The 57671-nt window shown below is 37.4% G+C and carries 56 protein-coding genes and 2 pseudogenes (1 of these 58 running past the window's edge); 29 read left to right on the top strand and 29 right to left on the bottom strand.

The genetic code is table 11. The features are described from left to right. On the bottom strand, nt 1-2043 hold the 5' portion of the coding sequence (locus AAEZ18_RS12900; protein WP_350595461.1) for a hypothetical protein. 273 nt of this gene lie to the left of the window's left edge; 2043 of the gene's 2316 nt are visible here — the first part of the coding sequence; its start codon is at nt 2041-2043; its stop codon lies beyond the left edge, outside the window. Between the two features lie 405 nt (nt 2044-2448). Between AAEZ18_RS12900 and AAEZ18_RS12895 the strand changes: the two genes are divergently transcribed. Both AAEZ18_RS12895 and AAEZ18_RS12890 read left to right on the top strand, forming a co-directional pair. Beyond that, on the top strand, nt 2449-3225 hold the full coding sequence (locus AAEZ18_RS12895) for a hypothetical protein (protein ID WP_182194555.1): 777 nt from the start codon (nt 2449-2451) through the stop codon (nt 3223-3225). Nucleotides 3226-3327: 102 nt separating this feature from the next. Continuing rightward, the gene (locus AAEZ18_RS12890) at nt 3328-4017 is read left to right on the top strand and encodes an AbiU2 domain-containing protein (RefSeq protein ID WP_352255535.1); all 690 of its coding nucleotides are present in this window, start codon (nt 3328-3330) and stop codon (nt 4015-4017) included. Nucleotides 4018-4338: 321 nt separating this feature from the next. Here the strand turns inward: AAEZ18_RS12890 and AAEZ18_RS12885 are convergent, their stop codons facing one another. Beyond that, nucleotides 4339-5154, bottom strand: a complete 816-nt coding sequence (locus AAEZ18_RS12885; RefSeq protein ID WP_138553967.1) for an ImmA/IrrE family metallo-endopeptidase — start codon at nt 5152-5154, stop codon at nt 4339-4341. A gap of 9 nt (nt 5155-5163) precedes the next feature. Further along, nucleotides 5164-5508 (bottom strand): helix-turn-helix domain-containing protein, encoded by a 345-nt coding sequence (locus AAEZ18_RS12880; RefSeq protein WP_032470393.1) that lies wholly within the window; start codon nt 5506-5508, stop codon nt 5164-5166. A 200-nt stretch (nt 5509-5708) separates the two neighbouring features. Between AAEZ18_RS12880 and AAEZ18_RS12875 the strand changes: the two genes are divergently transcribed. From AAEZ18_RS12875 to AAEZ18_RS12850, 6 genes are all read left to right on the top strand, one after another. Then, a complete protein-coding gene (locus AAEZ18_RS12875) occupies nt 5709-6740 on the top strand; it encodes a nucleotidyltransferase domain-containing protein (RefSeq protein WP_248534509.1) in 1032 nt (343 codons plus the stop codon). 85 nt (nt 6741-6825) lie between these two features. Continuing rightward, nucleotides 6826-8469, top strand: coding sequence for a ThiF family adenylyltransferase (locus AAEZ18_RS12870; RefSeq protein WP_248534508.1), 1644 nt, complete (start codon nt 6826-6828; stop codon nt 8467-8469). Beyond that, nucleotides 8453-8938 carry a Mov34/MPN/PAD-1 family protein gene (locus AAEZ18_RS12865; RefSeq protein WP_248534505.1) on the top strand — a complete coding sequence of 162 codons (486 nt, stop codon included), beginning with the start codon at nt 8453-8455 and terminating at the stop codon, nt 8936-8938. Before AAEZ18_RS12870 ends, AAEZ18_RS12865 begins: the two co-directional genes overlap by 17 nt. Continuing rightward, the gene (locus AAEZ18_RS12860) at nt 8931-10496 is read left to right on the top strand and encodes an SAVED domain-containing protein (RefSeq protein WP_350595127.1); all 1566 of its coding nucleotides are present in this window, start codon (nt 8931-8933) and stop codon (nt 10494-10496) included. The genes AAEZ18_RS12865 and AAEZ18_RS12860 overlap by 8 nt, the downstream gene beginning before the upstream one ends. Before the next feature lie 80 nt (nt 10497-10576). Continuing rightward, entirely contained in the window at nt 10577-11515 is a 939-nt protein-coding gene (locus AAEZ18_RS12855) for a CBASS cGAMP-activated phospholipase (protein WP_350595126.1), read from the top strand. Next, nucleotides 11512-13044: a nucleotidyltransferase gene (locus tag AAEZ18_RS12850; RefSeq protein WP_350595124.1), complete on the top strand. Its 1533-nt coding sequence runs from the start codon at nt 11512-11514 to the stop codon at nt 13042-13044. The genes AAEZ18_RS12855 and AAEZ18_RS12850 overlap by 4 nt, the downstream gene beginning before the upstream one ends. 201 nt (nt 13045-13245) lie before the next feature. Here AAEZ18_RS12850 and AAEZ18_RS12845 read toward each other — a convergent pair whose 3' ends face one another. The 7 genes from AAEZ18_RS12845 to AAEZ18_RS12815 all read right to left on the bottom strand — a co-directional run bounded on the left by AAEZ18_RS12845 (nt 13246) and on the right by AAEZ18_RS12815 (nt 22265). After that, a complete protein-coding gene (locus AAEZ18_RS12845) occupies nt 13246-14688 on the bottom strand; it encodes an SNIPE associated domain-containing protein (protein ID WP_248534496.1) in 1443 nt (480 codons plus the stop codon). A 3-nt stretch (nt 14689-14691) separates the two neighbouring features. Beyond that, nucleotides 14692-15006 carry a hypothetical protein gene (locus AAEZ18_RS12840; RefSeq protein ID WP_063529484.1) on the bottom strand — a complete coding sequence of 105 codons (315 nt, stop codon included), beginning with the start codon at nt 15004-15006 and terminating at the stop codon, nt 14692-14694. 368 nt (nt 15007-15374) lie between these two features. Next, the gene (gene gmtX / locus AAEZ18_RS12835; protein WP_086998414.1) at nt 15375-16025 is read right to left on the bottom strand and encodes a gamma-mobile-trio protein GmtX; all 651 of its coding nucleotides are present in this window, start codon (nt 16023-16025) and stop codon (nt 15375-15377) included. 8 nt (nt 16026-16033) lie between these two features. Beyond that, the gene (gmtZ, locus tag AAEZ18_RS12830) at nt 16034-18628 is read right to left on the bottom strand and encodes a gamma-mobile-trio integrase GmtZ (RefSeq protein ID WP_086998417.1); all 2595 of its coding nucleotides are present in this window, start codon (nt 18626-18628) and stop codon (nt 16034-16036) included. Nucleotide 18629: 1 nt separating this feature from the next. Next, nucleotides 18630-20072 (bottom strand): gamma-mobile-trio recombinase GmtY, encoded by a 1443-nt coding sequence (gene gmtY / locus AAEZ18_RS12825; RefSeq protein WP_350595121.1) that lies wholly within the window; start codon nt 20070-20072, stop codon nt 18630-18632. A 252-nt stretch (nt 20073-20324) separates the two neighbouring features. Further along, entirely contained in the window at nt 20325-21284 is a 960-nt protein-coding gene (locus AAEZ18_RS12820; RefSeq protein WP_179807051.1) for a sugar-binding transcriptional regulator, read from the bottom strand. A gap of 237 nt (nt 21285-21521) precedes the next feature. Then, nucleotides 21522-22265: a hypothetical protein gene (locus AAEZ18_RS12815; RefSeq protein WP_179807052.1), complete on the bottom strand. Its 744-nt coding sequence runs from the start codon at nt 22263-22265 to the stop codon at nt 21522-21524. Between the two features lie 425 nt (nt 22266-22690). On the opposite strand from AAEZ18_RS12815, the gene AAEZ18_RS12810 reads away from it, so the two are divergent. From AAEZ18_RS12810 to AAEZ18_RS12790, 5 genes are read left to right on the top strand one after another with little or no spacing between them, the layout of a single operon-like run. Next, entirely contained in the window at nt 22691-23074 is a 384-nt protein-coding gene (locus AAEZ18_RS12810; protein ID WP_086994129.1) for a response regulator, read from the top strand. A 13-nt stretch (nt 23075-23087) separates the two neighbouring features. Next, complete coding sequence (locus AAEZ18_RS12805) at nt 23088-23993, top strand: AAA family ATPase (protein ID WP_182676693.1); 906 nt, start codon at nt 23088-23090, stop codon at nt 23991-23993. Between the two features lie 5 nt (nt 23994-23998). Next, a complete protein-coding gene (locus AAEZ18_RS12800; protein WP_339683249.1) occupies nt 23999-24988 on the top strand; it encodes a DUF58 domain-containing protein in 990 nt (329 codons plus the stop codon). Then, nucleotides 24985-26967: a transglutaminase TgpA family protein gene (locus tag AAEZ18_RS12795; RefSeq protein ID WP_339683252.1), complete on the top strand. Its 1983-nt coding sequence runs from the start codon at nt 24985-24987 to the stop codon at nt 26965-26967. Before AAEZ18_RS12800 ends, AAEZ18_RS12795 begins: the two co-directional genes overlap by 4 nt. Beyond that, nucleotides 26964-28286 carry a Na+/H+ antiporter family protein gene (locus AAEZ18_RS12790; RefSeq protein WP_041454421.1) on the top strand — a complete coding sequence of 441 codons (1323 nt, stop codon included), beginning with the start codon at nt 26964-26966 and terminating at the stop codon, nt 28284-28286. The genes AAEZ18_RS12795 and AAEZ18_RS12790 overlap by 4 nt, the downstream gene beginning before the upstream one ends. A 198-nt stretch (nt 28287-28484) precedes the next feature. Here AAEZ18_RS12790 and AAEZ18_RS12785 read toward each other — a convergent pair whose 3' ends face one another. From AAEZ18_RS12785 to AAEZ18_RS12775, 3 genes are read right to left on the bottom strand one after another with little or no spacing between them, the layout of a single operon-like run. Beyond that, nucleotides 28485-28919, bottom strand: coding sequence for an acyl-CoA thioesterase (locus AAEZ18_RS12785; RefSeq protein WP_011328175.1), 435 nt, complete (start codon nt 28917-28919; stop codon nt 28485-28487). 5 nt (nt 28920-28924) lie between these two features. After that, nucleotides 28925-29743 (bottom strand): M23 family metallopeptidase, encoded by an 819-nt coding sequence (locus AAEZ18_RS12780; protein ID WP_350595078.1) that lies wholly within the window; start codon nt 29741-29743, stop codon nt 28925-28927. After that, nucleotides 29736-30593: a 6-carboxytetrahydropterin synthase gene (locus AAEZ18_RS12775; protein ID WP_350595079.1), complete on the bottom strand. Its 858-nt coding sequence runs from the start codon at nt 30591-30593 to the stop codon at nt 29736-29738. The genes AAEZ18_RS12780 and AAEZ18_RS12775 overlap by 8 nt, the downstream gene beginning before the upstream one ends. A 203-nt stretch (nt 30594-30796) precedes the next feature. Between AAEZ18_RS12775 and fabA the strand changes: the two genes are divergently transcribed. Continuing rightward, entirely contained in the window at nt 30797-31312 is a 516-nt protein-coding gene (gene fabA, locus AAEZ18_RS12770) for a bifunctional 3-hydroxydecanoyl-ACP dehydratase/trans-2-decenoyl-ACP isomerase (RefSeq protein WP_350595081.1), read from the top strand. Between the two features lie 76 nt (nt 31313-31388). Here the strand turns inward: fabA and rmf are convergent, their stop codons facing one another. Further along, nucleotides 31389-31559 (bottom strand): ribosome modulation factor, encoded by a 171-nt coding sequence (gene rmf / locus AAEZ18_RS12765; protein ID WP_011328170.1) that lies wholly within the window; start codon nt 31557-31559, stop codon nt 31389-31391. Between the two features lie 385 nt (nt 31560-31944). Here rmf and acuR point away from each other — a divergent pair, with 385 nt between their 5' ends. Together acuR and acuI are read left to right on the top strand one after the other, a co-directional pair. Next, the gene (gene acuR / locus AAEZ18_RS12760) at nt 31945-32580 is read left to right on the top strand and encodes an acrylate utilization transcriptional regulator AcuR (RefSeq protein WP_041454420.1); all 636 of its coding nucleotides are present in this window, start codon (nt 31945-31947) and stop codon (nt 32578-32580) included. Between the two features lie 48 nt (nt 32581-32628). Further along, on the top strand, nt 32629-33621 hold the full coding sequence (gene acuI / locus AAEZ18_RS12755; RefSeq protein WP_350595083.1) for an acrylyl-CoA reductase (NADPH): 993 nt from the start codon (nt 32629-32631) through the stop codon (nt 33619-33621). A 48-nt stretch (nt 33622-33669) separates the two neighbouring features. Here the strand turns inward: acuI and AAEZ18_RS12750 are convergent, their stop codons facing one another. Continuing rightward, nucleotides 33670-34236: a hypothetical protein gene (locus tag AAEZ18_RS12750; RefSeq protein WP_350595085.1), complete on the bottom strand. Its 567-nt coding sequence runs from the start codon at nt 34234-34236 to the stop codon at nt 33670-33672. A 192-nt stretch (nt 34237-34428) separates the two neighbouring features. On the opposite strand from AAEZ18_RS12750, the gene AAEZ18_RS12745 reads away from it, so the two are divergent. Then, the gene (locus AAEZ18_RS12745; RefSeq protein WP_011328167.1) at nt 34429-34845 is read left to right on the top strand and encodes a VF530 family protein; all 417 of its coding nucleotides are present in this window, start codon (nt 34429-34431) and stop codon (nt 34843-34845) included. Nucleotides 34846-34949: 104 nt separating this feature from the next. Here the strand turns inward: AAEZ18_RS12745 and AAEZ18_RS12740 are convergent, their stop codons facing one another. Then, nucleotides 34950-35393 (bottom strand): DUF3859 domain-containing protein, encoded by a 444-nt coding sequence (locus AAEZ18_RS12740; protein WP_011328166.1) that lies wholly within the window; start codon nt 35391-35393, stop codon nt 34950-34952. A gap of 59 nt (nt 35394-35452) precedes the next feature. Continuing rightward, complete coding sequence (locus AAEZ18_RS12735; RefSeq protein WP_350595086.1) at nt 35453-37267, bottom strand: protein kinase domain-containing protein; 1815 nt, start codon at nt 37265-37267, stop codon at nt 35453-35455. 214 nt (nt 37268-37481) lie between these two features. Between AAEZ18_RS12735 and AAEZ18_RS12730 the strand changes: the two genes are divergently transcribed. Beyond that, nucleotides 37482-38999, top strand: coding sequence for a leucyl aminopeptidase (locus tag AAEZ18_RS12730; protein ID WP_350595088.1), 1518 nt, complete (start codon nt 37482-37484; stop codon nt 38997-38999). A 120-nt stretch (nt 39000-39119) separates the two neighbouring features. Here AAEZ18_RS12730 and AAEZ18_RS12725 read toward each other — a convergent pair whose 3' ends face one another. Then, nucleotides 39120-39473, bottom strand: coding sequence for a TM2 domain-containing protein (locus AAEZ18_RS12725; protein WP_011328163.1), 354 nt, complete (start codon nt 39471-39473; stop codon nt 39120-39122). A gap of 351 nt (nt 39474-39824) precedes the next feature. Between AAEZ18_RS12725 and AAEZ18_RS12720 the strand changes: the two genes are divergently transcribed. The 3 genes from AAEZ18_RS12720 to AAEZ18_RS12710 all read left to right on the top strand — a co-directional run bounded on the left by AAEZ18_RS12720 (nt 39825) and on the right by AAEZ18_RS12710 (nt 42012). Next, nucleotides 39825-40484: an SCO family protein gene (locus tag AAEZ18_RS12720; RefSeq protein WP_350595090.1), complete on the top strand. Its 660-nt coding sequence runs from the start codon at nt 39825-39827 to the stop codon at nt 40482-40484. 275 nt (nt 40485-40759) lie between these two features. Beyond that, nucleotides 40760-41419, top strand: a complete 660-nt coding sequence (locus AAEZ18_RS12715) for a YeeE/YedE thiosulfate transporter family protein (protein ID WP_350595091.1) — start codon at nt 40760-40762, stop codon at nt 41417-41419. A gap of 110 nt (nt 41420-41529) precedes the next feature. Continuing rightward, nucleotides 41530-42012, top strand: coding sequence for a YeeE/YedE thiosulfate transporter family protein (locus tag AAEZ18_RS12710; protein ID WP_350595093.1), 483 nt, complete (start codon nt 41530-41532; stop codon nt 42010-42012). 56 nt (nt 42013-42068) lie between these two features. On the opposite strand, the gene AAEZ18_RS12705 is transcribed toward AAEZ18_RS12710, so the two are convergent. From AAEZ18_RS12705 to AAEZ18_RS12690, 4 genes are all read right to left on the bottom strand, one after another. Next, on the bottom strand, nt 42069-42617 hold the full coding sequence (locus AAEZ18_RS12705) for a cytochrome b (protein ID WP_350595095.1): 549 nt from the start codon (nt 42615-42617) through the stop codon (nt 42069-42071). Nucleotides 42618-42966: 349 nt separating this feature from the next. After that, on the bottom strand, nt 42967-43092 hold the full coding sequence (locus AAEZ18_RS12700; RefSeq protein WP_350550173.1) for a hypothetical protein: 126 nt from the start codon (nt 43090-43092) through the stop codon (nt 42967-42969). 310 nt (nt 43093-43402) lie between these two features. Further along, complete coding sequence (locus tag AAEZ18_RS12695; protein ID WP_350550176.1) at nt 43403-43777, bottom strand: hypothetical protein; 375 nt, start codon at nt 43775-43777, stop codon at nt 43403-43405. A 196-nt stretch (nt 43778-43973) separates the two neighbouring features. Next, entirely contained in the window at nt 43974-44447 is a 474-nt protein-coding gene (locus tag AAEZ18_RS12690; RefSeq protein ID WP_089368262.1) for a hypothetical protein, read from the bottom strand. A gap of 257 nt (nt 44448-44704) precedes the next feature. Between AAEZ18_RS12690 and nirK the strand changes: the two genes are divergently transcribed. The 3 genes from nirK to AAEZ18_RS12675 are packed head-to-tail and all read left to right on the top strand — an operon-like array spanning nt 44705 to nt 47460. Then, nucleotides 44705-46108, top strand: a complete 1404-nt coding sequence (gene nirK / locus AAEZ18_RS12685) for a copper-containing nitrite reductase (protein WP_011328157.1) — start codon at nt 44705-44707, stop codon at nt 46106-46108. Nucleotide 46109: 1 nt separating this feature from the next. After that, on the top strand, nt 46110-46868 hold the full coding sequence (locus tag AAEZ18_RS12680; RefSeq protein ID WP_086994167.1) for a formylglycine-generating enzyme family protein: 759 nt from the start codon (nt 46110-46112) through the stop codon (nt 46866-46868). 4 nt (nt 46869-46872) lie between these two features. Next, entirely contained in the window at nt 46873-47460 is a 588-nt protein-coding gene (locus AAEZ18_RS12675; protein WP_086994170.1) for an SCO family protein, read from the top strand. 319 nt (nt 47461-47779) lie between these two features. Here AAEZ18_RS12675 and AAEZ18_RS12670 read toward each other — a convergent pair whose 3' ends face one another. From AAEZ18_RS12670 to AAEZ18_RS12660, 3 genes are all read right to left on the bottom strand, one after another. Then, entirely contained in the window at nt 47780-48778 is a 999-nt protein-coding gene (locus AAEZ18_RS12670; RefSeq protein WP_309217130.1) for a transposase, read from the bottom strand. A 144-nt stretch (nt 48779-48922) separates the two neighbouring features. Then, nucleotides 48923-49273: a tautomerase family protein gene (locus tag AAEZ18_RS12665; RefSeq protein WP_089368255.1), complete on the bottom strand. Its 351-nt coding sequence runs from the start codon at nt 49271-49273 to the stop codon at nt 48923-48925. Between the two features lie 337 nt (nt 49274-49610). Next, the gene (locus AAEZ18_RS12660; RefSeq protein ID WP_011328152.1) at nt 49611-49925 is read right to left on the bottom strand and encodes a DUF6693 family protein; all 315 of its coding nucleotides are present in this window, start codon (nt 49923-49925) and stop codon (nt 49611-49613) included. A gap of 530 nt (nt 49926-50455) precedes the next feature. On the opposite strand from AAEZ18_RS12660, the gene AAEZ18_RS12655 reads away from it, so the two are divergent. Both AAEZ18_RS12655 and AAEZ18_RS12650 read left to right on the top strand, forming a co-directional pair. After that, on the top strand, nt 50456-51430 hold the full coding sequence (locus tag AAEZ18_RS12655; protein ID WP_011328151.1) for a DUF1852 domain-containing protein: 975 nt from the start codon (nt 50456-50458) through the stop codon (nt 51428-51430). Between the two features lie 70 nt (nt 51431-51500). After that, nucleotides 51501-52550: a methionine synthase gene (locus AAEZ18_RS12650; protein ID WP_179808279.1), complete on the top strand. Its 1050-nt coding sequence runs from the start codon at nt 51501-51503 to the stop codon at nt 52548-52550. A gap of 123 nt (nt 52551-52673) precedes the next feature. On the opposite strand, the gene AAEZ18_RS12645 is transcribed toward AAEZ18_RS12650, so the two are convergent. Continuing rightward, on the bottom strand, nt 52674-53504 hold the full coding sequence (locus AAEZ18_RS12645) for a sulfite exporter TauE/SafE family protein (protein WP_350595096.1): 831 nt from the start codon (nt 53502-53504) through the stop codon (nt 52674-52676). Between the two features lie 271 nt (nt 53505-53775). On the opposite strand from AAEZ18_RS12645, the gene AAEZ18_RS12640 reads away from it, so the two are divergent. Beyond that, complete coding sequence (locus tag AAEZ18_RS12640) at nt 53776-54660, top strand: LysR family transcriptional regulator (RefSeq protein WP_011328148.1); 885 nt, start codon at nt 53776-53778, stop codon at nt 54658-54660. A gap of 152 nt (nt 54661-54812) precedes the next feature. After that, nucleotides 54813-54887, top strand: a pseudogene (locus AAEZ18_RS19940) (Mobile element protein); the annotation flags it as partial. A gap of 142 nt (nt 54888-55029) precedes the next feature. Here AAEZ18_RS19940 and AAEZ18_RS12635 read toward each other — a convergent pair. After that, nucleotides 55030-56049, bottom strand: a complete 1020-nt coding sequence (locus tag AAEZ18_RS12635; protein ID WP_350595098.1) for a hypothetical protein — start codon at nt 56047-56049, stop codon at nt 55030-55032. 560 nt (nt 56050-56609) lie between these two features. Here AAEZ18_RS12635 and AAEZ18_RS19935 point away from each other — a divergent pair. After that, nucleotides 56610-56672: pseudogene (locus tag AAEZ18_RS19935) on the top strand (Mobile element protein); the annotation flags it as partial. A gap of 73 nt (nt 56673-56745) precedes the next feature. Here the strand turns inward: AAEZ18_RS19935 and AAEZ18_RS12630 are convergent. After that, nucleotides 56746-56952, bottom strand: coding sequence for a hypothetical protein (locus tag AAEZ18_RS12630; RefSeq protein ID WP_350595100.1), 207 nt, complete (start codon nt 56950-56952; stop codon nt 56746-56748). Nucleotides 56953-57097: 145 nt separating this feature from the next. Beyond that, nucleotides 57098-57490, bottom strand: coding sequence for a DUF7674 family protein (locus AAEZ18_RS12625; RefSeq protein WP_350595102.1), 393 nt, complete (start codon nt 57488-57490; stop codon nt 57098-57100). Between the last annotated feature and the right edge of the window lie 181 nt (nt 57491-57671).

The raw sequence follows: 57671 nt of genomic DNA, 5'->3' as shown, positions 1-57671 counted from the left end.
CAACGTTTTTTGCTCATCTAAATTTAGCATACATAATGAGTTCCCTAAATCAGTCCAACCTTTAAATGTACGGCTTTCTATCTGTACCAGTATATCTTTAAAAAATGGGAGCATCTCAGGTTTTGGCTTTGCACAATCAATACCTTTTTCTTTTAACTGAAAATACAGGTCAATTTTAGATGACATCCCCGTAATTGATACTTCTGTGCTTTCATCCATCATCTCATTGCTAAATGACAATCTATCTTCACAATAAAGCCCTAAGTAATCTAACTCATCTCCCAAGACATTTATTCTATTAGACAAGTTAGATCGTCTAGTTAGATAGTTTATTATTTCTATGGGGTGTTCTAAGATATCTGTAATACATTCAAAGTCGGATACTGTCATAGAAACGCATGGCTCATAGTCGTGAGGCATCCAATCGGTTTTATGGAACTTATCAATGTTTGTTTGCATCGTCCCAAAATCTTCAAGTGTAATTGACATCCTAATAACATTGTTAATGTCATCTAATGAAACTGGTAATTGTTCTCTTAAATTATCTTCAATATCTGGGTTATCTTTAAGGTATAGGATCTTATCCCTTAATCTCTTTGACTGTATATTTGGCTCGATTATCATCTCATCGAACTGTCGTTTAACTGTTTTAGTTGCACCACGAAGTGCAGCTTTATTTACTTTATGAGATTTGGCCTCTATTATAATCATAAAGCTATCAATAAACGTCACTAGATCAGTTTCATATTCTCTGCCATCTTGTGACCACTTAAGCCCACTCTTTGTTTGTGACTCTGGAAATCTTCTAAGAATAATTTCTTCAATCTTATCCTCTAAGTATTTAGCTTTAATACGCTTTACTTTCTCTTTATTTATTCCTTTTGTGAGACTTATAAAACAATCATGAGAATAAGCAAAAAACAACTGCGGGATATAACAAATCAAAGCATCATTATGACTAATTATTGGTTTGCTCCACACTGGATTATCCAAGAAGAAAAACTCTCTATTATTCCCTGTTAAAGAAGAAGTGTTAAAACTAAACTTATCGACTATTTTATGAATTATTTCATTGTTCAAACTGGTCAAAGTTGACAATTCTTCAATACTAAAAGAATAACAGTCTATTAATTTTAATTGGTGATGAGCTAATACTAGCATTTGTATTTCTTCTTTTTTCATCGATGAGATGTCAAGCTGACTGTCTGACATCATCGAAGAAATATAATCACTATCGAAACCCATTAACTTACAATAATCAGGAATTAACTCATTCTTGTTTTTTGATTTTCTTAATTCATGTATAATATCTAGCCATGAATCAATTCTGCCTTGAATCGCGTTCATTAAAGTATCAAATAGAGATATCACATCATTTGGTTTAAATTCAAAGTTATTATTGATGTCTTTCTCAAACTTAGAATATAGCTCGCTGGTTAAATTTTTCATCTTATCCTGATAACTCCAATTGCGAATTGATTGTGTTGAAGTTCGCAATAATACCTGAATACCCTCAATGGCTTTTTCTTCAGTAGTCGTATCATTTAGTGATATGGGGAATCTACTAACACTAGCGTGACTTCCTAATGAAGTTATTTTTTCTATTAATTCAGAAGTTACATTTGGTGTGGGTGGGAAGTGACCAAGCTCTTCACTTGGTATACTAAGAAATATAGCCTGTAATATTTCTATATGAAATTGTTCTATTCCATGATGTTTTTCAACTAAATTCCCTTCTTTATTTACACCTGTGACTAAAGCTTGCATTGAGAGTATCGCAATTAGTGATAAAGGATTTACTTTCTTAAAAATCCCAACAATATCATCAATTAGAACTGATGTTTGTTCTTTGGCATCTTCTATCATTTTAGATAGAAATTCTTCTCTTTGCTCATCGGACAAATCTCTGAAATAATTAGGAATATCATAGGTTGCAAAATTGTTATTGATCTTCGTTCTTTTTATCCCATCATTATTTGGTTTTTTCTTTTTATTAAGATTTCTCTTATTTAATTTTCTTGGTTTCTTTGTGCTTTTTTTCATAGCTAAATTCCGAATTATTTATAATGAACCAATCGCGATGTGAAGATACTACTCGCATTAGGAAAACCAGGTCAAATAGCTCTTGAATGAAGTGGGATATCAAGCTGTTTGTAAATTGTTAAGGGGGCATAAACGAGTTAGTACCACCGTCCGCACTTGGCACTTTGGCGAAGTCCGCCTAGAGCGATAACCGGACGGTCAGGTGAGTCGTCATTAGATTAGTAATAATAAGAGAAAGCTTTCCTTCTCTCGCATGTTTAAATAACCTACAGTAAGTTATAATACTTATAGCTGGCAATAAGTTACACTATTTGCTAATAATAGAAGCTTATGAAATGAAGACGTCTTCACGAAAGAATAGGGAAACTACCCTATGATAAAGCAGTTATATAACAGGAGTTATTTTTGGCCAATGCGGTAAAATGGGAATTCTATTTAAATGGTGACTCTCGAAATTTTAGAGGTTACGCTGAAGGGCGAAAGAATTTATACTTTGATATTTCTGGTGGGATTGATCACTATAATGATTGTATGAATGATGACTTTCGTCTTTCATCTGTATATTTTGACGACGAAGACGAGCCTGAAGTTGTGTGGCAAATAGGCTATGAGTTGGCCAGCTTATACAATGGAGTTTCTTCAATATTATCTAAAGATTCGAGGAAACTCGAATTAGCCGAACTATTGCATAATGGCGTTAGAGTTGGAAAGACTCCAAAAAAAAATATTTTAGCTTTATTAGGAAAGCCAAACATTTCAGACTCCCTATACAATCAAGAGTTTGAAAAAGTGAAAAAATTAGATGTTCGTTTCTTCATGATGAACTTGGCCACTGAACGTGAAGATGCTTATCTGATATTGAAATATTTCGCGGTCGAAGCGAGTTATATTAACTATTATAAAACTCTGGAAACATTAGAAGAATTATCAGACAAAACAGGTATTGCAATTTCGGTAGATAAAAAGTTAAGAAAGTCTTTTACAAATACCGCTAACAACTTCACATTGTCAGGCTTGGATTCTAGACATGGATTTAAACAAGCTCTTAAAGAAAACAAAACTCCTAGTATGAAGTTGTCAGAAGCACATTTATTCATAGCAAGCATTGCTAAAGATTACCTCAACAAGCTAGCAGATGGTGTTATCAATGGAATACATAATAAGTCATTCAAGATGGACTAAATACAGCAGGCTTTCAAATACAGACGGTGTTTCGCCTGCTAAGTTTCAAGAAACGTATTATTCTGAGTTAAAAACTGTCTAGTGAAAGCTGAGAAGTCCACTATGAGAAAAGAGCAATTGGCGAAGTTTCAAAATCAAATCAATTCAGCTGTCATAGGGTATCTGAATTTGTTGGAACGCAAAGAGCTTCTTTCGGTTTCAATTAATACAAGTAGTTCTTTAAGTAATCTAGACTCTCCAATTCAGAGGTGCATACTCTCGATCCAAGATACAATTTATGCATCGTTAATAGTGGATGTTCATTCATGGCTTTTCGATAAATCAGATAAATCTTCCAATTTGAGTCCCTATAACTTACTGGAGTCACTGGTAGATCCTGATGTCAAATTTAATACAAAGCGTCTTCAAGAATACTTTATTACAACCCCAAGTTCATTAAATTTGTCTGAATCGGGCTCTAATTGGCAAGAAGATTTTGTTAGTGAACGCAAGGCCAAATTTGATCAAGTTTTTCATGAATGTACTCGCAATATAAAAAGACTACTGCACTCAGAGGAAGCTGCAAGGATTAAGCCTCTTCGCGATAAATTCTTAGCGCATAAAGACGGGGTTTATGATGTAAAAGCTAATGGTCATAAAATTGGAGATGTATTCTACCTTCTGGATCAAATGAAAAACATCTTACTTAGCTTAAACTCGTTATTTCAACGAGTTAGCTATCCAATCGAAGAATCTGAGCAACAGGCTAAGAGTAACGCTGAAGAATTTTGGAATCGTGTAGCTCGTACATAACAAGAGACTAAGGTTACGACCATCCACTATTGGCACTTTTACGAAGCTCGGCTAAAAGCGAAGAGCGAACGGTCGGGTAAACTCGTTTTTGGACAATTCCGAGTTAAAGTCTTAAATCTAATTCGTTAATTTCACAGAAAAATTCTATGGGATAATGCCCTCTTAAAGCAATAGAAAAGCAAACTCCTAAATGGGTATCTTTGAGATCCCAATCAACACTATGTCCCGTATTGAAATTTTAACCTTACAGTCGTTTACGACTCAGAGAAAACCACGTTTGTTGCGGTGACTGTGTAACCGGCCTATCAGGTTTGCAAATCGTTACAAGTAGGTGTCAACTTCTTCTAGGCAGTCATCATCGTAACTAAGTAATGTATAAATAAACCCGTCTTTGAGTACTATTGAGCTTGCATATAATTCCAGTAACTTCATACCATCTCGCTCTGGTGTAACCCAATCTATCGGGTCTACAACGTCAAAGTCACTAGGAAATGCCTCTTGGCTGACATTTGTACAAGAAGCTAATTGCTCTGAGGATAAGTTGGTTTGGTTTATATAAAAATTGAAATGCTTTGTAGGAACAAAACGCTTAAATTGCTTGTTTTGGTGGATAACCATCGCTACAGGTGCTTTCTCCAGCCATGATAGTCTTCTAAAAACAGCCTCCAAAGAGGTGTCGCATAAATCGGATATTTGTTTGATGTTATGCCAGTTTACATCGCCATCAGTCAAAGGCTTAACCAATCGCTTTGGCATTAGTAGTCCAGATGCAAAACCATTAGCTTGGCGTTCTAGCGGATCTTTAAAATAATCCCCAAGCTCAGAGTTACCACACTCAAAGTCTTTAGAGTGGCCCTGCATAATGTGCATACAAACGTGGCCTGTTTCATGTGCCGCAGTGAAATTTAGCCGCCGGGAATCTGGAATATTGCTATTAATAATAATTCCTGCCCCGTCTTGATTGCCGATTGCCTTACCCAAAAATTGGTCGGATACAAATGCATGGAATTCCACTCTGATAGGAAAGCTCTCATCTGAAATGGTATTAATAAATTGATTTACTTTGATAGGTAACTGATCAAAGCCCAGATCTTCAAGTAAAGATTCGGCCTCCTTTGCTCCTTTTTGTTCTTCCATACCAAATCCTTACTTCTTGGTGAAGCGTTCCATCATTTCTCGCAATATACGCTGATCCTGTTCTGGCAGCTTATCAAGTTCTCCCCACTTTCGATAGAACTCTGTAGTTTTGTCTCCTGAATTTTCCGGCGCATCTTCTCCCGTTATTTCATAGGGTTTTACACCTAGTGCCGAAGCGATTTTTCTTAGCACAACAATAGTCGGCATTCGGCCTTCGTCTTTTTCGATCTTGCTTAGAGCAGCCGCTGTTATCCCTGCCTCACTAGCGAGCCTCGCCTGTGTCCAACCAAGTAATTCTCGCATGTGCTTTATGTTTTTACTGATAAGTGCGGCTTGCTGAAGTTTGTCAGCCATAAAATAACCCTCCGTTAATTTTTATATTAACAGTAGTTGATATGTTTGGCTAGAAGGCGTATCGTTATAAACGATGGTTAATTTATTAACTTCTGTTAATTGCCATCAAGAACGACATAGGTGTAGGTGCAGACCTTGTTCACCTGTGAGTTTGTCTTAGAGAAATACGCAGTGAACTAATTTATAAGAGGTAGCTAACTATGTCTTTGCAAAACCAATTCTCAAAATTTCACGACAAAATTAAATTAGGACGAGAGGATGATAGTTATCGGGAGGCCAGGACGAAGGACTCTAGCATCCTCGATGATTTAAGGGATGAATTTAAAAATGCCGGTTATCCAATAATAGACACGTTTATTCAGGGATCTTTCAGCACGCACACAGGCATAAAGCACCCAGTGGCTGACTTTGATATCGATAGAGCTGTTGTTATTGATGCAGATAATGCTCCTAATGATCCGGTTGAAGTAAAAAAACTTGTACTAAAAGTCTTGGAAAAGCGCGGTTTTACAAATGCAAGAATCAAAAAGCCTTGTGTCACTGCTGATTATATAAATTTAAACCTGCATATCGATATTGTCATATACAGGAAGCGAGGTCAGCAGTATGAACTGGCAGTCGGTAAGTTGAACTCAAATGTAGAAAACCGTGAGTGGTCTCCTGCTGAGCCCAAAAAACTGATAGAACATATTAATGATAGCAGCCAGTATATCGGCTCAGCAGACCTGAAAAACAGGCAGGTTAAACGTTTGGTCAGATATGTAAAACGCTGGAGGGATGAAAAGTTCGGCCAAAATGTTGGCAAAAAAGTGTTTTCAATTGGACTTACACTAATGTTGAAAGACAAGTTCCGTCCATCTATCAGCTATGACGGTAAAGTCAATGACTTGCAATCGCTACGCGACACTATTTCAGCTATTTTGAATGCCAATTATTTTCAAAGCGTTGATTATGGTAAGTACAAAGTCAATGTGCAGTTACCTGTTCAACCATATAGAAATGTTTTTGAAAACAGTAGCATTGATACGGGAACACAGCTATATAACAAACTGAATGCGATGCTGACTAAACTTGATCAAGCTTTAAACGAAGACTCTTTGCGCAAACAATGTGAAATCTTGCAGGGGCTATTCGGTGATGACTTTGAAGTGCCAGAAAAGGAGCAAGATAGTAATGCCAAAAAAGTGGCTTACAGTAGCGCTGGTGTAGTTGGAACGTCACAGGGGGCATAGTGTGCTAAGCGAAATAAAACAGCACCTTATCAACCAGGGGTTCTACTGCACAATCAGTGAAGTAGCTGGAGGAGAGAGGATCGTAGTGGAAACTACGATCCTTAATCATGAGATACAATTAATGCTAGTAGCAGATCCTCCCTACTACAGCCTGCCCGAATTTTTCTTAATTAACCCTGATTCCATTGGCAGGTTGGCTCATGTCTCTGTTCATGAAGATTCAGGGATTCAGATTGGCACTGTGTGTGTTAATGCTCCAGAGTCACTGTCAGTAAATTTCGAACAACCACTATTGGTTGTAGAAGAATCGCTTCGGAGGCATATCTCGTTGTTAGAGAAGTGCATAACGAATCCAGATTGGAACCATAGTGAATTGCTTCGTGAGTTCTCCAGTGAATGGTTGCGAATCTGTGATCCAGATAGCTTTAAACCCTTATTGGCAAATATCGCAAGGCCAGCCCTACAAACGTTATCGGTATATAGCCCAGTGGATGGCAAACAATTTGGCATCGAAAGCCACTATATGGTTCATCCGGCTGATGATTCGCTTTCGGGTATCAGTGATATTCGGTTGTCTATAGCTAAGGATAATCGACGCATAGCAGGAAAAGCAGTTGTGATTCCAATCGAAACACTAACTCCTGCACCTAAAAATTCAGATGCTCTCGAAGAATGGTATTTAAATACAATATCTTCGCTCCCGATAAAGGTTAGAAGTGAATTACAACAAAAATACGGTCAATGGCGTGAAACTGCTTATTGGGTCGTGTTTACCGCCAAAACTGTTAATGATGAACGAACTTGGTTCGCACTGAAACTTAGCGGTAAAGCCAAAAAGGCGCTACCACTATCAGATGAAAAGCTAAAAAACTGGAAATTGGAAGCTTTACCTATACGGCTATTCAATCAAGAGAATACTGTGGAACGTGGTGGTGGCATTCTGCCGTTAGCAGACAAAAAGGTAGCCGTGATAGGCATTGGTTCAGTAGGCAGTGAAATTGCGCATAAGTTGTCTGCTGCTGGAGTCAGATATTTAACGTTAGTAGATCCTGATCTATACGAAATCAATAATCTGTATCGCCATATTTTAGAACAGCATTGGGTGGGAGCATTCAAAACCGTAGCCCTAAGTGTCGCTCTTCAACGACAATTTCCATGGTCTTGTGCACAATGGAAATTAGATAAACTGATGGAGTTTGCTCGCAGTAACCGTATGAATGATTTTGACCTGATCGTCATTGCTATCGGAAATCCGACCCAGGAACGGTTGTTTAAACAATACCTTTTGGATAACAACTCAAAAGTTGCCGTCATTAACAGTTGGTTAGAAGGTTTTGGCGTTGGTGGCCATGCAACATTAGATATCCCTAGTACGGAGGGATGCTTATTGTGCTCTTACGTTTGCCAAGAAACAGGTGCAAGAGGGCTAGTGTCGAACATGAATTTTATCGAACCCAACCAGATAACCATGAAAAACATCGCTGGCTGTGGAGAACAATTTATCTCATATGGCGCAGCAAGTTCGGCTCAAACTGGTGTCATGGCAGCAAATTTGGCCATTCGGTATTTGGAAGGCAAACAAACTAAGTCCTGCAAAGTTAGTTGGAAGGGTTTAGATGAAGATGCAATGGCAGAGGGCATCAGGCTGACTCATCGCTACTACAATTTCAGCAGTTCGCTTGAATACTTACCTTTGGTTGATGAGGACTGCGATGTCTGCACTCATTAAGCAAACTACGGGCATAAAAGATACAAAAATTTACCTTTCTGAAGAGCTAATTGATCTTTGGTATTCTTACAGGCAGATGTCTCGTGATAGAAGTGAAGCTTTTGGATCATTAATTGGCTCTCAGTCCGCTGACGCTAATGAATTTTGGCTAGAGCATTGTACTATTCCTCAGAAAGAAGATTCAGCCACCAGACTTAACTTTTATATGCGTGACCCTCACCACCAGAAAACGGTTAATTCTTATTACGAAAGTTCGCATGGAAAACTAGGCTACTTGGGTACATGGCATACTCACCCTGAAGAAACACCCACTCCATCGTATATAGATATTGTAGATTGGAGGAAATGCATAAAACGTAACCCGGACAGAGAATTAGTCTTTGTAATTGTTGGTCAGAAAGACGTCTGTATCTTTCGGGAAATTAACGGGTCATTTAAACGAATTTTTAAGGAACAAATCGATGACTGACGAGAGGCTACCTTTTCATCAAGCATGTTTTTATCCCATAGAGTCAATTGACAAGCTCGCAGAGTTTCTATCGAGCATTAAGACCTCTTTTGTGTGGGAGCATGTTGGATTACTTACCGATGAGCGTGTAAAAAACCAGATATATATATTGTATTCACATGAGTTACGAGCCAGTTTTCGACTTAACGTAACTGATGTTGAGCTTAAGGATGCTCTAACATTGATGGGTTGTGGGAATAATCTTGAGGTTCGCCACCTCCAGGGCCGAAATCTTTCTCAAGACGAATATGGAACAATGGAGTCACTATCAAAAATATGGGATTCCTGTGTTAGTCAATCTACAGTCTTGTCAGTCAATGACGTTGTTGACTATATCTCCAGGAATATCGAACAGCGATTTAATAAAGGTCGTGGTAAAGATTTCACACAGCCGACAATTAATCAAGTTATGCGTGATAGTCATGGCTATTGTATGTTTGAAGGCTGCGGGGATAGGTTGGATATTGATTGTCTGACTGGGGCATCTGGTAACTATTCATACTTGGCTCACAATGTTGCGTCTTCCGAGAATGGCCCAAGGGGTATTCCTTATCTATCCGAAGAACTTTCGAATGAGCCAGCTAATATTCTACTTTTATGCGACAAACATCACCGATTAATAGATCGAGTTGCGTGTGCTGATTATCCTGCATCCAGACTTACTCAAATGCGAACGGAGTTTTTAATTAATACTGAGAAATTACTTGAAGGACTGAGTTTCCAACCTATTCCTGTATTTTCAGTTCTTTGGCCGGTAGGCGGGCATGTTGTTTCTCCCCCGGAGTCAAGAGACATTGCAGGAAGCTTATCTAGGTTAAGAACTCGCATTAGAGGAGCATTGAATAACCTTAGTGACAATGAACGCCGATACAGAGCCAAACCTGAACGGTTTGCCAAAGAAATGGATGAAATTGTCACAGAAGAAGCAGAAACCATAATCAATCAGACAAAAAATTATGGATATCGAGCGGCGCTATTCGCATTTGGGCCAATGCCAGCTTTGGTCGGATTAGGGGCATGCCTAGGAAATAAATCTGAAATCACGCCAATGCTCAGATACCGAGATGGAAACTGCTGGGTTTGGCCTCAGGATTCTCGATCAGAAACACCTTACAAGGTGAATTGGAAGAGCGAGATAGGAAAATCATCTGAAGTCACGATCACTATAGCATTAACCCAATATCCCGAAGCAATGAAAAAGACTGCAACAGTGCTCGGTTATCCTGAGATTGAAATCGTAGCCAAGCAAATGGGTAATGCTGCGATCCCGCATCCAGAAAACGGGTTAGAATTAAAAAGTGAACTTCATGTAATACTGCAAAAACTTCATGACCAATTTGCTGTTGAGCGTGTTCACTTGCTCATCTGTGCATCTAACGCTGCTTGTGTATTCGTAGGTCAAGCCTTCGATCTCTATCAGCCAGCGCTTCTCGTATATGACTTCGATGGAGACGAAATGATATCTAAGCTGTCGATAACTCATGTAAAAGGAAAAGTTAATTTATCAATACCTCAATGAGTAGCCATCGTTAGAAGAGCCACTCTGTAGCATTACTAAAAATTGGTCAACTGGCGGTTTATAGAGGAGTAAGAATACATATGACTTTTAAGATATTGAGCATCGATGGCGGGGGAATACGTGGTGTTTACCCTGCGCACATACTTAAATGTTTTGAAGAAAAACTTGGAATCAATCTCTTAGAGTCATTCGACATGATAGCCGGCACTAGTACGGGTTCCATAATAGCGGCTGGTGTTGCATGTAACATCCGCCCAGCCGAAATGGTTAACATGTACAAAGAACATGGCGTGGATATTTTCAAAAAGAAAAAGTCGAGAATCCCCTTTAAGAAGCTAAAAAATGTTGCGCAGCCGTTGCTAGAAAGCGTTTATGATAGTGGCAGTTTATCTAATGTTCTTAACGGTGTTTTTAACGATATTACGCTTGGGCAAGTAGCCAAGCCACTAATTCTGCCAGCAACAGATGTAGGTAACGGCGGAGTCCATGTATTTAAATCGCCTTACCACCCAGATTTTATTCGTGATAAGTCGGTAAAAGTAAAAGATGCTGTTCTAGCATCTTGCTCAGCCCCAACATTTTTTGATCCTCATAAAGTTGATGAGTACTTGTTATCAGATGGAGGCCTGTGGGCAAACAACCCCGCATTAGTGGCCGTTATCGATGCCCAAAAACGACTAGGGATAAATTATGATGATATACAAGTGGTGTCCATCGGCACCGGTCATTCCAAAGTCGCCTATGGTTTAAAGCATAAGGGAGGCTGGGGTTTAGCAACGGGCTGGCGGCATAAAGAATTCATAAATTTCATGTTATCGCTTCAGAGCCAAAGCGCGTTAAATTATCTAAAGCTTCATTTGAAGCCTGAGCAAATATTAAGAATTGATTTTGAGTCAGATACTGATCTCCCACTTGATGAAGTTTCTGAAATCGATAATTTGATTAGTTTAGCCGACAAGGATTTTACATATGGAAGTAAAGAGATTAGCAACTTTGTCTTGGGAGGGAGTGTATCGTGACTCAAATAGTTTCTAGGGAAGAGGCCCTGTTAACAGTGGCGAAAAAGTTGGACATCTCTCCAACTAAATACAAACAAGCAATTGATCGCTTTAATTCAATGAGAACACATCTAGAGCAAGGTAACTATCCCGGCACATTTCGTGTCCCAGAGGTATACCTTCAAGGCTCTTTTAAGCTTGGAACAGAAATTCGCCCATTCAAAAATAGTAAAGATGCAGATTATGACATTGATTTGGTCTGCAACTTGGGGCATTTAAAACAAGCAGTACTAGCCTCCACTGTGAAAAATCAGGTTGGGCAACGTATTAGAGAGAATGGCACTTATGCCCGATTGTTAGATGATGAAGGAAAGCGCTGCTGGACTCTCAATTATGCTGAAGATGATGGTGTTGGATTCCATATGGATATTCTCCCTTCAGTAGCAGAAAACAGTTTATTGGCGCGACCCCAATCAATTGCAGCTACAAATAAAGATCAAGAAAACCGCTACTCTTGGACAACGAGCAACCCGAAAGGATTTGCTGAATGGTTTTACGAAAGAAATGGCGCTGCATTTGAACTAGAAAAATATAGTCAGAAGCAACGTATCTTCAACAATCAAAGACAATTGTACAATTCAATTAACGATGTTCCCAATATTCACGTTAAAACGCCGTTACAAAGGGCAGTTCAATTATTAAAAAGACATCGTGACGTAAGATTCTCGCAATCAGATATAGAAAACTTTAAGCCAATCTCAATGATCATTACTGTATTAGCTGCCAATTGTTATAACAATGAAGCAACTATCTATGACACGTTGAGAAATCTAATATCATCTTTAAATCAGCATTCTCATCAATTAAGCAATAGCTTTGTTTTTAATGATTACTACGCAAGAAATACCTATACATTGATAACTCGCACGCCTGATGGAAAGTGGCTTATCCCCAACCCAGCTAATCCAGATGAAAACTTCGCTGACCGATGGCATGAGGATAATAATGCAAGAGCAAATGCTTTTTTCCAATGGGTGGGTTGGCTTAGAGACGACTTCATCAATATTGAAAACTTTATCGAAGAAGATAAGTTTATTAAGTCACTTGTTGATGTATACAAACCAACAAATTTACCTGCACTAAGCTTTAATGTGCCACATAAGGAACAACTGAGATACCCTATCGTTCCAAACATATATTCAGCGGATATTAAAGCAAGTTATAAATCCAACATATATTGGAAAGAGTTTAAATCTGGACAGCATTTACTCAAAGGAAAGGAACTAAAGTTCAAATTAAAGACTGATGTTCCTGCACCATTCGACGTTTATTGGCAGGTAGTAAATACAGGGCAAGAGGCGGCGAATGTAGGGCAGCTTAGAGGCGAAATATCTCCTCAATCGAATACGGCCTCAGACGAAATTTATAGAACAGAATCTACTTCCTACACCGGTGATCATTGGGTTGAAGGATTCGTCATTAAAGATCGTGTATGCGTCGCGAGAACTGGTGAGTTTGTAGTCAGCGTTAGAGATAGATTTTCTGTATGAAGAGCGTGAGTTTCCAAGAAGAATTAAGTGCAAAAAACACTACGCTTATGCTGCGAACTAATCTAAGCGTTGTAACATTACAAAGATTTGGTCAACTGACAGAAATTCTGTAAGGACGGCAAAAAGTTTCTCTGGCACGCTTTGGGGCAAAGGTGAGCCAGCGCTGATCTGGCTGACTCGAAGGCGGATAAAACTATTAAATCATGCGGCATCACTAAGACGAAGGCTTTCGTAATAGTCTTCCGCCAGAGCGGTCATTTTGAACTCAGCATCTACTCCAGCGATCTTCTCAACGGCATCTTTAATTTCCTCTAGATCGACATTGAAGAACTCCTTACGAAGATTAATTGCATTAACACGTTGAGAATGGAATTCACGGTGCAAAGCTGTTTCGAGTGCAGGTGCATCATCAGTATAAATCATGGCATGTACGTCAAATGGGAATGGTACACTGGCATCACCAAGCTCTTTAACTCTGTCCATAGGCTCTAGCCTGCGCGTTAAACCTATCTTGTAAACATCTTCTCCAAAGGAACCAATGTTACTTATCACGTACACATGGCCCTTACGAGTTTGTTCCGCCATACTCTTGGCACGTTCTTCTTTGGCTTCAGCTTCGGCCAATTGCTGCTCTAGAATGGCTATTCTTTGTTCCATTTCACTACGTTCTTGTTCATTAGCTTGAGCAAGCTCTTGCTGAGCTTTATCAAGAAGGCTTCGATACATTTTTTCTTCTTTCTCAGCTTCAGCAATAGCTTTTTCAAACTCCTTTATTGCTCTCTGCTCTTCACGAATTTGCTCTTTGATGAGCTTCTGCTCGGCAATTTCTTCCTGCTTCTTCAGGGTATATTGATACTGAAGCTTACATTCTTCAAATTTTAGTTCGATGTAGTCAATATCAAAGCCACACTCCAGTGTCGCAGCTGACTTTTCTAGATTGTTTGCTAGTTTCTCAATTCGCTCCAGCGTACGACCAAATGAGCTTGGAGAAACCTTGCCAATAAGCATGTCACATTCAATATTGAACGCAGTTAGCATTAGCTTAACTTGACCATTGAGGATTTTTTTATTCAAAGACTTATCATTAGAAATAACGGTCGTTTTTGGGAAGGTGACTGCGGTCTTAGCTTTAATCATGTCTTTTTGTTGCTGCCGTATGTCTTTGATCTCTTCAGAATAGCGAGTTGATGTTTCGTAGAGATATTGTGGCATTTCAAAATGGCCATGCGCAGTATATTCATCGAGTCGTGAATACAAGTCTATCCCACCCATTAGCTCGTTCAGATCCTGTTCGCTCTTTTCAATATTGGCACTAAGTTCATTTAGAGCGTTTTGGGCTGCGTCAAGAGACTGTTGCTGCTCTAGAATACTAACTTTAAGAGAGTCATCTTGTCCTTTCAAAGCTTGTAGGTCGGCAGTTTCAGCGTTAATTTTGGAAAGCGCCTGCTTTGCTATCTCAGTAGTTTTCTGTAGTGATTCATTTGCTTTCTTTAATGTCTCGTGCTCTACTTTGGCTTTCGTTAATGCTTCATCAATTGACTTGTACTGTCCAACTTTTTTATCCGCAGAGCGTTTCGCCACTACATAGGTCAGCAAAACTGCTAACAAAGATATGCCTGCTAATATTAGTAAATTACTATCCATTGTTTACTTTAAAACCTCTTGTATGAATTGTTTTCTAAGGGCGGCTCGTTCTTCGCAGCGGTCTTGGTACTCTTCATTTGTATTTGATAGCGCATTTTTAAATGCTTGCTTTGCTGCGGATTGTTGCTGTCTTACTTGCCGCTCTAGTTCTCGCTGAGCTTCACGCACACCTCTTTCATGCTCTCTAAGTGCTTGAGCTTCAGCACGTTGCCGAGCTTTCTCTCTACGCTGAGCTTCGCGGGTGGCTTGTTTGTTGGCTCTATCTATAGCTTTAACAACCTTTATAGCCGTCCTTAAACCATTTCCTCGTCTGGCCAATGCATTTCTCCTTTAAGCAAATCAGAATTATGCTTCCGATGCTAGCACAACAAAATTGTAAGGGTTACATTGAAATCAAATAGATTGCATAAAGTCTATAGCTACGAGAGCACTAAGGTTTAAAATATCTATGTTTCTCAAGGCAGATTAGCCCCCTTGATTTGGGTTAGAAAAAATATTCCAAATGATGGTATGGAGAGTAATGGCTCATACAGTCGCTGACTCATTTTGGGGCAGAAACGAGTTGATCATGAATGACTGCTCATGGCACATAACAGCCTGTCAGATTCATAAATTAAACCCACTTGACAGACCAATATACATCTAATTTTAATAACAAACCTCATAGGTAGTACATTGTGTTTATATTACTCATTAGACTTAATTACTTTATTCAAAGCTTGTATAAAGCCTCTTGGGAATATTTCATTTTGATATTCACTTCCTTTTATTTGGCCTAATTCAGTTTTTAGCCAACCATTGAGCTTAATACACTCATCCGATACAGCATAAGTAAGCGCTGATAACTCATTATTAGTTAGTTTTAAGTTAGGAATAAAGTCTGTAGTTTGGGTATATTGATTACGCTTATCGATTACTATTTCCGATTGACTTTTTAAGATATTCAGCTCGGTTTTAAATTTCTTTCTTTCAGCTAAAATTCTTGCAAAGTATGCGCGAGCCGCAATATCGGGTATCGTATTTAAAAGCTCATTATCCGTAGCTGGTAATACCACTTTATTGTCAACCGATTGACTTTTGATTAATTCAGCCCAATAACTAATTAGCTTTCTATAGTGCACATTTTTTGTTGCACGAAGCGTTTCGTAACTGGGACCGCTATTTTTATAACTTATCATTCCGATATTTGTTATTGAAAAATCAACATTTCCTTGCTCAAAATAATTAGATAAAATTAAGTTCAATTTATCAAGTGTATCTTTAGTCTTTTGTGTTTTCCCTTCTTTTAGAGCTTCTAGCTTCTCATCTTGGTGCTTTTTTTCTAAGTTTGATTGCATTGGGTGCCTCATTTATGAGAAGGTAAGTTGATATAATTGTTATGTGTCTCAGTGTACCCGGCATCTAGTAATTTTGAGTCAGTGAGGTATGTTTCGGCTTCAAGATAATCAGCAACAACTCTAAATCCTTCAAACTTATCATTCGGGGCGGCAATTTTAGCCATTTGTCTTATCATTGCATTTCCAGCAATTAATTGTTCTTTATCACCCATTTCTAAGAAAATAGGTTTCTTACCTTGCTTGAGTAAGATCCGACTTAATTGAATTGTACGTTGCTTTAATGCTGGAGTTTTTTGTAATGTATCCATAAAATCTGGGTATATTTCCGCATCCTCACATAAGCATGATAGATGTAATAGTTCAGATTTAGTTTCAACGAACTTCAAAGCCATATTTACATCAGTTGTATTTCCTAAGGCAATTAATTTATTTTTATTATTGTCAGTTTCTCGGTTTTCTTCTAGCTGTATAATTTTAGATATCAGGCCAAAACATGATATCCAGTCTTTAGTGTATTCATCAGATTCAACTTTTTGTTTTTCATACCTACGTTGTAGTGATCGAAGCTCTTCAAATTTTAAAAATGGTTTGCTGTTCTGCTCTGCGATAAACTTTGTGTCTTTGAGTTTATCTAACTTTTTTTCTAAATCTAATGCTAAGCTTGACGCTTCATGAGCTTTGTAGCTTAACTGATTAAATAAAGCATTTAGTTTTGGTAAATAAACAGCTTCGGTGATGAACCACCTACACCTAATGCAATTCTCTGGACCATTTGGTACTTTTCCATATACTCGGTCTATTGCTCTAGCTTTATTAACTAGAAGTTCACCACCATTCCAGCATCCACCAAGTGTACTCATTTCATCGGAGCGAACATTATTTCCACCTACTAAGCACATACCATAAGCTCTTTCTTCCCATCCTATAGGGTTTCTATTTGCTAGCGATGCAACGATACTATCTTCACTGTTATAAACAACGTTACATTTAATTTGATTAATTGATGCATCTTTTAAAAATGAGCGAAGTGAGCTATCCGAATTTTCGAGCAACTCTCCCTCTGCATATCGCATTTTATCTGCCATAACAGATGGTGATATTTTGTTATAATATATTGTTGAAATAAGTCTCGCGTGACCGGCAAGAAGTTTAGAAATTACTGGAATCGGTACGTTAGAATCCATTGAATAAGCTGTAATTAAGCTTACTCTCAAGCTATGTGGAGGGAAATGTGTTGTTGACCCTTTTAATTTTTCATTTTCATAATTTACAACTAGGCTGAGTTTTTCTCCATTATCAAGAGTATCACCCGCACTAAATAGATTATTTTCGAGCTCTAATAATAAAGAGTGCCAAAAACGCTTTAAGGAATCAGCATCAATAGGTTTAAACTTATCATCTCCTTGAGCTGTTGGGTCTCGAAATAAAAAACACATATTTCCCATTGCATTGAGTTGAAGTTTAGATTTAGTAGTGCCTAAATGCCTTTTTGAAAGTTCTTTACAATGTATAGGTCTTTGTATCGGGTTATATTTTTTCTGCCAGTTTCTAAGTTTTTCAAGCCAATATAAAACTTCTTGGTGGTTCCACGGTATTACATACCCAGCGTCAACTTCAGCATCAGAGGTTTTATTAGTGTTTATGAATAGTCCTGTTGTATAAGTTGAAGTATATTGATCATATATTCTCCTAAAAACACCTTTTTCAACCAATTTAGGACTTGAGGTTTTTGTTAATTTACTTTCATTTTGTATCCAAGATTTATTGTCATATTTCCAAGTATCATCCTCTCCGGAGTCTAACATTCTTATTTGATAGGTTCTCAGTGGTAAATGCAGTTTTATCAGGAGTGCCAATGCCCTGACTGGGGACCACATTTGAATAATTACTCTATCAGTAGCGCCTTTTGATTTGATTTTTCTTTGGCGCCAAACGCAGTCAGGATCATCTTTGTTAATTAAACTTTCAGGTACCTCGAACCAATCACCACCCCTTGTTCCTGAACGTACCCCTGTTTGAGCTTGTGCCCAAAGCCAATCTTTGAATGATGGACAGTGGGATGTATTATCATGCTTAGTTGTTTTATCGTTACTCGGTGAAATTATATCTCTTAGCGAGAGTATATATTTATAAGGGAGTGGTTGGCGAACAGTCTCAAGAGGAACACTTTTAAATTTAACCTTTGTAAATGGGTTAACAACCGTTTTTATGGAGACATTATTTTGATCACGAACTGTAAAATGCTTCTCGATGACAAAGTCAATGAAATCAACTATATAATTTGGTCTCCTTGCCTGCTCGTTAAGGTCGTTGACACCTGATATTTTCATTACTTCAATAAATTCATCTGAATTACTTATATGACCATTTGAACCACTAAAAAAAGTATCGATATTAGATGCATAGGGAGCATGTATTAAAAAATATTTTTCTAATAAAAAAGTAAGAGCTACTCTTTTGACGTCAATAGAAGTTGTTTGCATCTTCATCCATTCGGCAGCCAACTTCTCCCACGAAAGCCATTTAGTGCCAATAGCTTTAGATAACCAGCTAAATGTTAAATCAACACTCCGATTGTCATTTTTTTTAATTGGTTTTATCATTTTATTCCTTAAATTTTTTATTTTTGCCCGAAAAGTATTGATGAGGATCTATGTCATTGAAACCATATTTCGTAAGGTTTTCCCAACTTAAATCTAATGGTGTTTCACCTTTAACTAATGCTTCTGTAGCAGTAGTTAAAGTATTTGATATTTCGTTGAAATTTGGCTCTGTATATGGAGTTTGAGAATCAAGAGATTTGTGATGCATACATCTTCTGATTATTAATGGGTTTACGTTGGCTCTTCGTAAACGCCTACCATAGCTATGTCTATGACCATGTGGGTCATAACCTTCATGCTTTGAGGGAAGTAAATTAATTCTCTTTAATGCATTTTTATAATTTTGATGAAATGCATTTAATGTGTAAGGAGAGCCGAAATATTTTTGATGAAATGAAATAAAGGCATAGGGATGATTGCATAATATCGAAGCTCGATATTTTTGATAAACTTTCCAGAGACTAAGAAAAATTTCGCCATAGTATGATGGGAACCAATTAACAATTATATAACCATCTCTGTGGTCTATAGTCCCACCTTTCCAGCCTAAATGTTCACTATTGAACATAGAAACACGAGGTATTCTACCATATTTTTCTTTTAGGTATAATTTTCTAGTATTTCCACCTCTGTTTGATTTCCAGCCATACGGTGCAATACCTTGTTCTTCATTATATATCTTAACAAGCGCAGAGTTATTATTTAGGGGGGCTAATTCAACATCTGAAACCCACAAAGCCATAGCTTCACTTTCTCTTAACCCTCCTCCATGCATAAGTAGTAAAATTAGTTTGTCTCTTATTGAAATTCTTAAATCACGTTGAATTGAAAAACCATCGACGAAAAAAACTTTAAATTTATCTTCAGGAAAAGCCACTGCATCACCTTCGACTAATAAATGTGGTTTCGTTGAGGTGTAATTTACTTCTCTGAAGCTTAACTGTTTGTTTCTGAATTTTTTTATATGCCCAAGAAAGTCATTTATATTTTTTCTATACCATGCTGAATATAGTAATACACTGTGAAAATCATTAGGGATAAGCTTCTGAATTTTTGCGCAATTTGGCTCTAACCAATTTAGAAATGATACCAAATAACGAGTAATGTTTTTAGTATTAAAAAAAGACTTTGGTTCCCAATAAAGGCCTGAAGGATCGAATCCCTGTTCATCTAAAGTACCGGATCTCAACCTTAAAATGAATGAAGTAAGCAATAATTCTGGGTCACTAAATATATTTTTATTAGCTTCCATGTAATCAAGAAATAGTTTTAAAGCTCTTGCATAAGATAAAAGAGTGGAGCGACTTTTCCCTTGTGCGGTTAATATTAGGAAATAGTCTGTAATTAATGGTATGTCACCTTTAACGGTAAGAATTACAGGAACATGTACCCACGAGCCTGTGTTATCTGTAATGATTTTTGCAATGACGGTAACTGTTGACATCTTAAGTTTTAATTATTCTTGATATCAACAAGTTAATCTATTTTGTAGTAAATATAAAGGTAATGTTTATTAACTGAAAAGAAAAGTACACATAAATATCACTATATACAATAGACGGTATCGGACATTAAAGAGGTTTTTATCTAAGTTAGTTATTCTCAATTTGGTACATTTAAATTTAATTAATATTTTCTAATGTATGTAATCTAATGCATGGAATATTATATTTCAGGTTTTCATTTAAAATATAAGTTACTCAATACTTAGTAAACGCTCGGCCGTGTATTCGTTAGTAATAAGCCCACTAATCATTTTAGATCTTAGCGCACCTAAAATGGCTAATACTTTTTCTTCTCCGGCAGCTATGGCAAAAATTTGTTTATCTGAATTAACTTTTAATGGCGTACTTGCTACTCGTTGATTAACATTACAATCTAATAACTTACCATTTTTATCAAACACCCAGCTGATCATTTCTCCTACAGCACCTTGCTGTTGTAACTCTTGGAGTTCGTCAAGGCTTACAAAACCGTCTTTATGAAGTGGCGAATTTAATCCTAAATTACCAACGCCTACAAATGTAACATCTGCATTCGTGGCTAATTTTAAATTACTAGCAACATTCTGCTGTGAATGCAGTTGCAGCTTTTCCTCAATGGTGCGTGGCAAAACAGGTAACGGCATTGGGTAATGTTTAGCATTTATATGCTCAGCCATTCTTACTACTACATCGTATGGCGATGCCGATCCGTCTAATGCCATATTGCCTAACATGGCAACTATTTTATGTTGTTGGCAATCTTGTGTTCGGAGCTCATCTACGCATGCGCGTAAAACTCGCCCAGTTCCCATTGCAATAACTTTTGGTTGTGGTGATTTTAAATGGCGTTCTATTTCAGCCGCACCAGCTTGTGCCAAACCTAATGTAGATGAAGGTTCTGACGGATCACTAGGGACTACATCACAAGAGAGCAAACCAAAACGTGTTTTAATTTGTTCAGCCAAATCCATACATTTAGCAATAGGATGATCGAGTCTTACTTTTATTAATCCTTGGCTAACAGATAGCGCTACCATTCTTTGTGCCGATTGGCGTGAGGTATTAAGCTTTTTAGCTATTTCGTCTTGTGTTTTACCTGCAACATAATACAACCACCCTGCTCTTGCTGCGTCATCGAGTTTTCTAATTTCTGTATTAGATAGCTTGGCCACTGAAACCTCTTAAAATCAAAATAAATAGACTATTAAAATTGATTAACAGCAAAATATTTTTGTTAATTGAACGAATTATTTAATTGTTATTAGCCCTCTAAATATACCATTCATTTAATAAAAGTGTCGAATTTTCATGTTATTGCACTAATAGAAATCAAGTTAACGCTTTCTAATTGCTCACAACATATTTTTTCTATTACAGCTAAGTGCAAGTTATGGCCACAGCTATAAAAATTATAAAAACGTAAATGCGACCTGTAATGCACCTTTATTTTGCGCGGGGTTCCACATAGCTGTTGCCGATATAGGAAAATTATACTCTAGTATTTGCAAGCTCTTGGAGTAAGTAAAACCTAAGTTAACTATATTAGCGTTATCATCATAAAAGTTTTGCTGATCTAAAAAAGAAAAAGCACCACCAATAAATACAGAGACTTGCTCATCTAATTCATTACCCTTCCACACGGGCATGCTAGCTTCGAGATAGTTAGTGTAAGCTTGTTTGTTTTTTCCTGAACTTTCATCTAAATAGGTATCTATTCCTTGAACTATTACTGAGTAGTAAAGAGATAATGGCATTTCGCCCGCAAAGGTGTAACCAAGACCGACATCAATAAAGTTTCCGGTTTTATCCGGATCGCTTGAATAGTCAAAAATATCTACATTATTAATCGACGAGTGGTTACCATGATTAACAATTTCAATGAACAGCTGCTCTGAAAACTTATAAGAAGCAAAATAAGTAAACTCCTGATACTCACCATCAAAAGAGGACCCACCCCATAAACCTAAGGTGATTTTATTATCCGCCGTTTTATAAGTTAATTCACCAGCAACCATTGGGCCTGGCGTTACAATTGAGCCATGCCATAAGTGATTTGTTTTAAATTCTAACCCTAAATTAAAATCGTTGCTGTGTACCTGGCTACTATAAGTTGCTATTGCTGCCGTTAGTGTTAATACATGTTTAGCTTTCATAAATATGCTTCTTTGGTTGTATAAGCTCTGCGTTTGGCTTGAGTTATATAGTGCTAAATTACAATGTGAGCATAAGCCCTTCTTGTGGTCATAATCCCAGCAAGAAGTTCGTACGTCAACTATTTAAATAACAAAAAATTCACAATGCGTCACGCTGTAATAATAAGTCAATTATATCAGCAGGTTAAAACATCATAATTGTTAATTTGTTTTTTATTAATTAAACGTAAATCACTTGCAACGTAAATTTTTACAATATTAAAGGATAAGTAATGCGCGGAGGTTATTTAATAAAACGACAAAGTAGCAAAAATTATTTAAATCAGTTATTAATGACTGTTTTTTAGTTACTATCTTGAGCTTATGAGGTGGTTAGCTTAGTATTGAAAGTACTCAAATGGTATTAACAATAGAAGTAACAACATATGGAATTTGTGCACCCACTAGAACCTATTTTAATCATTGATGATACAAAAAACAGTCGCGACTATCTAAACCAAATTTTAACGGATCTTGGTTATGAAGATATTCTTGAGTGTGAAGATTTTGATTGTGCAAAACCGCTGCTTAGCGAAAAGTCCCCAAAGGTTATATTTTTAGATGTCGAAATACCTGACTCTGAAGGTAGTGATATTTTAACTTATATAAATAATTGCTATCCGCATATTCATGTTGTTATTTGCTTTGGCCATAACAGTTTCGAAAATGTAGAAAATACGTGGGAACTTGGTGCTAAAGGGGTTATAGCAAAACCGTTTAATGTACAAAAAGTAGATACAGTAATGAAGCGTTTAGAGCTCATTGAATAATAATAAGGTTAGTATGCAAAGTTCTGTTAGTGCAATTATCGATGATTTATCTAATGTTATTTTTGGTAAAAAACAACAAATAAAGCTCGCGCTCACCTGCTTATTTAGTGAAGGCCATTTACTAATTGAAGATTTACCTGGCATGGGTAAAACAACGTTATCGCATGCCTTAGCAGCCGTTTTAGGCTTGTCGTATCAACGGATACAATTTACCAGCGACTTACTCCCAGCCGACATATTAGGTACTAATGTATTTAATAGTAATGAACACAGTTTTAGCTTTCATAAAGGGCCTATTTTTAGCCAAGTTGTTTTAGCAGACGAAATAAACAGAGCGGGACCTAAAACACAAAGCGCCTTACTTGAGGCAATGGAAGAACAACAAGTTACTGTTGATGGTAAAAAGTATTCTCTTCCTACCCCATTTTTTGTTATTGCTACACAAAATCCATTACATCAATCAGGTACTTACCCTTTACCTGAGTCGCAGCTAGATCGTTTTTTAATGCGTATTAGCCTTGGTTTTCCGCCAAAAGAAGCCGAAAAAAGGCTGTTACTAAATATGCAAAAGCGTGACTACACCCAGCTACCACAACGTATTACTGAGCAACAATTAGCTCAAATTCAAACTGAAATTAGCAATATTATACTAAGTAATCCTGTAATTGATTATATTATTGAATTGGTAAATTATACACGCGAAAGTAATAATTTTGCTGCATCGTTATCGCCACGCGCTAGCATGGCATTAGCAAAAGCTGCTAAATCATGGGCTTATATTGACGGTCGTGACTATGTTATGCCTGAAGATGTGCAAGCAGTTTTTGCCAGTGTTTGTCAGCACCGTTTAGGGTTACACAATGAGTCGGGCGAAGCGCAAGTTATGCAAATATTAAAAGCTGTTATGGTTCCGGTATAGCATTTATGCCAAATAAAAAAGCTAAGCGCCCTGCTTTATTTAAGTCATTTAAACGTGCCATATTTAATAAATTATTAAAAAATAAACATTTAAAACAGTCAATTACACTTGAACACAAAACTATTTATGTTTTTCCATCAGCCCTTGGCTGCTACTTTATTAGTGTAGCTATTTTAAATTTTGTGATGGGGATTAACTATCAAAACAACTTAATTTTGATCATGGCTTATTTAATGTTTGTGGTAATGATTATTGCTGTACTACTGGGTTACAGCAATGCAAAAGGCTTAACTGTTACTTTTAAAAATTCACTTTCGAGCTTTGCACCACAAAATCCACAAGTTCAGTTTGCTGTACAAAGCCCCTCGATTTGCCAATCTGTGATGCTAGTTTATCAAGGCGATCAACAAACGCAAATTAATCATGATGAAATAACCAATGCAGCCCAAACGCTAAGCTTACCACTACCCTATAACAAACGCGGATGTTACTCACTACAGCGAATAAAAATTGCCAGTAATTATCCCTTTGGCTTGATCACTGTTTGGAGCTACATTCAACTACAATCAAGTGTTTATATTTACCCTTCACTTGAAAAGGTGTTTAGTGACGCTCAGATAAATAGTCTAGCCGAGCAAGCCGAAAACGGTATTGCCAAACAACTCGGTAGTGAAGAGTTTGAAACATTAATACCGCACTTGCCTGAAATGGGATTGCAAAGAATTTCTTGGAAACATTTTGCTAAAACACAGCAGTTATTAGTTAAAGAGTTTGTTGATTTTAAAGCTGCTGATGCATTATTTGATTTTGATTTAATGCATGGCGATACCGAGCAACGCTTAAACCAGCTGTGCTTTTTAGTATGTGAAGCAACAGAGAATAACACCCCCTTTATGCTAAAACTACCAAGTAAAATAATAGCTACCAACCTAGGTGTGCAACATAAAACACTTTGTTTAGAATCACTTAGTACATTTAATGGTTATACAAAGTGACGGCAATAAAAAACATAAAAGTAATAAATTATTCACTGTGTTTTATATACAGCTGCTTAGTCGTGTTTTTTATTGCTCACTTACCAATTGTATTTATTAGTGTACTAGCGCTACTTTGTGCGTGGAACTTTTATGTAACCATAAGTAATAAAACTAAACCTAATGCCTGGTTGGCTAACGCTTTAGCAGCACTTGCTTTAGGGTTAATGCTTTTTAGTGTGGGATTTAGCGACACGGTTATTTTATTTGTGGCTATGTTGTTGCTTTCAAGCTTATTTAAGTTGTTACAGGCGAAAACTAAAAAGCATTATCATGTAATAACTACGCTGACATTTTTTTCGCTTTCGGCGGTTTATTTATTTAACCAAAGTATTTTAACTACTTTAGTAGTGAGTAGTTTGTACATTTTAAATTTTGCCGTACTGGGCTTGTTAGAATCAAAACATAATTTAAAAGTCGCATCTAAACAAAGCGGTAAATTACTATTATTGGCATTACCACTGGCGGTATTTTTATTAATATTTTTACCAAAAATGCCGGCATTTTGGCAACTACCTGGGCCAAAGTTAGCTAAAACTGGTTTGTCTGAGCAAATAGATCCGTTTGATATTGCCAAGTTATCTAATTCAGATGAACTGGTTTTTAGAGCTAAATTTAATGATCTAGCACCTAAAGCTCCCCTGTATTGGCGTGCCTTAGTACACGATGAGTTTAACGGAAATGCGTGGCTCACTTCCAATTTATTAAAGCATAACAGCGTAACTCAAACTAAAACGCAACAAGTTAGTAGTTTAACAAAATACGACTATTCGATTATTGCCGAGCCCTCGAGTCAAAAGTGGTTATATGGGCTCAACTTTGCAACCAGTAATAACGATAACGTAGAGAGTGACTCACTGGGCTTACTGCGTAAAAAAAATTACCAAGCTAAAAGTGTGCAATACACAGCAAGTAGCTCTGCACTAACAAATGCTCCTTTATTACAGTGGCAAACTAAACACTACAAACACTTAGTAAATAACGACAATAACAAAGCAAGTGCCCTTACCTATAATTTAAAACAAAACTTAACCAGCGACCGTGATTTTTACAATGCATTACTACAGTACTTTATAGACGAAAAATTTAGTTATACGCTTAACCCGACGCCAATGAGCGGCAACAATACTATTGATCAGTTTATGTTTGAGCAACAACGTGGGTTTTGTGGCCACTATGCCAGTGCCGCAGCTTATATTTTTAGAAGTGCGGGTATACCGGCAAGAGTTGTCAGTGGCTATTTAGGTGGTGAGCTTAATACAGATAATAATACTTTATCTGTTCGCCAATATGATGCACATGCATGGGTAGAAGTGTATTTAGATAATGAAGGCTGGCAAATATTTGATGCCACAGCGGTGGTTGCTCCCGATAGGCTTACAGGATCGCTTTCACAAAATACTGAGTTAAATAATGAGTTTAAAAGCAATCTCGACTTTGGTTTAGTTAGTTTAAGTAACTTTGCAGCTATTAATTGGCTAAGGCTAGAGCTAGAAAACTTAGATTATAGGTGGTCTAGCTGGGTACTTGGTTTTGATGATGAAAAACAAAACGACTTTTTAAAGTCTATTTTTGGCAGCAAAAATATTTGGCTGGTACCGCTGGCTGTAATTGTTATTTTAGGGCTAACTTTTGTTAGTTATTTTGTTTATTTAAATTGGCCTAAGCCCGCTACTAAATTAGCTCCTATGGTTAAAGAGTTTGAACAACTTATAAATTGGGCTAAAAAACGTAAACTTAAGATAGCCGATCATTTAACGCCTACTCAACAATTACAACACTTAGCATCGCAAGCGCCGCATGTTGAGCAACAATTACTCGAGTTTAGTCAGTTATTTAACCAAGTACGTTATGCTAAAAAACCATTTAATAAAGAACGTAAAACTCAGGCAAAATATCTGATAAAATTAATTAAATCTACGAAACAGAGAAATCTATGAATGCGGTTGTTATAGGCGTTTTATTAATGCTTGGGCTTACCTTGGTCCGCGTAAATGTTATTGTTGCAATGATAATAAGTGCCCTAGTTGCTGGTTTAACCGCTGGTTTGGGCTTAAAAGAAAGTATAGACGCCTTTAATTCGGGATTGTCGGCAGGTGCTGAAATAGCACTAAGTTATGCCATGTTAGGCGCTTTTGCAGTGGCTATTTCTAAGTCAGGTTTAACACGTATTTTAGCCGCAAAATTATTAGCTAAAGTTAATGCACAAAAAAGTGGCAGTGAAACCCTGCTCAGTTATTTTATTTTATTTATAATAATGATCTGCGCCATTTCATCGCAAAACTTAGTGCCGGTTCATATCGCCTTTATTCCTATTCTTATTCCACCGCTGCTGGTAATTTTTAATAAACTTAGGCTGGATAGACGTGCAATAGCTTGTATATTAACTTTTGGTTTAGCTACTTCTTATATGGTACTACCGTATGGCTTTGGTGGTATTTACTTATATTCAATACTCCATAAAAATTTAGTGGATAACGGTTTAGAAATAATAAATACCCAAGTGCCTATGGCAATGATAATTCCGGCTTTGGGCATGTTTGCAGGTTTATTAATTGCAATATTTTTTAGTTACAGAAAACGTCGCGACTACGCAGCGCTACCGCTTACCATAGAAAGTAAAGAAACCACGGTAGAAAACCCAAAAAAGGTAATGTTAGTTGGCCTGTTTGCTGTACTTGCTTCACTTATTGCGCAAAACGCTAGCGGTTCAATGATTTTAGGTGGCTTAGTGGGTGTAATGATTTTTAGCGTTTTCGGCATCGTTAAATGGGAAGATAATGGCGACGTATTTAGTAAAGGCGTCGCTATGATGGCAATGATTGGTTTTATAATGATTTCTGCTCAAGGATTTGCAGCTGTTATGCAAGCTACAGGTCATGTGGCTAGTTTAGTACACAGTGGCGCTGAGTTATTTGCTGGGAATAAACCCATTGCGGCAGCGGTTATTTTATTAGTTGGATTGTTTATTACCATGGGTATAGGTAGCTCATTTTCAACCGTGCCAATTATAGCTACTTTATTTGTTCCTTTATGTTTAGAGCTGGGCTTTTCGGTTATGGCCACTGCTGCTTTAGTGGGTACGGCCGGTGCGTTAGGTGATGCAGGCTCCCCCGCTTCTGACTCTACACTTGGGCCAACTTCCGGGCTAAATGCTGATGGCCAGCACGACCACATTTGGGATTCAGTAGTGCCTACCTTTATTCACTTTAATATACCGTTATTAATATTTGGCTGGATAGCCGCCATGGTGCTTTAACCTAAGTAATGTAAAACGATAACCTAATAATAGATTAGGTTATCGACCTCCCACCTTGATAATTATTATTAAAATTGACTCTGCTGTTTAGCTATATCTTTTGCAATTAATTAGTATGATGTGTTCTTTAGCGGTGTTTAAATAAGCACTACTTAAAGTGCTTATTTTTAATAACATTAAAATACTTTATTCTAATGTTTACTTGTCAAAACCATAAATCATTTTATCGCAAACCACAGGCGTTGGTCGGTGATCATCATTTACTGCAACAAAGGTAAAGCTGCCACTAATAGCAGAATGCTTGTTGTCATTATGCATAGTTTCTAGAAGTATATCGACATCAACTTTTAAACTGGTATTACCTACATGCACCACCTTTGCTATAAGTTCAGCAAAAGTACCTGCAGGAATAGCTTCTTTAAAGTCTACTCGATCTGATGAAATGGTAACTAAAGGCTTACGGCAAAAACGCGTTGCCGCTATAAAAGCAACCTCGTCCATCCAAGCTAAAGCGTCGCCACCAAATAAAGTGTTGTGGTGATTAGTTCGCCCCGGAAACACTGTTTTAGTTACCGATGTGGTGGAATCTTTAATACGTTGCGCGATAATAGCATCGCGCTCTACTTGTGTCATAGTATCTACTTTTTATTAGCTAATTTGTTTTGCATTAATAAGGCCGGATCAAGGCGTTCACCTTGCCAGTTAAAACGCCAATCTAAATGTGGGCCTGTTACCCGCCCTGTTGCACCTATCTCAGCTATTTTACTACCTTGCTCAATTTTATCGCCCAGCTTTACATCAAGCTTACTTAAATGAATATAAGTAGAGGTAACGCCGTGGCCATGGTCTAAAATAAGTGTGCCACCTGAATAATAAATATCCGGCTGCGAAAACACCACTGTACCACTTATAGGTGCATACACAGGTGTCCCCGTTTTATTGGCTATATCTAAGCCAAAATGTGGTCTGCGTGGCTCGCCATTAAAATAACGTTGGCTACCATACACCCCAGATATACGCCCTTGTGCAGGTTTTAGCACAGGATCTAAAAAGTACAATAGGTCAGAATTAACCTGGCGCGCAGCTCTAATCGCAGCAGCCTCTTTACTTATACGTGCGCTGAGTTCTTTAGCCGGCGATACATATTTTTTAGCAACGCCGGTAATTTTATCAATTTGATAGTCGCGCTTAGTAATTACTAGGCTTTCAGTGTGCTCAACACCAGCTTTATCAACCCATTTAAGTGTGTGATTTGTTGGTGCATCGCGGCCAAAGCCAAATACAAAATCACCTTTACTCGAAAGCTTAAGTATTTTGTCGTTAAAGCTAACCGACTGCGCGTTGCTAATATTACCGGTTACTAAACCGCCTTGAGTTAATTGCCCTTTTAGCTCAAGTGCCATTGCACTTAAGCTAGTAGAGGAAATTAACACGGCTGCTAATAATGTTTTAAGCATGGCTAATAGACCCTTTGCCTACTCCTTCGTAGGCCGTTATTTTTACCGCTTTTTCAGGATACTGTGCTTTTACCTGACCCGCTAAGTATTCTGCAATGCATTCAACCGTGGTATCGCTAGGTAAAATATCGCAACGCGATTCGCTAATAGCCATTTCAAAATAGCCTTGCGCTGAAGTATATGCAAAACATACATCGCCAGCTTTTGCGCTAACGTGCTGTAACTCGTCTGCCTTAATTTGATCCTCAGCGGTGGCTAGATAAATGTCTTGCCACTTTTGTGACCATTCTTTTTGCAGGCGAGGCATAGAAATACCATCTAAACTAATACCAATTTGAGAACGATGCCCATGAATAATACGTTGGCAATTACCATCATGCTTTTTAAGGCCATGGCTGTAATGGTAATAATAGCTTTGATTATGCTCTGGCTTCAATGACAGCTCAATTTTTTCTATATTATCTGGCAGTTGTGGCAAAATAGTCGCTATTAAAAAATCTGTAACCGATGCAATAGTTACTTCATCTGCGTTAATCATACAATAAGCTTGATGTGGAGCACTCATCGACAAATGGTGGTTATCACCAAATGTACAATCCAATGTTTTATGGTCGCTAAATTCGCTAACCACGCCATTTAGATTTTTAGGTACAGCTAAACGATGATCAATACACTCATCTATAATGCCTTTAATTTGCTTTTTAACTAAGCCAAAGTCTAATACCATAGACTCATTGTTTAGTTTGCCATGCAAAGTTAAATCAACAATCCAGCTCTCGCCAACTGCGCCGCGTTTATTACACAAGTAAGAAAAATCTATCACTGTTAGTGAGTTAACAAAAAGGATCATAAATTTCCTTTAAACAGGTTAAAAGTCAGCTGTAATTATAATGATTTATGATTGTAATTGCGCGGTTTAATCAGGCTAAAATCAATTACACCAATCGATTGATTAAAAAACCTCCTAAATTTAGCTTTTTTAACTGATCCGAGTTGTTCAGCGTACAAGTGTACGCTAAAGTAGTTGGCAATTTATAAGCGAAGATAAGTGTTATGGAACCTAAATATAGCTATACAAAAGAAGACTTGATCCTATGTGGTGAAGGTAAAATGTTTGGTGAAGGTAACTGCCGTTTACCAAGCGACAATATGTTAATGATGGACCGCATTACCTCTATTACTGCCGATGGCGGAATACACGGTAAAGGCGAAATTGTTGCTGAGCTAGATATTGACCCTAGCTTATGGTTTTTCGACTGCCATTTTAAAGGTGACCCTGTAATGCCTGGTTGCTTAGGTTTAGACGCTATGTGGCAGTTAGTTGGATTTTACTTAGGTTGGTCTGGCGGTCCAGGTCTTGGCCGTGCGCTAGGTGTGGGTGAAGTTAAATTTACCGGCCAAATTTTACCAACTGCTAAAAAAGTAACCTACCGCCTAGTAATGAAACGCGTAATTAAACGCAAATTATTTATGGGTGTTGCCGATGGCACGGTAGAAGTAGATGGCCGTGTAATCTACGAAGCGAAAGATTTAAAAGTAGGTCTATTTCAAGATACCAGTGCATTTTAATTAACTGTTAATAATTAAAATAAACATACAAAAATGCCTCCACTTGGAGGCATTTTTGCTTAAATTCAGTTATATACTATGTTTTATAAATATTACGATTGTCTATTGCTTCGCGCCAACCACCTAACCATTCTGATTTTGGATCAACTTGTTGATAGGGACAATGCTCTTTAGAGCGACCTGCTAAACCTGCTTTAAATCCTTGAGAATGTGCTCTCTCTAAACGATCTCTTTTTTGTCTCTTCATCGGTAATATCCTCACCTTTGTATTTATATATTTTGTAGCATTAGTGAAATCTACATGTAATGAATAGCTAATAAAAAAGGTTAATTCAAATTATAAAAGCAATTAATTAGTTTGACTTTAACTAAGCTGCTGATGCAATGATGAATTAGCTTTTTAAAAAGTAAGTGGTCGTACTTGCAAAGTATTGACCGGTTTAATCTAACTTAAAAACACGATTAAAAAATCGTTTTATTACACTGTTGTGTATATATTGTGACCGGCTAATTTAGCCTTAGTTCCAAATTAATTTAGTCTGTTTTTTAATTATTTTAAATTTTCTTTAGCTTATTTATAAACAACACAATTAATGCTTGATTATTTAAAGTCGATCGGTCTAATATGTTGTATGAACAAAAACACACCAACTCCAGTGAGGCGTGGCCGCCCACCCAAAGTAGCCAGAGAAAACGCAGATACCAAAGCGTTACTTATTCGCACAGGCCTAGAAACACTAACCGAGTTTGGTTTTAGCGCAACTGGCCTCGATACCATATTAAAAAAAGCAGCCGTACCTAAAGGCTCTTTTTATCATTACTTTAAAAGTAAAGAAGCGTACGGTATTGCCCTTGTTGATGCTTACGACAGTTATTTTATTGCCAAACTTAATCATTATTTACAACAAAGTGACGTGCCCCCGCTGGAGCGAATAGTCAACTTTACCCAAAGTGCCATTAAAGGGATGAAGAAGTACGATTATAAGCGTGGCTGTTTAGTAGGCAATTTAAATCAAGAACTGAATCACTTAAGTGACGAATTTAAAACCCGCTTATTGCAAAGTTATACTAGCTGGCAAAACTTGGTAGAGGTGTGTTTAAACCAAGCAAAGCAGCAAGGTACAATTGCCAACAGTGTAAACACCCCATTAATGAGTGAGTACTTTTGGATTGGTTGGGAGGGTGCGGTTATGCGTGCCAAGCTCACTAAGTCTAATACTCCACTTACTTTGTATACAGAAATGTTTTTACGCGCATTACTAACCTAATGCGTTTTTTTTACCAATTAAAAGACGATCGGTCTAAAAGGATATCCCATGAGTAACCCAATTAAAGCCATTGTTATTAATAAAGATGATAATAACTACAGCGCCTCTTTAAGCAGCATTAAGAATAGTGACCTGCCGAATGAAAATGTCACTATTGATGTGCTATACAGCACTTTAAATTATAAAGATGGCTTAGCAATAACCGGAAAAGGGCCTGTGGTACGCAGTTTTCCTATGGTGCCGGGTATAGATTTAGTAGGCACTGTGAGCCACTCCACCAGCGATGAATTTAAAAGTGGCGATAAGGTAATTTTAAATGGGTTTGGTGTAGGCGAAAAACACTGGGGTGGGCTTGCTCAAAAAGCAGCACTTAATAGCGATTGGTTAATCCCCTTGCCTGCTGGCATTTCACCTAAACAAGCTATGCAAGTTGGCACTGCGGGTTACACCGCTATGCTCAGTGTAATTGCACTCGAAAAACAAGGCATAACACCCGATTCAGGCGAAGTGCTGGTAACCGGTGCCAATGGTGGCGTAGGTAGTTTTGCAATATATTTACTAAATCAGCTTGGCTACAATGTAACCGCAGCTACTGGACGAATGGAGCAAAGTGATTATTTAAAAGAGCTAGGAGCAGCAAATGTAATTAATCGTGATGAGCTTTCAAACCCAGGTAAGACGCTACAAAAAGAGCGTTTTGCCGCAGCTATAGACTCAGTAGGTAGCCATACTTTAGCTAATATTTGCGCCTCGTTAAAATATGGAGGTGTTGTAACCGCATGTGGGCTTGCACAAGGTATGGATTTACCTGGCTCTGTAGCACCATTTATATTACGTGGCATTCGATTAATAGGCATTGATAGCGTAATGCGCCCAAAAGCCGACCGAATTGAAGCATGGGATCGTTTAGCGTCTTTGGTAGCAGCTGATTACCTTGATAAAATATCGATTGAAATAACGCTTGAACAAGTAATTGATAACGCCGAGCAGCTTATGGAAGGTAAAATTCGTGGCCGCGTTGTAGTTAATTGCCAAAGTTAATTAAATAAAAATAAGCCGCATACTAATAGTATGCGGCTAAAAATTTACTTATGCACCAAACGTAGCTAATTTTTCAGCTAATTCTGTTTTAGTAATCAAACCCATTTCTTCTTGCTTTTTAAGCTTACGAATATTGTCAAAGTTATCTAATTTCAAACGTGCCTTAGCTAACTTTTCTTCCATTTCTTCTTTAGATAAAACATCAAGTTTAACTGCTTTTTCTAATTTCTCTTTCTCTTGGTCATATTCTTTTTGAAAAATTGCTTTTTCTTGAATTATAATTTGATCTTTTATTTTCTTTTCTATTTCAATAGCTTCATCTTCAAGCTCTATTTTTTTCTCTAATAGAGGTTCTATTCTAGCTAAAGGTTCTTGTAAAGTAACTTCAACATTTTCACCTTGATTAGCTAAAAGGTTCTCGACATATTTTTTACCGATATCTTTATAACCAATATTAAGCTGACCTTCAATTGAAGTGATTTCTGCGCGAATAGCTGAAAGTTTTGCATTTTCTTTTGCTGAAGTAGCAATATCGCTACCTAGTTTTGATGTAGAGTCACTAATATTTGAGCCAATAGTGCTTGCTTGAGTTTTAATCTTATTAAAAAGTCCCATTTCGTAATATTCCTTAATCTTTATACTATAAATTGGCATCTTGCCGTATTTTATGAAGCTTTTTAATATTACCGATTATTTAAACACGTGTAAATTTTATCTTTCAATTCATTGGTTGTATTATATTAGAGTTTCAAAATTTATAGATAAAACTTATAATACAATTTGTATTTTAATAACGAGGTAACACCTATGAGCAACCAAGAACTTTTCAGTAATAACCCACTGCAAGGCGTAAAATTAGAACAAGTGGTTGAAGAGCTGGTTGAACAATATGGGTGGGAACTCCTATACGCTTATTTACAGCTAAATTGCTTTAAAAATAATCCTGATATTAAATCGGCGGTTAAATTTTTACGTAAAACACAGTGGGCACAAGAAAAAGTAGATAACTTTTATTTGTATCGCCTTAAAAACTTACCACGTCCTGATGATGTGCAATACGAACTGCCACCGCGTGATCGCGTGATCCCTGCTGATCATAAACCTGGTGAGCCGTGTGAGTTAAGCTTTACTGATGCAAAGCGTATTATGGAGAAAAAAGAGACTAAGCAACGTGCGCGTACCCGTAAACAGCGTGTTAGCTCTACTAATCCTTGGGGCAACTAAAGCACAAGGTTAAACCACACTTTATTAAAGCTGGCATTGCCGGCTTTTTTATTACGCCCTTTTTACTCATACCCTATAAGTTAACAGCAACAAAGATATAAACTTTACTTTAGTGGCTTGTATCCCCTATCTTGCCAAAACTCTACAGCCGAGCGCTCTGTAGGCAGTGCTACATTAAATGTTTTATCCGCTATAAGTTTGCCATTGTACTCTATGGTCATGCGCCAATTACCAAGTTTATTATTAATTGGTGGCCATAAAGTATCACCTAAATAAAAATGCCAGTCGCTGTCTTTAACATACACCACTCCGGAAAAAGGAGGCATTATGTCGCCTTCATCATCGGGTATATTAGGATGATAAATGCTGTAATGTAATTTTTCGCCTTTGGCTTTTTTAATATTTATGATCAAACCAAATTCAACATCAAGAGTAGCGATGACCTCAGTAGTAAATTGCTCTATTTGCGGCAATGCTTTACTCTCGTTATCCCATGTTGAGTAAATACCGTAGCTTTGCAGCGTAATTATCGGTTTTAATTTAGCCATATCACCTAACTTTATATTTAACGTTTATTGTATGCCAGCAGAGTGTAAATTTGCCATATTTAAAGTGTCATTTTTGGGTTTTTAGGATAGTAATGATTGCCCTGCTGCTCGCACAAACTAAACTCACGAGTATTTTTGTAAGGTAACTTCATAAAACCGGCTACCCCTACGTCGGTAATATTCACTGCGTATTGCATCAACTTATTAAGCAGCCGCCTAAACTCATCCTCTTTACTGGCATCGAGCAACCGGTAGTAATGATGTATTTTGAGCCTATCGGGCAGCGCTTCAAAAATAATGCAGCCAGTGTGGTGTATTTGATTTAGCTCAAACACACATTTAATTACTTTTTTTGGCAGTTGTAGTTGCTCGTCGGGATCTTTACCATCTTCAAAGTAAGAATGTGGCCGGGTAACATCACTGGCATTTACATTCACCGTTTCAAAATCAAGTTCTGGTAAACTTTCAAACTTAAAGGCGCCGGTTCTATCGCGCTCTAGCTGAATGGTTTTACGTGCGTCAAACAAACAACATTTAAACAGCCCTTTTTGGCTAATTGCTTGTGCCAGCATTACGGTGTTATTTACCGCATCGGTAAATGCAGCGGCTAACGTTTCGTTATACAAAATTAGCGATGATTCAACAAACAGTGACTCATCTTTCCAATGAAAGCTTAATCCGCCTACGGCAGGATATTTTGCTAAACGACTAATTGAGGCTAAAAATGCTTTTTCGGTATCTCCGGTATCAAACAAAAACTCTTTGTAGTAACGATCTAATTGGGCATCGTTTACATCAAGCAATTGCTGTTTATGATCGGCTTGGCGTAAAAACTGCTTTCGTGAACTGTATACAACGGTTTCGGGCTCTTCGTCATAACTAAACCAAAACGGAATCGCGGCTTTAACTACTTTTTTAGGTAACTCAGGTAGGTACGCTTTCGCCATACTAGTAATGTTACGCATAAAGTAATCACCTGCGCTATCTCTCACTTGTTTGTTTTTAGAGAGCATACCGTCAATTACTTTAGCCAGCTCTATTGGTAGCCCTAAACTGCTGGCCGGAATAACGTCTACTCCAAACCGGCAAGACTGTGCAGAAGCAAGTGCGTACAAGGTTGCCGCTACGCCTTGCTCATCAAAGCGTGGAGATGATTGCTCTCCCGACATTTGTGCTTCACCAATAAAGTAAACATCGCCCATACGTGCGTTAGTAGTGCTTAGGTCTGCCGACATTAAATCCATAAAATTACTGGCAATGGGGTTACCGTCACTATCTATTTGCGCGTATACCGAGCTTCCCCAATCCACTAACGATAGTGCATCACTGGCTTCGTCCCATACTAAGTTTGAAGGTTTAATGTCGCCATGCACAATAGGCTGCGCCGTTATACCCGTATTATGATTGCGCAGATCGAGCAGCACGTTTCTGAGTCGCACTGCCAGCGTCATAATTTTTGCAGCGCCAATTCGGCCTTTTTTCAACGATACTTTTTCAAGGTCTTCGCCCATGGCGCGAGCCATCATTAAAATGCCTTGTTTTTTAATTCGTTCAAATGCATAAAATTCAGGTACAAGTGGATTGTTAATTTGCGATAGCATGTAAGCTTCGTCTTCTAGGCGGTCGCGTATACTTTGCGCTAGCGTAATACGCGAAAACTTAAATACCCAAGGTAAGCCGGCATCGTCGTGTCCCGCAAAAACAAAACCAAAAGCGCCTGAACCAATCATTTCTACATTTTCGTAACCAAGTAAGGTAAGTTTTTTAATACATATATTAAGCCACTGTCTATGCTTTTTAGCATCGTGGTGTGAGAGCAAATAAACAGATTGCTCTTCGTTAATATAAAAGTTACGAATTTCTTTGGCTTGCACTGTATTTTCTCAATTAAGGAAGTATAACGGCTTAAATTAATAACCCTTTTAACTGTGTAATACTCTATTTTATTTAAAGTTTTATCTCAAGTAATAGCGCTCGTTTAAATTTTAAGGCTACATATCGCTAGAAATTGCGCATTCAACGTATAGGGCTTAACCTATTGGGCTAAAATAAGGTAAAACAGGGCTTTATATTCTTTTGGGTCAAACAATGACAAACATAATTAAAGCCTCTTCTTTAGCTATAGCGCTTTGTGCTGGTATGAGTACGCACGCAGCTGAGTTTACTTTCTCATCAAACATAAACAAAGATGCACAAACATTAGTCGTATTTTATAGCCAAGATGGAAAAAACAAACAATTTAAAGCACTTAATAAAGAGTTCAAACAGCATTTACAGCGCGTAATAGACATTGAAAACTTTAAAGGCGATTACGCCAGTGTTGCCGAACTTATAGCACCACAAAACAGTAAATACGATCGTATATTAGTGGTAGGTACGGGTAAACAAAAAGAACTAGATAAAGCCCGTATTGCAAAATTAGGTGGCAATATACATGCTCGCTTACTTGGCAATAAAGTAACAACTGCAAGTGTAATATTTGATGACGTAACCGGCTTAAATAATAATGCCGAGTTAGCAGCTAACTTTGCTCATGGCGCTAATTTACGCGACCACCGCTTTGAAAAGTATAAGCAAAAAGCCAACACAGAAACCATTAGTTACACATTTGATGTTACCAATACTAAGCAAACACAAAAAACATATAAAGTACTGCAAAGCATTCAAGCTGGGGTATTTTTAGCCCGCGACTTAACTTCTGAAGTTGCTACCCACATGACCCCGGTCGACTTTGCCAATGCAGCTAAAGAATTAGAGTCTCTTGGCGTTACTATTAGCGTACTTGAGCCTGCACAATTAAAAGAGCTAGGTATGGGAGCGCTTGAAGCTGTTGGCCGTGGTAGCGAACAAGGCGCTCGCCTTGTAGTTGCTCATTATAAAGGGTCTAACGACGCACCTATTGCCCTAATAGGTAAAGGTATTACATTTGACTCTGGCGGCTACAGCATTAAAACAGGTGCATCTATTGCACGAATGAAATCAGACATGGCAGGTGCAGCAGCGGTACTGGGTACTGTAAAAGCAATGGCACTTGCTAAAGCAGATAAAAACGTAGTTGCAGTGATGGGTATGGCCGCTAACATGGTGTCGCAATTTGCTGTAGCACCGGGCGACGTAGTACGTACCGCTGAAGGCTTAAGTGTAGAAATACTTAATACCGACGCAGAGGGCCGCTTGGTACTTAGCGATTCAATGTGGTATGCGCGTAAGCACTTTAATCCTGAAATAATGATTGATGTAGCCACATTAACTGGCTCTAAAGTAGGTGCTGTTGGCAATGAATACGCTGCAGTATTTTCACAAGATGATAAATTAGTGACGCAATTAACCTTAGCCGGTAAACAGGTTAACGAAAACTTATGGCGCCTGCCTTTAGGGTATAAAGATGCTTTAAAGTCGGATATTGCTGATTTAACCAATGTTGGCTCCAGCGGCCCTGGTGCAACTACTGCAGCAAGCTTTTTAGAGCATTTTGCCGGTGACACTCGCTGGGTACACATTGACATAGCCGGCAATGCATTAGCTAAAAAAGGCAAAGACGAAGTATCTGCTGGCGGTACCGGATTTGGCGTGCGTTTATTGAGTGAATGGCTACTAAGTAATTAAATATACATTAGTTAGCTTTACTAGCTAAAACACAAAACGCCAAAAGCACATACATTCTTTTGGCGTTTTTTATTGTTAGTTAAAGCAATATAACCTTTAACCTAGAAGGTCAAACACCTTCTAGTCGTAACCATATTTATTATTAAACGCTTCATCGCTCATGGTTAATAAAATAATAAACTCTACAAATGCAATGATCGCCGGAATAGCTGTCCAAAAGAACAACAGATAAATAAAGCCTAAGCCAATTTGCCCTAAGTAAAACTTATGAACACCAAAACCACCCAAAAATACCGCAAGCAATGCTGCAGCTATTTTACTCTTACCATTGGGCGCAGTACCACCTAATGAATTAGGTTGCGCTGTTTGTCTTACCCCACATTTAGGACAAATTTCTGCTTTTAAACTAATTACGCCTCCACAGTCCGAACAAAACTTTTCGTCTGCACTTTTTAATGTTGCTGCATCACTCATTAATAACTCTCCATTGTTTATAAATATGCTTCATAGCGTAGTTAAGTAAATGTCAGTATATAAATTATTAGTTTTAATTTTTAGATACTTGAAAATATTTAACTACTAAAAACTTAGCACAATAGGCAAACCACATCCAACAAAAATAAAACAACTATTTTACATTTGGGTTCTTATACATGATTTATATAGTGCAAATAAACGATGTGCAGCTATTAAAACTCGATAGTATCAATAATCAACACTAAATAATGTTAACAAGATTTACATTTAGTTAGTTGTTCTGCATAAACCCTTTTTGCTTAATAGCGCAGCACTAAGTTAATTGTGGTTTTTTAATGGAGTATCAAAATGATAAAATTTAAATCGATAACACTATTTGTTAAAATGTGTACTGTTACGGCATTATTAACCAGCTCAGCCGCTTACTCACTAGGCTTCTCACAAACCTACACACAGGCTTACTTACAAGCCTATGCTCAAGCTTCATCTAAAAATAGCAAACAGGCTCCAGCTCAAAACATTCCTCAAAACTCGATATACCAATTAAATAATACGTGGTTAGATCAAGATGGCCACGAGCGTTTATTAAGTAGCTTTAGTGGTAAAAAGCAAATAGTGAGCCTTATTTACACACATTGTGCGCATACCTGCCCTACTATTGTGTCGACCATGCAAGCTATTGAAAATAAGCTTAGTGATGAAGAAAAAAACAATGTTGGATTTATATTAGTCTCGCTTACCCCTGATACAGACACCCCGACGGTATTACAAAGCTTTGCCCAAAGCAGAAAACTAAGTGCGCATAATTGGAGCTTATTAACAGGCTCAGCCGATGATGCGCGCAGCTTAGCTGCAGCATTAAACATTAAGTATCAAAATATAGGGAATAGCGAGGTAGAGCACTCTAATATAATGACGGTGCTTGATCAGCAAGGCAGAATCAAGTTTCAAAAAACGGGTGTAATTAGTAATGCAACTTTCACTGCTAAGGAGCTTGCCAACTTTTAAGCTACTCACTATTACTAAAAACACAAATATAAAACACTTTATTAGCAAATAGAGTGTTTATATTATTTTATAAATGTTTACTTAAAATACCTCCTACCTAAGTCCGCTTTAAATCTCTCATATATTTTTTTAATCAACTACTTCACTTGCTTACAGCATAGAGTATTAATGACGTATATATACCAACAAGTTATAGGGTAGCATTTGCAGCACAATAGAATAATCCGCCCTTCACTTACACTTCTGCTTTGTATTATTAATTATTAGGTACTTACGTGAATAAAAAACAAGCCATACTAGGTAGCGCTATTGCAATTTTATCTATTTTGTTAGGGGCACTATTTCTCGAAACATCATCACTGTTTTTACGTCTACTGCTAGGCTTAGCTTTGGGTTTTGCCTTAGCGAAAGGTTCAATTGGTTTTGCTGGCAGCATTAATCGCGCATACCGACGTGGCTCAACACAGCTATTGCAAACTCTTATGTTTATGTTTGTTATTACTGCCATTATAAATGCTGGCTTATTAGTAAATACAGATTCAACAAGTTATAACTTATGGGTTAACCCTATTAATTTAGGCCTGATTATTGGTGGCGTAATGTTTGGTGCCGGTATGAGCTTGTCGAGCTGCTGTGCTACCGGCATGATGGTAGAAATGGTAAGCGATGTACCACGCGCACTAACAACATTGGTATTTTTTGGAGCAGGTGTGTTTTTTGGTTTTCCGCTACAAGCAACGCAAAGCTGGATCACGCAAAGTGTAATCTCTACAAGTAGTTATGCTGGGCAAGGTGTTTACCTGCCCGATTTGTTTAGTTGGGGGCCATTAAATGGCTACTTTATTGCTATTTTAGTTACGATTGCTTTTGCTTTAATTGTTGTAGTGCTGGCTAAAAATATGAGAACTACCGCCAAAAAAGTGGATCTTATTTAGGGGTTGACGGTGAAATAGCCCGACAAAACCAGTTATTACACAACAGTACACAACAATTTACATTTTTTAGCACCCACACATATAAACGCTGGATAGGAAACATGTGGGAAATGCGCACTTCTGCTTTAGTAATTGCAATTATATTTGGTGTAATGATGGCGTCAACTGGTTCGGGCTGGGGCGCTTCTACCCCTTTTGGCATATGGTTTGGTAAGCTTGTAATGCTACTTGGCATAAGCGCAAACGATATTGCAAACTTTACTCTAAGACCCGAAGTAATGTTTACGACAGGATTTTTTGATCATGCTATTTCGGTACAAAACTTTGCAATAATGTTAGGCACATTAATAGCCGTGCTGCTTATGGGTAAATTTTCGTTTTCATTTAAAATAAACCACTCAGCTAAACAGTTTGCTTTATTTGCACTTGGCGGGCTACTAATGGGGTTTGGTACGCGTTTTGCCAATGGCTGCAATGTAGGTGCATTATTTACCCCTATCGCTAACTTTTCATTGTCAGGTTGGATTTACCTAATTTTTTTACTGCTTGGTGGAATACTGGGTAATAAGCTGCAACATGCTGTTATTAAATAATACCTTTTATAATTAAAATGCCGACTTAAATTATAAGTCGGCACTTTTACTAACCGTTATTTTTTAAACAGTATACGTTTAAGTGTATTGTCTTTAATAATATAATGATGCAGAAGTGCTGCGCTGGCATGTAATGCAATTAAGTAATAACCAAGTACGCCCGTTGTTTCGTGTAGGTATTTAATTTGCTTTGCCAGATCAGTGTTTTTTGCCGCTAATGCGGGTAATTCAAAACCATAAAAAGGGATTGGCGCATCAAATAAACTCAGCATAAACCAACCTGCCAAAGGCATTGCAAACATAAAAACATAAAGTGCAATGTGCGTAATACTAGCTGCCATGGTTTGCCATTTTGCTGGACTGGGCGTTATTAATGGTTTAGAACCACTTTTTAAACGAATAAATAGCCGAATAGTAACAAGCAATAAAACTGATAACCCCAGCATAAAATGCCACATTTTAAATAAATCGCGAGTTTCTGTGCCCTTATCAAATAAAACCCGTAGTTCAATAGATGCATACACAGCAATTAATACTAATAACATTAGCCAGTGCAGGATTATTGAGAGTTTATTGTAATGGGTAGATGTGTTTTTTATAGCCATAAAACCTCTAAAAATCTAAGAAATAAATGCGCTCTTTACTTCTCAAGCACACCGTACTTAACCTGAACTCTGGTTAAGAGATTTACTAACATATTGAATCATCGTTATATTTAATTTTATTTTCTCTAGCCAGAGGTTTTCAGTGAAAAAAAGGCGAATTTACGCGTCAATAGCTGGCCTATTGCAAGTAAATTCAACGCAGTTAGCGCTGAAAACAGCTGCTTGAGATAAGTTTATTATCCGGAGCTCAGGTTACTTAAGAAGTTTAGCGCGTTTAAAACTTTTACAGTGTTTAAAGTAAGCTTTTAATGATCTAGCACAATGACTATTTAACTTATATTTATCGGCGCTATCTGTATTGATAACTTAAACCAAGCCCCGCCCAAAATACATCTTGTAATAATTCATCGTTGGCATAGCGGTTTGAATCTTTATTAATAGCAAAACTATAGTTGCTATATGCGTATAACTGCATGTTTTTTATTACTGAGTAAGATAAATTCGCACTAAATTGCACATGATTAGCACCATTATGCCCATCGGCCACATACCCTGAATTAAAGCCAACACTGGTTTTAAAATCAAGCTGTAATACGGGCGTTAATTGATACTGTTTATTTAGCGCAACATCTAAAAAAGCACCTTGTGCATCAAATGAATAATATAAACTACTTATAAGCCAAACCTGCTGTGCAAAAGAGTAAATAAGCTCAAGGCTAACCTCATTATCGTAAGCGTTACTGCTTTCTTCGCGCGAGGCAATTGCACTATACCCACTTAATAGCTCAAGGTTTTTTTGATAATACCGTTGCGTATATTATATTTAAATTCACTTCTGAATAATCGGTATTAATGCCTTTAGCAAACCAAGGAATAATTATGAAATTTTCATAATTTAGCTCTGTAGATACTGAGGCAATCCCTTTATTTGCTAAGTTATCACGCCCCTCAGTAACATAGCGGTTTTCCCAATAGGAGTGAATGTGCCAGTCGTAGCTGTTATTAGGTTCAATGTTAGTTAACGTCTCAACTTTTATATGACCCGCTGCATCTGCTGAAACATTTTGCACAGCACTATGCTCTTGCGTAGTTTGCGCTAAAGCAAAGAAACTAAAACAAGCACTAAACGCAAATAAAAAACCGAAAATACATAACTTCATTAATAACCTAAACTTTCATAGTAGTATTTAGCTCAGTTACTGAGCTAAAAAGGTCGGCTATACTACTCGAATAGGTAAATGAGCAATAAATTTTGTTAACTTTATTAGTTAAATAAAAACACTGCAGCTAGGGCTCGCTGCAGTGTTAAAAATACGGAATATAAGGTAGGTAATTTAAAGTTTTATAAATATGCTACTAAACCTCTTCGCACTCCCAGCTTGGTTTTTCAAATTTAAACACTGCTAATCCTAAAACCGCTATCATTATTGCAAAAGCTAACCAAGATGATAAAAACTGTGCTGCAAAAAACCAACCCACTGCAGCGGCAATAACACTAATAACAAGCTGAGCCATAAGCGGAACTTTACCTTTGGTACCGTAAGTAAGTTTATAAGCTTTAACTAATTCATCAGCCACAAAAAACTCACAAAGTGTCACGTTTTTAGTTAAACCGTGGGCTTTTAGCCTAATTTTGGCCGGGTTGCCATTTATTTCAAACTGATGAGTAGAGCTAAACTTAAAGTTTTGTGCTTCGCTAACTATCTCACCGTTAACTTTTACAACTTCTTTTCCCGATACGGGCAAGCAGTAATAAGTAACTTCTACGTCATCACTGTAAAACTTAAAATGCATTCCACTTTTGGCCGAAACCTCTACTTTATTTGTCATCATCATCCTTATTGATATAAATTTAATTATATAGTTTCCAAAGAAAGTTAACAGCATGCTTACAACAATAAATCGTTAACTCACTCATAAAAAGCTATACCTCAATAAAAACAAACAATAGATTTAAAATCAAACTCGTTAACATTGCTGATCAGTACTAAACTTTTGCTCATCAGCAGTTAATTGATCTGTATCAAGTCATTTTTGCACTTAAGCGCAATACTAAGTTAATCGTCATTTATAATGGAAAATATAAAATGAAAATACAACCTAATAAGCACACCCTATGGCTCCCTCTAATAGCTATTTTATTTAGTGGTAACCTACTTGCTGCCAGTAATTTAAAAACTGAACAAGCAATACTAACGCCTCCTCCTATGGTGCCGCCCGCCATTAATAGAGATCACAGTGCAAAAGTAGTTATCAACCTAGAAACAAGAGAACAAGTAGGGAGAATTGCCGATGGCGTTGAATATGTATTTTGGTCATTTGGTGAAACCGTACCAGGGAGTTTTATTCGAGTTAGAGAAGGTGATGAAATTGAGTTTAACCTCTCAAATCACCCTAGCTCAAAAATGCCGCACAATATTGACTTACATGCGGTAACAGGCCCAGGTGGTGGCGCGGAATCGTCATTTACGGCCCCAGGACACACCTCAACATTTAATTTTAAAGCACTTAATCCTGGGCTTTATATTTATCATTGCGCCACGGCTCCTGTTGGTATGCACATAGCCAATGGCATGTATGGCTTAATTTTAGTTGAACCAAAAGAAGGCCTTGCGCCCGTAGACCGAGAGTATTATTTAGTACAAGGGGATTTTTATACTAAAGGTGAATTTGGTGAAGCTGGCTTGCAACCTTTTGATATGGCAAAAGCAATAGATGAAGACGCCGACTACGTAGTATTTAATGGCTCAGTAGGCAGTACCACAGATGAAAACTCTTTAACCGCTAAAGTAGGTGAAACAGTTCGATTATATATTGGTAATGGTGGCCCTAACTTGGTTTCTTCTTTTCATGTAATAGGCGAAATTTTTGATACCGTTTATGTAGAAGGCGGCAGTTTAAAAAATCACAACGTACAAACCACATTGATCCCCGCTGGCGGCGCTGCCATTGTGGAATTTAAAGTAGAAGTACCAGGCACCTTTATTTTGGTTGATCATTCTATTTTTAGAGCATTTAACAAAGGTGCACTAGCAATGCTAAAAGTAGAAGGTCCTGACGACCATTCTATTTTTACAGGCAAAACAGCTGAAAACGTATATTTACCAGAAGGCTCAGCAATACAGTCGTTAGACAATACTTTTACTAAAATAACAGCCAACAATAAAGATGAACAAATACGTTTCGGCCAACGTGTTTATGAAGCTAACTGTATGGCTTGCCATCAAGCTAATGGCGAAGGTATTCCCGGAGCATTCCCGCCTTTAGCAAAGTCTGATTATTTAAACAACAACCCACTTTTAGGTGTTAATGCGATTATTAAAGGCTTATCGGGTCCGATTAAAGTTAATAACGTTAACTACAACGGCGTAATGCCAGCAATGAACCTAAATGACGAAGATATTGCCAATGTTATTACCTTTGTACTAAATAACTGGGATAACGCTGGCGGAAAAGTCTCTGCTGAACAAGTTGCTAAGCAGCGCAAGTAACATGATTTTTTCTTTATTAACGATGACACTGACACTGGCAGAGCCTCCTAAAATGGTAGCGCTGCCCGCGGGTAACTACAGGCCGCTTTATATGAATAAAAACAGCCCACAAACATTTGTGGGCGCTTTTAGCATAGATGTTACGCCTGTGACTAACGCGCAATATTTAACGTTTGTAATAAATAACCCTCGTTGGCAGTCACAGCAAATACCTAGCATATTTGCGGAGGCTCAATATTTACAACATTGGCAACAAAATCTAACTCCAAAGCAGCCGTCACAAGGACAATTAAACAGCCCTGTAGTTAACGTATCGTGGTTTGCAGCCCAAGCTTATTGCCATTCACTTAATAAAAGCTTACCCACGGTTGCTCAGTGGGAACGTGTTGCCAGTGCCAGTGCAACCCAGCCCAATGGCAGTCTAGAAAAAAGCTATAACCAACGTATTTTACAATGGTATAGCCGCCCTAGTAGCAAACAGCTCCCCGAGGTTGGTACTACCCCAGCAAACTATTGGGGAGCACAAGACTTACACGGCTTAATTTGGGAATGGACAGAGGATTTTAACTCCGCTTTGGTCAGCGGCGAGTCCCGTGGTGATAGTGATATAAATCAAAAATTATTTTGCGCCGCAGGAGCACAAGGCGCTGCTGATCCCAGTGATTATGCCGCATTTATGCGCTTTGGCTTTCGATCTAGTTTGCAGGCCAAATATACTTTACCCAATTTAGGGTTTCGCTGTGCGAAATCAAAGGAATAAACAAATGATAAAATATAACCCAGCTATAATTTCTAATAATATAACACTTAAAATATTAGGGCTGATATGCATGCTTGCCAGCTCATACGCTTACTCGCAAAACATACCACAAGACTCTGTTTATCAGCTTAACAGTACATGGTTAGATCAAGACGCTAATAAACGTACTTTAAGTAGCTTTAGCGGTAAAAAACAAGTCATAAGCCTTATTTACACACACTGCTTACATACCTGCCCTACTATTGTTTCTACCATGCAAGCCATTGAAAATAAGCTGAGTGAGGCTGAAAAACAAGACGTAGGTTTTATTTTAGTATCGTTAACTCCAGACACAGATACACCTGCAGTACTAAAAGAATTTGCACAAAGCCGAAAGTTAAATTTACAAAACTGGAGTTTATTAACCGGCACACCACAAGACGTTCGTAGTTTAGCCATGGTATTAAATATAAAGTTTCAAAACATAGACAACAATGAAGTTAATCACTCCAACTTAATGACAGGTTTAGACGAGCAAGGACGTATTAAGTTTCAAGAACTTGGAGTAATAAATAACGCAGCAATAGCCGCTGAAAAGCTAACAAACTTTTAAAGCTCGTACCCTTAAGTAAACTATAAAAATGAATAAACACTCGCACAAAAGCAGAGTGTTTATTTAATTTCAAAAATTTTAATATGGGACAGGCATTTAATTTTTATTAAAAAACAAATGCACAGTTTATTTATTATTTACTCCAGTGTATGGCTTTCATTGAATCACAACAGTTAAAGTTTATTCGATTTTAGGGAGGTTTTAACGAGAGTTAGAGGCTTACACTTCATATGATGGATATTTGCTAACTTAAGCTGACACAGATCTATGAACGACCTCGCGGATGCTCGTATTTACTCTGCATAAAATAACTTACAGATTAACCAACACCTTTGTACCACTTAGCTTGGTTCTGCGCAGCTAAATTCATTAACCTTACTTTACTCCCTGCAAAGTTTGCATATTGCCTACGAAAATGCTGAATTGCGTTTAGCCACTCACCCTCTTCTATATTTAATTTGGCTAATATATTGGGTACATTTTTACTTACTTCCCGTTGTTTATTGCAAGTAAAATAACGACTACTCCAACTTACTAACTCTAAATAGTCTATTAATCTAAATGGGATCGTGTCTGGTTCTGCATTACTACCCAATTTAAGTAATTGCATTGGCTGGCTTTTGTGCTCAAAAAGCTCTGATTTTTGTGCAGGTTGTTTACTATTTTTTGGCGTGTTTTTATATTTATGGATACGCTCTTGAATTGATGTGAAATCACTGTTTTCAAGTTCTGTAGCTATTTTCGCTCTAATTGGATTCAAATCAACATACGCCATACAACTTAAAATGGCCTTATCATCTAATAGTGCTTGGGATTTATAACGCCCTTCCCAGTATTTTCCTGTGCAGTTATCTTCTTTATTTGCTTGCCTGGCAATATATTCATTAAGATTTTTCATATACCAGCTAATATCATAAAGTCGTGCTCGCCATGTTGCTATAATTTCACTAAAAATATATAAGCTAGCCTCATTTAATTTTTCGCCATTTAAAAAGCGTTCAACCAAAGAGTCTCCTTGTTTATATAACTTATACCAACGCCTTATAACCTCTTCAACAGACCAATCAAGCGCTTTGTTTTTATTTACTTTAACCACAACATGATAATGATTACTCATAATAGCGTAAGCAGCTATATCAATGGCAAATACATCGCTCAGTAATTTCATCCGCTTAACAAGCCACTCCCTACGGTGGTCAAAGTTTTTGCCTGAGTATTTATCATCGCCACACAAAAAAGCACGGCGAACACAACGCGCAATTAGGTGGTAATAAGGTGTTGCCGATAAATCTATGAGTGATTTTCTGGCACGGGTCATGTTTAGCACTCTGTTTTTACATGTATATATAAACAGTAGTTCAAAGCGAGGGAATTACCATTTTTTATGCCTGTCTACTATTATATTTACTTGTAAATAAGTTTTATGCCTGTCCCTTATTCGAAGAGGAGATAGTAATAAGCCTTATGTTTCTGCCAAAATATCGCCATCAACAAGGTGAACATTGGTGGTGTAATAAGCTTGGCTGTATTCTATATTTAACGAAAAATACACGCTTTGTTTAAGGTGTTTTTTTATAGATGCCTCTAGCTCAGTACTTAATGCTAATGTAAATTCTTTATTTCGGTGAGGCTTAGTTAATAACGATATTGTAATGAGAATATGCGAGTACTTATATTCTAAGCATGGGTAACCTCTTGACTTACATACCCCAGCACTGGCGTCTTTGTTATTTATAATCTGCTCTATAACATCAAAAACTTCTTTTGTGTTTATTTTTAAGTTATCTGAATATTTTATTTCTACGTGTGGCATAAATATATGTTCCTGAGCGTATAACGCTTGGTTAATAATAAATCACTGCGTTTGAGTGCAACAATCAACAGTAACTTACCTAATGAGTTTATTCCGCTTGAGCCTGTAATACAGCGTGCTGTATATCTACATAGCATTATTTAAAATTAAACTTTGTTTATAAAACTTCTCTTTTTAAGCATTATAAGGTGCTTACTTATTATGGGGTTAGCTCCTTTATTCGTTTTATGGTATTTACCCTCAACTTTTTTACTTAAAACAAAAAAGCATAACCCTATTAAAGTTATGCTTTTTAATTTAGTTTGTTTAATAAACGAATGCGCCGTATAAAGGCTAATTACTCAATAGTTGTATTATTTAAAGAGTAGTTCCACACCTTATAAAAATAAAAGGCATAACCAAGGCCAAAGGTAAGTATTGAAATTATAATCCAAAGAATTACATGGCCAATGCTGCCAAAAATATCTGTATTACAAACCATTTTTCTTGCATTACCGTGTTCGTCAATTAACTCAGAGCGATTCAAAATAAACTTAGAGAACGAATAAGGAAAAAAGAACGCGCCTATACCAAACGTTATTAGTATTAAAATAAACCACAGTATTAAATGCCCTAAAATATCTATAGTTCCTACATTTGCTTGAATCTTCATATTTAATCCTTGATATGATTTTACTTAACGAGTGTTAAAACCTACTCGCTTTAATTTATTGTTATTACTAAATAAACCATAGCCGAGTTCCTATTTTAGTTCAATTATTTACTTTGCAGTTACATAAAACAAAAAAGAAGTTTATTTACTTATAAGCAGCTACTACATACTTTTGCTTAGCTTTATTAGATTAAATAAACATTATTTCACTTAACTTATTCCTCCTCAAAAATGCACCTCACAAACCTACAGCCACGCTAATAAACGCAGCAAAACTAGCGAGAAAAGCAATCAATGAGAATCCCTCATATATAAATGAAATTAAATCAATTTTATTCATAATAATAACAACGTATAAAATACATTCTTGCTTTTACCTTTAGCCGCACTGCACTTGGTTGCAATTAAGCCTTTAGGTAAAAATAAAAAATACTGTGGTGACTACTGACAGGGAAATCTGAAGATATTACCGAAAACCTCAGAAGTTAAACAAAAATTCAGCTTTAATTATATAAATGGATACCAAAATCATGAAAAAAGACTTTAAATTTACTATTAAGAGCACTTCTCTTGATGAAAGTTATCAGCCATCTAACGATACGCGCCTTACAACCAACTTTGCTAACTTGGCAAGAGGAAAATACCGCCAAGCTAATTTGCGCAACGCGTTAAAAATGATTGATAACCGCTTTAATGCTTTAGCGAACTGGGATAACGCTAAAGGAGATCGTTACTCTGTCGAACTCGAGATTATTTCTGTAGATTTAGATATTAAAGGCAGTGGTAATACTTTTCCATCAATAGAAATATTAAAAACAATTATTGTTGATCATAAAACTAATAAACGCATTGAAGGCATTGTAGGTAATAACTTTTCCTCTTATGTGCGCGATTATGACTTTAGCGTATTGCTGCAAAATCATAATAAAAATCAACCTAAATTTAGTATCCCAGATAACTTTGGTGAGCTGCACGGCAAGCTGTTTCAGCATTTTGTTAACTCAAGTACTTACAGACTAAATTTTAATAAACTACCTGTAATATGTATTAGTGTTTCTGATAACAAAACGTATCATCAAACTCAAAACCAGCACCCTATTTTAGGCGTTGAATACCTGCCAAATGAGTCATCTTTAACCGAGCAATATTTCAAAAAAATGGGCTTGCAGGTACGTTATTTTATGCCACCAAACAGTGTAGCGCCTTTAGCATTTTTCTTTTTTGGTGACTTACTTAATGATTACACTAACCTTGAACTTATAAGCACTATTTGTACCATGGAAACATTTCAGAAAATCTATCGACCTGAAATTTACAATGCAAATGCACCTGCAGGAAAGTCTTATCAACCAAATTTGAACAACCAAGATCATTCATTAACGCAAATTGTTTATGATCGAGAAGAGCGTAGCCAAATGGCCAGCCAGCAGGGAAAATTTACCGAAGAGCACCTAATTAAGCCATACCAAACTGTGCTTGAACAATTTTCTGCCAATTACGTTTAAAAGCGGCGCTTAACAGTTTCGCTCAATAGCTAGGTTCAATTATAACTTTAAATATACGGCACTATTTATCATGAAAACACTTATTAGCAATACACTATTACCTACGTCAACTGCGGGCAGTTTGCCTAAACCGGTTTGGCTTGCACAACCACAAACACTTTGGTCGCCTTGGAAATTACAAGACGATGAACTAATTGAAGGTAAGCAAGACGCACTCCGATTGTCATTACACGATCAGCAACAAGCAGGCATTGATATTGTCAGTGATGGCGAGCAAACCAGGCAACACTTTGTTACCACCTTTATTGAGCACCTCAACGGTGTTGATTTTGAAAAGCGTAAAACCGTTAAAATTCGCGATAGGTACGATGCAAGTGTACCAACGGTTGTTGGCCCTGTTAGTCGACAAAAGCCGGTTTTTGTTGAAGATGCTAAATTTTTACGCCAGCAAACTAACCAGCCAATAAAATGGGCTTTGCCAGGCCCAATGACAATGATAGATACCCTTTATGACGATCATTATAAAAGTCGCGAAAAACTTGCGTGGGAATTTGCCATAATTCTTAATCAAGAGGCCAAAGAGCTAGAAGCTGCAGGGGTAAATATTATCCAATTTGATGAACCAGCATTTAATGTATTTTTTGATGAAGTTAATGACTGGGGTATTGCCTGTTTAGAGCGCGCAATTGAAGGACTAAAATGCGAAACCGCGGTGCATATTTGCTACGGCTACGGCATTAAAGCCAATACCGATTGGAAAAAAACATTAGGCTCAGAATGGCGCCAATACGAAGAAGCGTTTCCTAAGTTACAGCAATCTAATATAGATATTATTTCGCTAGAATGTCATAACTCTCATGTACCAATGGAGCTACTTGAACTTATTCGCGGCAAAAAAGTGATGGTAGGCGCTATTGATGTAGCAACCGACACCATAGAAACACCCGAAGAAGTTGCTAATACCCTACGCGAAGCGCTTAAATATGTTGATGCCGACAAGCTCTACCCTTGTACTAACTGTGGTATGGCTCCTTTAGCGCGTAATGTAGCAAACGGTAAGTTAAATGCCTTAAGTGCAGGAGCAGAAATAATCCGCAAAGAACTAGCTAACAAACGTTAACCCAATAAACCTATATAATATAACTAGTATTAGCACTTCAATATAGTTTTATAAAAGAATGCCCGGTATAGAGCTCCTATGCCGGGCATTCTTTTTTAAACAAACAATAACTAAATTAAAAACCTATAAAAACACTTGCGCTAACATGCGTAAACCAGTAATTAATAGTACACAAGCAAATACCTTCTTCAGTTTACCTGCATCTAATTTTGCAGCTAACGACGCCCCTACAGGCGCAAACAACACAGTTAGCGGTACAATACACGCAAAGCCAAATAAATTAACCAAACCAAACGTACCCGCGGGCGCATCAATTGGTGTACTGCCCAATATCAACATAGTTAGCGCACCAGGCAATGAAATAATTAACCCAATTGCTGCAGCTGTACCAACGGCCTTGTGAGCAGGATAGTTATATAAAGTAAGTAATGGCACCGAAATAGTGCCGCCACCAATTCCCACTATAGAGCTTAAAAAGCCAATAAATGCGCCCATAACACTTTGCCCTACTTTACCAGGTAGTTTTTGATACAACGCCGACTTGCCCGTTCTAAACAGCATATTAAGTGCAGATAACAGCGCTATTGCCCCAAACAATACCGTAAGCAACTTGCCATCAACCCGAGTAACTAACCAGCTACCCAGCAATACACCTATAAGAATAAATGCAGCCCAACGTTTTAAAAGGTCAAAGTCCACATTGCCTTTTTTATTGTGAGACCTAATTGAACTAATAGATGTAGGCACTATGGTTGCCAAAGACGTGGCTGTTGCAATTAACATTGCAGACTCGGGCGATACCCCGAAGCTCTGAAACAAAAAAAACAACACAGGCACAATTACAATTCCACCGCCCACACCGAGTAAGCCTGCTAAAATACCAGCAAATACGCCTGTGGCTACCAGTGCCAACAAAGTAGATATATTACTTGTTATAAATTCAATGATATTCATTAATTATTACTTCTATTTTTAATCACAACAAAGACCTTTCAGTCAATTTACGAGGTAATTACAGCCCCTGCTTTTAGGTTTTTAAATAAAACAATTACGTTAGCATGCTCTACAAACTCAGCTCTCGCTAAGTTTAATATAACGTATTGTTATAATTAGTTATTCCCACCTTAATAGTAAATAAACTTGTTTGCTTGATAAAATGATATAATTTCATCAACCAATGAATATCAGTCATCATTAAAGCTAAATTATAGATAGGAGTTAACTTGTGCTGGAAAGGATCCACTTAGAAATACTAACGGCCATAAAAGAACATGGAACCCTAACTAAGGCAGCAAATTCGTTGTACTTATCGCAATCGGCACTAAGTCACAGTATTAAAAAACTAGAAGGCCAAGTTGGTACGCCAATATGGAAAAAAGACGGTCGAAATTTGCGCCTTACAGCGGCTGGCGAGCATATTCAAACACTGGCAAACAGAGTATTACCGCAGTTTGTACACACTGAGTTATTACTAAATCAAATTGCTAAAGGTGAACTAGGCTCGCTACGCATTGGCATGGAGTGCCACCCTTGTTACCAATGGTTGCTTAGAGTAATTGAGCCCTATTTAGAGCACTGGCCAGACATAGACATTGACGTAAAGCAGGAGTTTCAGTTTGGTGCTTTAGGTGCATTACTAAGTTACGAAATTGACGTACTAATAACTCCCGATCCACTCTTTAAACCTAAAATAAGCTATATACCTGTGTTTAACTACGAACACAGACTCGTAGTTGCTAAATCCCATAAACTTGCTACACAAGAGTTTGTATTACCCGAGCAACTAAGCGAAGAAGTATTGTTTAGTTACCCTGTAGAGCCGCTAAGGCTTGATATTTTTAGCCAGTTTCTTAATCCAGCAAAGTGCTCAGTAAAAAAACACAAAACCATTGAAACAACCGAAATCATGCTACAAATGGTCGCTGCGGGTCGCGGTATTTGTGCTTTACCTGGCTGGCTAGTAGACGAGTATTCTAAAACAATGCCTATCAAAAGCCTAAGGTTTGGAGAGCAAGGTATTAACAAACAAATATTTGTCGGTATTCGTAACAACGAGCAGCATATAGACTACTTAAATGACTTTATTGCCCAAGCTAAAAAAACAACATAACCATAACCCACAACCAAATAAAATAAAATGCACAGTGTGGGCTCATTGGCGCGCTATCCTCATCCTACCCGCATGTTCAGTACAAACCCAGCTGTGCAGGCTGGGGTTTTGTTAATAGCTGATTGAATTCACCACAGTGCATTTTAAGTAACAAAGCCAAGGGTAAGCCGCATAACAGCATTATTAGATCACTGGCATTTAAATGGATAAGGATTGTATTTAGGTGTTAGAAAGGGACAGGCAATATTTTATGCCTGTCCTTTTATTTTTCTTTTTTTAGCTTCGGAAATCAATAAGCTTGAAACACTATTAATTCGCTTAGAAGGCTCAACAAATATACCACCTAACCAGTGTTTATATTCTGATTTGTTATGTGCGCCGCAGGTAATTGTTAAGCTCATCAACCAATTCAAGCGCTTCACTTTTTGTAAGATAAGGCACTTTTATCGTTCGTGCCCAAAAGAAACTTTTACCTGTTTTTGAGCTAACCTCAGAAAAAGGCATAGCCGACACTATATTATCTTTGCGGCTCGGGATAGGAGTTAGAAAATCCACATCTCGATACAAAGTATCGCTGCCTGGAGCTTTGACTTCACCTTTAACTTTTGCAGCAGCTATTAAGCCACACCATTTGTGCGAAAAGAAAACAATATCTCCCACATGAACATGATGAACGAACCTCTTTGCGTCACCATAGGCTTCAAGACGGCTATTATCCATCATTGACCAAATAGAGTTTTCATCCCAACTACGATTTGTGTCAAATAATACACCTTTTACATCACTTGGATTTTTATGTTTATCGTATGGGAGAGCGAAGAACTCAAAGTACTTTTCTCCAGCAAGTTCATAAACTCGATATGGCAAGAAATCAATAGATATTCCATTTTTCTTCCAGTAATCTATGGATGATATTAATGACTCATCGGCTGCACTACCGATAACCAATAGGTGTTGCTTATTATTTATTTCTTTTGGTTCTAATTCATGCTCTAGGTTAAAAGCTTCTCTGTGAGCTTCAACCAGCGACATTTTGCTTTTGCTATATTCTTTGAACTTTCTTTCTAACTTTTGGTAGCTCCATTGGCCTGCGTCTTGTGCGTACCTTAGTGCTTGATGAACAGCATCTTTACCAGCAGATGCACGCTTTAACTCAAATATAACCAATTCACCATTTTCATTGAGTGCATATATATCAGCTTCTGCTTGCCATTGCCTTTCTTGAAAAACAGGCATTAACCTAGCATCCTCAAACAATACATCTAAAATGCTATTTGCAATTAAGTTTTCCAAATCTTTCTCAAGCTTTCCGAAACTAGAAAAATCTTTGAACTCGACTGGTTCTAGTTTTTCAAATACGTCAGCTTGTTCTTCTATTTTGTAGAGCATTTCAACATTCCTTTGAGTACATAACGCCTCATTCAGAGGCAAAAAATTGCTGGCTATAATGTTGAGAAACGAAAACAACTAACTTTTTTTATCCTTATTTAACAGTTTGTTATGTTTAACTACCACCAGAATCTTGATTCTTATCAGGTAAATCATTGCAAACAGAACAATTAATGTTTTTGCGATAATTGTAGAAACGCCTAATAGCAAAAATGGTTACCGATACCCAGGCCCACAAAATACCAAATTCAATAGAGTATTCTAGACTTCTGCCTTTTAAGTATTGAACGCTTGTCAGCAGAGAAAAAACAATTGGTAGAGCTATAGCGTATTGAACAATCCATTTTTTATTGGCATAAATATTCCATTAACACTCTGAGCTTAAAGTAAAACTAACGCTTAGCTAACAGGCGCAGAGTTTTTTGTGTACGCCCGACATGGGCATCAACTTATAACGTGAATGCCCTCTGAAGGAAGATCACCGTTTAAATAACATACTGTCATTTAACGATAACCACCAGCGAATGGCAAGAGCTAAATAGTGAGAAATAGACCGAAGGAAACCGCATAACAGCATTATTAGATCACAGGCATTTAAATGGATAAGAATCGTGTTTAAGTGTTGAAAAACGAATACACCCTACGATGAATCGACGTATTTAGCAGCTTCAGGGCGTGTTGTTAGCACCGATGTTGCTAATCATCGTTTATTTTATTCTCACGTTTTACGCGCCATTTATCAAATTCCTCTTGACTAGATGAACCCGATTTTGCGGCATAAAATCTAGCAACTGATACCACTATTAAAATAAAACCTATTCCAATATTGAGAATAGATTTTTCAACAATACCTAAATAGAAAAGAAATACAGCCACAATAGCTAAGAAAATTTGAGCAAACATAAAAATCCTTTTTAATTAATCAATACAGGCTAATAAAACTCTAATGATTTAAGCCTGCTAACGCCCGGCTCACCGAGCAAATTTTATTGGCGACTTTTTTGGGACAAAAAAGGTGACACTAAAATTTGTCCGGTGCAGCCGCTTGTTAAAAGCTGGGGTTGCCCCACATTTCTATGTACAACTGTTTTAGATTTGATGGGATAAGCAACCACCCTGCCTGCTTTATCTTTTTGTCTTTTATATCCCACAACAGAGATTCAACATAGTACACATCGATATACTCTCGCTCGATAACTGAAGCCACGAGAAGCTTTTCAGACATATATTTTAAGTAATTTAGTGCTCGATCATGATCACCGGCTTTTATTGCATCGGTTGTAGTCTGAGAAAATGTCTCCATTTCCGCAGTATACATTTTGTCGTCTGGTTCGTAGCCCATTCGATTATTGTTGAGTTCAATACGATTGGCCACCTCTGGAAATCGTTGCTTAATTTCTCCGAGAAAAGTTTCAACTTCTACATCTTTGTCGATTGTCATATGCTTTTAACGCCCGCATAAGCTGCGGAACATGTTGGACGCTTTTTTGCGCCCTTTTCTTTTAAGCAAAAAATCGGACAATGTGTGACGTCAGATTTAATGCGCTTGTGTACGCCCGACATGGGCATTGACTTATGAGGTGAAAGTCCTCTGTAGGAAGATCACCGTTTAAATAACACAC

Origin of the sequence: Pseudoalteromonas sp. 19-MNA-CIBAN-0066, from assembly GCF_040308705.1 — a bacterium.
Classification (GTDB): Bacteria; Pseudomonadota; Gammaproteobacteria; order Enterobacterales; family Alteromonadaceae; genus Pseudoalteromonas; species Pseudoalteromonas nigrifaciens.
Note: the sequence above shows the minus strand (reverse complement) of the source record. Positions and strands in the feature narration are given on the sequence as shown.

What these genes read in the sequence shown, in the direction of transcription:
- AAEZ18_RS12860 (WP_350595127.1), top strand. Translation starts at nt 8,931, where the DNA reads ATGACTGACGAGAGGCTACCTTTTCATCAAGCATGTTTTTATCCCATA.
- rmf (WP_011328170.1), bottom strand. Translation starts at nt 31,559, where the DNA reads ATGAAGAGACAAAAAAGAGATCGTTTAGAGAGAGCACATTCTCAAGGA.
- AAEZ18_RS12780 (WP_350595078.1), bottom strand. Translation starts at nt 29,743, where the DNA reads ATGCTTAAAACATTATTAGCAGCCGTGTTAATTTCCTCTACTAGCTTA.
- AAEZ18_RS12815 (WP_179807052.1), bottom strand. Translation starts at nt 22,265, where the DNA reads ATGAAAGCTAAACATGTATTAACACTAACGGCAGCAATAGCAACTTAT.
- AAEZ18_RS12670 (WP_309217130.1), bottom strand. Translation starts at nt 48,778, where the DNA reads ATGACCCGTGCCAGAAAATCACTCATAGATTTATCGGCAACACCTTAT.
- fabA (WP_350595081.1), top strand. Translation starts at nt 30,797, where the DNA reads ATGGAACCTAAATATAGCTATACAAAAGAAGACTTGATCCTATGTGGT.
- AAEZ18_RS12655 (WP_011328151.1), top strand. Translation starts at nt 50,456, where the DNA reads ATGAAAAAAGACTTTAAATTTACTATTAAGAGCACTTCTCTTGATGAA.
- AAEZ18_RS12800 (WP_339683249.1), top strand. Translation starts at nt 23,999, where the DNA reads ATGCCAAATAAAAAAGCTAAGCGCCCTGCTTTATTTAAGTCATTTAAA.
- AAEZ18_RS12785 (WP_011328175.1), bottom strand. Translation starts at nt 28,919, where the DNA reads ATGACACAAGTAGAGCGCGATGCTATTATCGCGCAACGTATTAAAGAT.
- AAEZ18_RS12650 (WP_179808279.1), top strand. Translation starts at nt 51,501, where the DNA reads ATGAAAACACTTATTAGCAATACACTATTACCTACGTCAACTGCGGGC.
- AAEZ18_RS12625 (WP_350595102.1), bottom strand. Translation starts at nt 57,490, where the DNA reads ATGACAATCGACAAAGATGTAGAAGTTGAAACTTTTCTCGGAGAAATT.
- nirK (WP_011328157.1), top strand. Translation starts at nt 44,705, where the DNA reads ATGAAAATACAACCTAATAAGCACACCCTATGGCTCCCTCTAATAGCT.
- AAEZ18_RS12675 (WP_086994170.1), top strand. Translation starts at nt 46,873, where the DNA reads ATGATAAAATATAACCCAGCTATAATTTCTAATAATATAACACTTAAA.
- AAEZ18_RS12745 (WP_011328167.1), top strand. Translation starts at nt 34,429, where the DNA reads ATGAGCAACCAAGAACTTTTCAGTAATAACCCACTGCAAGGCGTAAAA.
- acuI (WP_350595083.1), top strand. Translation starts at nt 32,629, where the DNA reads ATGAGTAACCCAATTAAAGCCATTGTTATTAATAAAGATGATAATAAC.
- AAEZ18_RS12775 (WP_350595079.1), bottom strand. Translation starts at nt 30,593, where the DNA reads ATGATCCTTTTTGTTAACTCACTAACAGTGATAGATTTTTCTTACTTG.
- AAEZ18_RS12665 (WP_089368255.1), bottom strand. Translation starts at nt 49,273, where the DNA reads ATGCCACACGTAGAAATAAAATATTCAGATAACTTAAAAATAAACACA.
- AAEZ18_RS12845 (WP_248534496.1), bottom strand. Translation starts at nt 14,688, where the DNA reads ATGGATAGTAATTTACTAATATTAGCAGGCATATCTTTGTTAGCAGTT.
- AAEZ18_RS12790 (WP_041454421.1), top strand. Translation starts at nt 26,964, where the DNA reads ATGAATGCGGTTGTTATAGGCGTTTTATTAATGCTTGGGCTTACCTTG.
- AAEZ18_RS12730 (WP_350595088.1), top strand. Translation starts at nt 37,482, where the DNA reads ATGACAAACATAATTAAAGCCTCTTCTTTAGCTATAGCGCTTTGTGCT.
- AAEZ18_RS12740 (WP_011328166.1), bottom strand. Translation starts at nt 35,393, where the DNA reads ATGGCTAAATTAAAACCGATAATTACGCTGCAAAGCTACGGTATTTAC.
- AAEZ18_RS12695 (WP_350550176.1), bottom strand. Translation starts at nt 43,777, where the DNA reads ATGAAGTTATGTATTTTCGGTTTTTTATTTGCGTTTAGTGCTTGTTTT.
- AAEZ18_RS12725 (WP_011328163.1), bottom strand. Translation starts at nt 39,473, where the DNA reads ATGAGTGATGCAGCAACATTAAAAAGTGCAGACGAAAAGTTTTGTTCG.
- AAEZ18_RS12750 (WP_350595085.1), bottom strand. Translation starts at nt 34,236, where the DNA reads ATGGGACTTTTTAATAAGATTAAAACTCAAGCAAGCACTATTGGCTCA.
- AAEZ18_RS12690 (WP_089368262.1), bottom strand. Translation starts at nt 44,447, where the DNA reads ATGACAAATAAAGTAGAGGTTTCGGCCAAAAGTGGAATGCATTTTAAG.
- acuR (WP_041454420.1), top strand. Translation starts at nt 31,945, where the DNA reads ATGAACAAAAACACACCAACTCCAGTGAGGCGTGGCCGCCCACCCAAA.
- AAEZ18_RS12645 (WP_350595096.1), bottom strand. Translation starts at nt 53,504, where the DNA reads ATGAATATCATTGAATTTATAACAAGTAATATATCTACTTTGTTGGCA.
- AAEZ18_RS12855 (WP_350595126.1), top strand. Translation starts at nt 10,577, where the DNA reads ATGACTTTTAAGATATTGAGCATCGATGGCGGGGGAATACGTGGTGTT.
- AAEZ18_RS12700 (WP_350550173.1), bottom strand. Translation starts at nt 43,092, where the DNA reads ATGCAGTTATACGCATATAGCAACTATAGTTTTGCTATTAATAAAGAT.
- AAEZ18_RS12660 (WP_011328152.1), bottom strand. Translation starts at nt 49,925, where the DNA reads ATGAAGATTCAAGCAAATGTAGGAACTATAGATATTTTAGGGCATTTA.
- AAEZ18_RS12635 (WP_350595098.1), bottom strand. Translation starts at nt 56,049, where the DNA reads ATGCTCTACAAAATAGAAGAACAAGCTGACGTATTTGAAAAACTAGAA.
- AAEZ18_RS12705 (WP_350595095.1), bottom strand. Translation starts at nt 42,617, where the DNA reads ATGGCTATAAAAAACACATCTACCCATTACAATAAACTCTCAATAATC.
- AAEZ18_RS12805 (WP_182676693.1), top strand. Translation starts at nt 23,088, where the DNA reads ATGCAAAGTTCTGTTAGTGCAATTATCGATGATTTATCTAATGTTATT.
- AAEZ18_RS12890 (WP_352255535.1), top strand. Translation starts at nt 3,328, where the DNA reads ATGAGAAAAGAGCAATTGGCGAAGTTTCAAAATCAAATCAATTCAGCT.
- AAEZ18_RS12885 (WP_138553967.1), bottom strand. Translation starts at nt 5,154, where the DNA reads ATGGAAGAACAAAAAGGAGCAAAGGAGGCCGAATCTTTACTTGAAGAT.
- AAEZ18_RS12875 (WP_248534509.1), top strand. Translation starts at nt 5,709, where the DNA reads ATGTCTTTGCAAAACCAATTCTCAAAATTTCACGACAAAATTAAATTA.
- AAEZ18_RS12630 (WP_350595100.1), bottom strand. Translation starts at nt 56,952, where the DNA reads ATGTTTGCTCAAATTTTCTTAGCTATTGTGGCTGTATTTCTTTTCTAT.
- AAEZ18_RS12720 (WP_350595090.1), top strand. Translation starts at nt 39,825, where the DNA reads ATGATAAAATTTAAATCGATAACACTATTTGTTAAAATGTGTACTGTT.
- AAEZ18_RS12680 (WP_086994167.1), top strand. Translation starts at nt 46,110, where the DNA reads ATGATTTTTTCTTTATTAACGATGACACTGACACTGGCAGAGCCTCCT.
- AAEZ18_RS12810 (WP_086994129.1), top strand. Translation starts at nt 22,691, where the DNA reads ATGGAATTTGTGCACCCACTAGAACCTATTTTAATCATTGATGATACA.
- gmtX (WP_086998414.1), bottom strand. Translation starts at nt 16,025, where the DNA reads ATGCAATCAAACTTAGAAAAAAAGCACCAAGATGAGAAGCTAGAAGCT.
- AAEZ18_RS12865 (WP_248534505.1), top strand. Translation starts at nt 8,453, where the DNA reads ATGTCTGCACTCATTAAGCAAACTACGGGCATAAAAGATACAAAAATT.
- gmtZ (WP_086998417.1), bottom strand. Translation starts at nt 18,628, where the DNA reads ATGATAAAACCAATTAAAAAAAATGACAATCGGAGTGTTGATTTAACA.
- AAEZ18_RS12710 (WP_350595093.1), top strand. Translation starts at nt 41,530, where the DNA reads ATGCGCACTTCTGCTTTAGTAATTGCAATTATATTTGGTGTAATGATG.
- AAEZ18_RS12880 (WP_032470393.1), bottom strand. Translation starts at nt 5,508, where the DNA reads ATGGCTGACAAACTTCAGCAAGCCGCACTTATCAGTAAAAACATAAAG.
- gmtY (WP_350595121.1), bottom strand. Translation starts at nt 20,072, where the DNA reads ATGTCAACAGTTACCGTCATTGCAAAAATCATTACAGATAACACAGGC.